55 protein-coding genes and 1 riboswitch (2 of these 56 cut by a window edge) are annotated in these 56,501 nt (G+C 63.9%); of the genes, 33 read left to right on the top strand and 22 right to left on the bottom strand.

What is annotated here, in order from left to right:
* The 4 genes from HMI60_RS13495 to HMI60_RS13480 all read right to left on the bottom strand — a co-directional run.
* Positions 1–582, bottom strand: the 5' portion of a protein-coding gene (locus HMI60_RS13495; protein ID WP_018776546.1) for an amino acid ABC transporter permease. Its footprint begins 282 nt before the window's first position; the window shows 582 of its 864 coding nt (coding positions 1–582); it begins with the start codon at positions 580–582; its stop codon lies beyond the left edge, outside the window.
* Positions 579–1,229 carry an amino acid ABC transporter permease gene (locus HMI60_RS13490; RefSeq protein WP_018776545.1) on the bottom strand — a complete coding sequence of 217 codons (651 nt, stop codon included), beginning with the start codon at positions 1,227–1,229 and terminating at the stop codon, positions 579–581. Before HMI60_RS13490 ends, HMI60_RS13495 begins: the two co-directional genes overlap by 4 nt.
* 93 nt (positions 1,230–1,322) lie before the next feature.
* The gene (locus tag HMI60_RS13485) at positions 1,323–2,198 is read right to left on the bottom strand and encodes a glutamate ABC transporter substrate-binding protein (protein WP_018776544.1); all 876 of its coding nucleotides are present in this window, start codon (positions 2,196–2,198) and stop codon (positions 1,323–1,325) included.
* Between the two features lie 55 nt (positions 2,199–2,253).
* Complete coding sequence (locus HMI60_RS13480; protein ID WP_018776543.1) at positions 2,254–3,009, bottom strand: amino acid ABC transporter ATP-binding protein; 756 nt, start codon at positions 3,007–3,009, stop codon at positions 2,254–2,256.
* Between the two features lie 163 nt (positions 3,010–3,172).
* On the opposite strand from HMI60_RS13480, the gene HMI60_RS13475 reads away from it, so the two are divergent.
* The 4 genes from HMI60_RS13475 (at position 3,173) to HMI60_RS13460 (ending at position 6,018) form a co-directional block, all read left to right on the top strand.
* Positions 3,173–4,009, top strand: a complete 837-nt coding sequence (locus tag HMI60_RS13475) for a TIGR00730 family Rossman fold protein (protein ID WP_018776542.1) — start codon at positions 3,173–3,175, stop codon at positions 4,007–4,009.
* Between the two features lie 18 nt (positions 4,010–4,027).
* On the top strand, positions 4,028–4,369 hold the full coding sequence (locus tag HMI60_RS13470) for a DivIVA domain-containing protein (RefSeq protein ID WP_193589801.1): 342 nt from the start codon (positions 4,028–4,030) through the stop codon (positions 4,367–4,369).
* A 77-nt stretch (positions 4,370–4,446) separates the two neighbouring features.
* Positions 4,447–5,622: a hypothetical protein gene (locus HMI60_RS13465; RefSeq protein WP_193589800.1), complete on the top strand. Its 1,176-nt coding sequence runs from the start codon at positions 4,447–4,449 to the stop codon at positions 5,620–5,622.
* Positions 5,623–5,850: 228 nt separating this feature from the next.
* Positions 5,851–6,018 (top strand): DUF3117 domain-containing protein, encoded by a 168-nt coding sequence (locus HMI60_RS13460; protein WP_064721643.1) that lies wholly within the window; start codon positions 5,851–5,853, stop codon positions 6,016–6,018.
* A gap of 97 nt (positions 6,019–6,115) precedes the next feature.
* Here the strand turns inward: HMI60_RS13460 and HMI60_RS13455 are convergent, their stop codons facing one another.
* Entirely contained in the window at positions 6,116–6,748 is a 633-nt protein-coding gene (locus HMI60_RS13455) for an O-methyltransferase (protein ID WP_026266969.1), read from the bottom strand.
* A gap of 235 nt (positions 6,749–6,983) precedes the next feature.
* Here HMI60_RS13455 and sigE point away from each other — a divergent pair, with 235 nt between their 5' ends.
* The 3 genes from sigE (at position 6,984) to HMI60_RS13440 (ending at position 8,962) form a co-directional block, all read left to right on the top strand.
* Entirely contained in the window at positions 6,984–7,607 is a 624-nt protein-coding gene (gene sigE / locus HMI60_RS13450; RefSeq protein WP_018776537.1) for an RNA polymerase sigma factor SigE, read from the top strand.
* A 115-nt stretch (positions 7,608–7,722) separates the two neighbouring features.
* Complete coding sequence (locus tag HMI60_RS13445) at positions 7,723–8,529, top strand: hypothetical protein (protein ID WP_079580633.1); 807 nt, start codon at positions 7,723–7,725, stop codon at positions 8,527–8,529.
* A gap of 31 nt (positions 8,530–8,560) precedes the next feature.
* Complete coding sequence (locus HMI60_RS13440) at positions 8,561–8,962, top strand: twin-arginine translocation protein subunit TatB (protein ID WP_018776535.1); 402 nt, start codon at positions 8,561–8,563, stop codon at positions 8,960–8,962.
* Between the two features lie 59 nt (positions 8,963–9,021).
* Here HMI60_RS13440 and HMI60_RS13435 read toward each other — a convergent pair whose 3' ends face one another.
* Genes HMI60_RS13435 through HMI60_RS13425 form a run of 3 tightly spaced genes read right to left on the bottom strand, consistent with a single transcriptional unit; the run spans position 9,022 to position 12,150 of the window.
* Positions 9,022–10,149, bottom strand: a complete 1,128-nt coding sequence (locus tag HMI60_RS13435; protein ID WP_018776534.1) for an Mrp/NBP35 family ATP-binding protein — start codon at positions 10,147–10,149, stop codon at positions 9,022–9,024.
* Between the two features lie 5 nt (positions 10,150–10,154).
* Positions 10,155–10,886: a DUF1003 domain-containing protein gene (locus HMI60_RS13430; protein ID WP_018776533.1), complete on the bottom strand. Its 732-nt coding sequence runs from the start codon at positions 10,884–10,886 to the stop codon at positions 10,155–10,157.
* On the bottom strand, positions 10,867–12,150 hold the full coding sequence (locus HMI60_RS13425) for a magnesium transporter MgtE N-terminal domain-containing protein (protein ID WP_026266967.1): 1,284 nt from the start codon (positions 12,148–12,150) through the stop codon (positions 10,867–10,869). Before HMI60_RS13425 ends, HMI60_RS13430 begins: the two co-directional genes overlap by 20 nt.
* A 76-nt stretch (positions 12,151–12,226) precedes the next feature.
* On the opposite strand from HMI60_RS13425, the gene HMI60_RS13420 reads away from it, so the two are divergent.
* Positions 12,227–13,057 carry a general stress protein gene (locus HMI60_RS13420; RefSeq protein WP_193589799.1) on the top strand — a complete coding sequence of 277 codons (831 nt, stop codon included), beginning with the start codon at positions 12,227–12,229 and terminating at the stop codon, positions 13,055–13,057.
* 95 nt (positions 13,058–13,152) lie between these two features.
* Here the strand turns inward: HMI60_RS13420 and HMI60_RS13415 are convergent, their stop codons facing one another.
* Positions 13,153–14,736, bottom strand: coding sequence for an aminopeptidase P family protein (locus tag HMI60_RS13415; protein ID WP_055971838.1), 1,584 nt, complete (start codon positions 14,734–14,736; stop codon positions 13,153–13,155).
* A gap of 80 nt (positions 14,737–14,816) precedes the next feature.
* Here HMI60_RS13415 and HMI60_RS13410 point away from each other — a divergent pair, with 80 nt between their 5' ends.
* Positions 14,817–15,662 (top strand): PHP domain-containing protein, encoded by an 846-nt coding sequence (locus HMI60_RS13410; RefSeq protein ID WP_055971841.1) that lies wholly within the window; start codon positions 14,817–14,819, stop codon positions 15,660–15,662.
* A gap of 13 nt (positions 15,663–15,675) precedes the next feature.
* Entirely contained in the window at positions 15,676–16,284 is a 609-nt protein-coding gene (locus HMI60_RS13405; RefSeq protein ID WP_018776528.1) for a MarC family protein, read from the top strand.
* 34 nt (positions 16,285–16,318) lie between these two features.
* On the opposite strand, the gene HMI60_RS13400 is transcribed toward HMI60_RS13405, so the two are convergent.
* The 3 genes from HMI60_RS13400 to HMI60_RS13390 form a co-directional block, all read right to left on the bottom strand.
* Complete coding sequence (locus tag HMI60_RS13400; RefSeq protein ID WP_055971844.1) at positions 16,319–17,197, bottom strand: site-specific DNA-methyltransferase; 879 nt, start codon at positions 17,195–17,197, stop codon at positions 16,319–16,321.
* Between the two features lie 8 nt (positions 17,198–17,205).
* On the bottom strand, positions 17,206–18,918 hold the full coding sequence (locus HMI60_RS13395; protein WP_018776526.1) for a DEAD/DEAH box helicase: 1,713 nt from the start codon (positions 18,916–18,918) through the stop codon (positions 17,206–17,208).
* Positions 18,919–19,194: 276 nt separating this feature from the next.
* A complete protein-coding gene (locus HMI60_RS13390) occupies positions 19,195–20,694 on the bottom strand; it encodes an RNB domain-containing ribonuclease (protein WP_110504032.1) in 1,500 nt (499 codons plus the stop codon).
* A 222-nt stretch (positions 20,695–20,916) separates the two neighbouring features.
* Here HMI60_RS13390 and HMI60_RS13385 point away from each other — a divergent pair, with 222 nt between their 5' ends.
* Entirely contained in the window at positions 20,917–21,729 is an 813-nt protein-coding gene (locus HMI60_RS13385; RefSeq protein ID WP_193589798.1) for an alpha/beta fold hydrolase, read from the top strand.
* On the top strand, positions 21,726–22,253 hold the full coding sequence (locus tag HMI60_RS13380) for a CGNR zinc finger domain-containing protein (protein WP_193589797.1): 528 nt from the start codon (positions 21,726–21,728) through the stop codon (positions 22,251–22,253). The genes HMI60_RS13385 and HMI60_RS13380 overlap by 4 nt, the downstream gene beginning before the upstream one ends.
* A gap of 117 nt (positions 22,254–22,370) precedes the next feature.
* Here the strand turns inward: HMI60_RS13380 and thiE are convergent, their stop codons facing one another.
* Complete coding sequence (gene thiE / locus HMI60_RS13375) at positions 22,371–23,057, bottom strand: thiamine phosphate synthase (protein ID WP_193589796.1); 687 nt, start codon at positions 23,055–23,057, stop codon at positions 22,371–22,373.
* 27 nt (positions 23,058–23,084) lie between these two features.
* Positions 23,085–23,204, top strand: a riboswitch (TPP riboswitch).
* Between thiE and thiO the strand changes: the two genes are divergently transcribed.
* The 4 genes from thiO to HMI60_RS13355 all read left to right on the top strand — a co-directional run bounded on the left by thiO (position 23,197) and on the right by HMI60_RS13355 (position 25,857).
* Positions 23,197–24,432: a glycine oxidase ThiO gene (thiO, locus tag HMI60_RS13370; RefSeq protein ID WP_193589795.1), complete on the top strand. Its 1,236-nt coding sequence runs from the start codon at positions 23,197–23,199 to the stop codon at positions 24,430–24,432. Its footprint overlaps the riboswitch before it by 8 nt.
* Entirely contained in the window at positions 24,429–24,665 is a 237-nt protein-coding gene (thiS, locus tag HMI60_RS13365; RefSeq protein ID WP_018776520.1) for a sulfur carrier protein ThiS, read from the top strand. Before thiO ends, thiS begins: the two co-directional genes overlap by 4 nt.
* 3 nt (positions 24,666–24,668) lie before the next feature.
* On the top strand, positions 24,669–25,466 hold the full coding sequence (locus HMI60_RS13360) for a thiazole synthase (protein ID WP_189075202.1): 798 nt from the start codon (positions 24,669–24,671) through the stop codon (positions 25,464–25,466).
* A gap of 46 nt (positions 25,467–25,512) precedes the next feature.
* Entirely contained in the window at positions 25,513–25,857 is a 345-nt protein-coding gene (locus HMI60_RS13355) for a 4a-hydroxytetrahydrobiopterin dehydratase (RefSeq protein WP_193589794.1), read from the top strand.
* Between the two features lie 49 nt (positions 25,858–25,906).
* Here the strand turns inward: HMI60_RS13355 and HMI60_RS13350 are convergent, their stop codons facing one another.
* The 3 genes from HMI60_RS13350 to HMI60_RS13340 are packed head-to-tail and all read right to left on the bottom strand — an operon-like array spanning position 25,907 to position 27,255.
* Entirely contained in the window at positions 25,907–26,209 is a 303-nt protein-coding gene (locus HMI60_RS13350; RefSeq protein ID WP_018776517.1) for a membrane protein, read from the bottom strand.
* A 36-nt stretch (positions 26,210–26,245) separates the two neighbouring features.
* Positions 26,246–26,470 carry a DUF3107 domain-containing protein gene (locus tag HMI60_RS13345; RefSeq protein WP_018776516.1) on the bottom strand — a complete coding sequence of 75 codons (225 nt, stop codon included), beginning with the start codon at positions 26,468–26,470 and terminating at the stop codon, positions 26,246–26,248.
* Between the two features lie 50 nt (positions 26,471–26,520).
* Entirely contained in the window at positions 26,521–27,255 is a 735-nt protein-coding gene (locus HMI60_RS13340; protein WP_218670569.1) for a TetR/AcrR family transcriptional regulator, read from the bottom strand.
* Between the two features lie 6 nt (positions 27,256–27,261).
* Here HMI60_RS13340 and moeB point away from each other — a divergent pair, with 6 nt between their 5' ends.
* Both moeB and HMI60_RS13330 read left to right on the top strand, forming a co-directional pair.
* Entirely contained in the window at positions 27,262–28,464 is a 1,203-nt protein-coding gene (moeB, locus tag HMI60_RS13335; protein WP_079580619.1) for a molybdopterin-synthase adenylyltransferase MoeB, read from the top strand.
* Between the two features lie 38 nt (positions 28,465–28,502).
* On the top strand, positions 28,503–29,492 hold the full coding sequence (locus HMI60_RS13330; RefSeq protein WP_039242214.1) for an SDR family NAD(P)-dependent oxidoreductase: 990 nt from the start codon (positions 28,503–28,505) through the stop codon (positions 29,490–29,492).
* Between the two features lie 12 nt (positions 29,493–29,504).
* Here the strand turns inward: HMI60_RS13330 and HMI60_RS13325 are convergent, their stop codons facing one another.
* Entirely contained in the window at positions 29,505–30,827 is a 1,323-nt protein-coding gene (locus HMI60_RS13325) for a glutamyl-tRNA reductase (protein ID WP_018776512.1), read from the bottom strand.
* 157 nt (positions 30,828–30,984) lie between these two features.
* On the opposite strand from HMI60_RS13325, the gene hemE reads away from it, so the two are divergent.
* From hemE to HMI60_RS13275, 10 genes are all read left to right on the top strand, one after another.
* Positions 30,985–32,100 carry a uroporphyrinogen decarboxylase gene (hemE, locus tag HMI60_RS13320; protein WP_193589793.1) on the top strand — a complete coding sequence of 372 codons (1,116 nt, stop codon included), beginning with the start codon at positions 30,985–30,987 and terminating at the stop codon, positions 32,098–32,100.
* 5 nt (positions 32,101–32,105) lie between these two features.
* Complete coding sequence (hemG, locus tag HMI60_RS13315) at positions 32,106–33,593, top strand: protoporphyrinogen oxidase (RefSeq protein ID WP_255520203.1); 1,488 nt, start codon at positions 32,106–32,108, stop codon at positions 33,591–33,593.
* Positions 33,594–33,665: 72 nt separating this feature from the next.
* On the top strand, positions 33,666–34,367 hold the full coding sequence (gene hemQ / locus HMI60_RS13310) for a hydrogen peroxide-dependent heme synthase (protein ID WP_193589792.1): 702 nt from the start codon (positions 33,666–33,668) through the stop codon (positions 34,365–34,367).
* Positions 34,364–35,587: a ferrochelatase gene (locus HMI60_RS13305; protein WP_018776508.1), complete on the top strand. Its 1,224-nt coding sequence runs from the start codon at positions 34,364–34,366 to the stop codon at positions 35,585–35,587. Before hemQ ends, HMI60_RS13305 begins: the two co-directional genes overlap by 4 nt.
* The gene (hemC, locus tag HMI60_RS13300; RefSeq protein ID WP_018776507.1) at positions 35,584–36,582 is read left to right on the top strand and encodes a hydroxymethylbilane synthase; all 999 of its coding nucleotides are present in this window, start codon (positions 35,584–35,586) and stop codon (positions 36,580–36,582) included. Before HMI60_RS13305 ends, hemC begins: the two co-directional genes overlap by 4 nt.
* A gap of 61 nt (positions 36,583–36,643) precedes the next feature.
* Positions 36,644–37,507 (top strand): uroporphyrinogen-III synthase, encoded by an 864-nt coding sequence (locus HMI60_RS13295; RefSeq protein ID WP_193591180.1) that lies wholly within the window; start codon positions 36,644–36,646, stop codon positions 37,505–37,507.
* Positions 37,504–38,484: a porphobilinogen synthase gene (gene hemB, locus HMI60_RS13290; RefSeq protein WP_018776505.1), complete on the top strand. Its 981-nt coding sequence runs from the start codon at positions 37,504–37,506 to the stop codon at positions 38,482–38,484. The genes HMI60_RS13295 and hemB overlap by 4 nt, the downstream gene beginning before the upstream one ends.
* On the top strand, positions 38,484–39,560 hold the full coding sequence (locus HMI60_RS13285; protein WP_018776504.1) for an LLM class flavin-dependent oxidoreductase: 1,077 nt from the start codon (positions 38,484–38,486) through the stop codon (positions 39,558–39,560). The genes hemB and HMI60_RS13285 overlap by 1 nt, the downstream gene beginning before the upstream one ends.
* Positions 39,561–39,617: 57 nt before the next feature.
* A complete protein-coding gene (hemL, locus tag HMI60_RS13280) occupies positions 39,618–40,931 on the top strand; it encodes a glutamate-1-semialdehyde 2,1-aminomutase (RefSeq protein ID WP_018776503.1) in 1,314 nt (437 codons plus the stop codon).
* A 156-nt stretch (positions 40,932–41,087) separates the two neighbouring features.
* Positions 41,088–42,308, top strand: a complete 1,221-nt coding sequence (locus tag HMI60_RS13275; protein ID WP_227453532.1) for a glycoside hydrolase family 3 N-terminal domain-containing protein — start codon at positions 41,088–41,090, stop codon at positions 42,306–42,308.
* A 108-nt stretch (positions 42,309–42,416) separates the two neighbouring features.
* On the opposite strand, the gene HMI60_RS13270 is transcribed toward HMI60_RS13275, so the two are convergent.
* From HMI60_RS13270 to HMI60_RS13255, 4 genes are all read right to left on the bottom strand, one after another.
* Positions 42,417–43,154, bottom strand: coding sequence for an amino acid ABC transporter ATP-binding protein (locus HMI60_RS13270; RefSeq protein WP_018776500.1), 738 nt, complete (start codon positions 43,152–43,154; stop codon positions 42,417–42,419).
* Complete coding sequence (locus tag HMI60_RS13265; RefSeq protein WP_018776499.1) at positions 43,151–43,915, bottom strand: amino acid ABC transporter permease; 765 nt, start codon at positions 43,913–43,915, stop codon at positions 43,151–43,153. The genes HMI60_RS13270 and HMI60_RS13265 overlap by 4 nt, the downstream gene beginning before the upstream one ends.
* 12 nt (positions 43,916–43,927) lie before the next feature.
* On the bottom strand, positions 43,928–44,878 hold the full coding sequence (locus HMI60_RS13260) for an ABC transporter substrate-binding protein (RefSeq protein WP_026266960.1): 951 nt from the start codon (positions 44,876–44,878) through the stop codon (positions 43,928–43,930).
* 318 nt (positions 44,879–45,196) lie between these two features.
* Positions 45,197–45,907 carry a 3'-5' exonuclease gene (locus tag HMI60_RS13255; protein WP_026266959.1) on the bottom strand — a complete coding sequence of 237 codons (711 nt, stop codon included), beginning with the start codon at positions 45,905–45,907 and terminating at the stop codon, positions 45,197–45,199.
* A 66-nt stretch (positions 45,908–45,973) separates the two neighbouring features.
* Here HMI60_RS13255 and HMI60_RS13250 point away from each other — a divergent pair, with 66 nt between their 5' ends.
* From HMI60_RS13250 to HMI60_RS13240, 3 genes are read left to right on the top strand one after another with little or no spacing between them, the layout of a single operon-like run.
* Positions 45,974–46,390: an MGMT family protein gene (locus tag HMI60_RS13250; protein WP_018776496.1), complete on the top strand. Its 417-nt coding sequence runs from the start codon at positions 45,974–45,976 to the stop codon at positions 46,388–46,390.
* Positions 46,387–49,734 carry an ATP-dependent DNA helicase gene (locus HMI60_RS13245; protein ID WP_193589790.1) on the top strand — a complete coding sequence of 1,116 codons (3,348 nt, stop codon included), beginning with the start codon at positions 46,387–46,389 and terminating at the stop codon, positions 49,732–49,734. The genes HMI60_RS13250 and HMI60_RS13245 overlap by 4 nt, the downstream gene beginning before the upstream one ends.
* A complete protein-coding gene (locus tag HMI60_RS13240) occupies positions 49,731–53,231 on the top strand; it encodes an ATP-dependent DNA helicase (protein ID WP_193589789.1) in 3,501 nt (1,166 codons plus the stop codon). Before HMI60_RS13245 ends, HMI60_RS13240 begins: the two co-directional genes overlap by 4 nt.
* Before the next feature lie 24 nt (positions 53,232–53,255).
* Here HMI60_RS13240 and HMI60_RS13235 read toward each other — a convergent pair whose 3' ends face one another.
* Entirely contained in the window at positions 53,256–54,467 is a 1,212-nt protein-coding gene (locus tag HMI60_RS13235; RefSeq protein ID WP_193589788.1) for a macrolide 2'-phosphotransferase, read from the bottom strand.
* Positions 54,468–54,649: 182 nt separating this feature from the next.
* On the opposite strand from HMI60_RS13235, the gene nudC reads away from it, so the two are divergent.
* The gene (gene nudC / locus HMI60_RS13230) at positions 54,650–55,636 is read left to right on the top strand and encodes an NAD(+) diphosphatase (protein ID WP_193589787.1); all 987 of its coding nucleotides are present in this window, start codon (positions 54,650–54,652) and stop codon (positions 55,634–55,636) included.
* A protein-coding gene (locus HMI60_RS13225) for an ATP-dependent DNA helicase UvrD2 (RefSeq protein WP_193589786.1) crosses the window boundary here: on the top strand, positions 55,633–56,501 show its beginning. Its footprint extends 1,264 nt past the window's final position; only the first 869 of its 2,133 coding nucleotides appear in the window; it begins with the start codon at positions 55,633–55,635; the stop codon falls past the right edge of the window. Before nudC ends, HMI60_RS13225 begins: the two co-directional genes overlap by 4 nt.

The following is a 56,501-nucleotide window of genomic DNA, read 5'->3' as shown; positions in this document are numbered from 1 at the left end:
CAACGAGGGCAGCATGCGCCGGATAGCCTGCGGAAACTCGATGCTCATTCGCGATTGAAAGCTGCGAAGACCAATCGCCAGGCCCGCTTCACGTTGCCCCTTCGGGAGGGACTGAATGCCGGCTCGCAGGATCTCAGCGAATATGGCTGCGTTATACAACACGAGGCCGCTGACAACGGCCACGAACGGGCTCGTGGCAAACACTAGCAGTACGAACAAGATCATGAGAACCACCGGCATGCCGCGGAGGAACTCGAGAACCACTTGTGTGGGAATACGTATCCACGGAATCAGTGATATTCGGAGCAGGCACAAGGCGACGCCCAACGGAAAAGCGATCACCGCGGCGACACCTGCGGCCTGCAGGGTGGCCAGCAGACCCAAGCCCAGCTGCGTCCAGACGTCCTTGGCGGATTCGTTGACGAAGACCTCCCATCGCGAGGCATTGAAGATGCCCTGCGAGGACAGGATGACGATGGCGCCGATCACTCCACCGAGGATAATGAGCGCGCCAATTACCGAGGCGACGAGGGACATGCGCCTGGCCTTGGGGCCGGGTACGTCATAGAGAACGGAAGTCATCGGGCAATCGCCACCTTTTTCTCGACGAAGTGGGCAAGAAGTCCGAGCGGCACAGTGATCAGGAGGTAGAAGAAGGCCACACCGATCAGGATCCACATGACTGCGTCGCCCCGGCTATTGGACAGCTGAAGGCCATAGCCGAAAAGTTCGAGTACGAAGAACGCGCCGGCAACGGATGAGTTCTTGACCAACGCGATCATGATGTTGATCAAGGGGGGTACAACGGTGCGGAGCGCCTGGGGCAGGACAACCAGCCCCAGGACCTGGGTGAACGTCATTCCGACGCTGCGTGCGGCTTCCGCCTGGCCCACGGGAACACTGTTGACGCCCGAGCGCACGGCTTCTGCGACAAATGCGGCGGTGTAGCTGCTGAGAGCAATGATTGCCGCGACTTCGAACTGTTCAAATTTGACGCCGAGACGGGGCAGCACAATGGCGGAAAAGAAGAAAATAATAGTGAGGGGAGTGTTCCTGGCGACTTCAACGTAGAACGTGCTGAAACCGCGCAGGGCGGCAACGGGCGACACGCGCATTGCTGCCAGGAGGGTGCCAATGATTAGGGCAATGACGCCCGAAACAACAGCTAGGAACAGGGTTCGGAGAAATCCGTCCCAATATTGGGGAAGGCTCTCGAAGATGGCGTCCATGGCTTCCTTCGTCTGTGGCGGAAAAAGGACTGAATCCTAAAGATGAAAGGCTGTCGCCGCCCCGGCAGGGGACGGCGACAGCCACCGGTTCTTTTAGTAGCGGTCGATCTTCGGCAGGTCGGGGACTGTCTTGATGACCTTGCCCGCGGTTGCTTCCCAGGCCTTCTTGTACGTGTCGTCCTTGGCGAATTCCTCCAGCTGGTCGTTGATCCAGTTGCGGAAGACAGTGTCGTCCTTCTTCAGGCCGATGCCGTAGGGCTCTTTGGTGAAGGTTTCTTCGGATGCCAGTTTGAAGGCATCCGGTTCCTTGTCGACGTAGCCCGCAAGGATCACATTGTCCGTTGTAACAGCGACAACCTGCTTATTGCGGAGCGGTTCCAGGCAAGCAGTGTAGTTGGCTGCCGGAACGAGTTCGGCGCCGTACTTGTCGACGATGGTTTTGGCAGGGGTGGAGCCCGTGACGGAGCAGACCTTCTTGCCCTTGACGTCCTCTGGCTTGGTAATGGAGTTGTCGTCCTTGTTTACCAGGAGGGCCTGGCCGGCTTCGTAGTACGGGCCCGCGAAGGAAACCTTTTCCTTGCGGGAGTCATTGATGGTGTAAGTCGCTATGACAAGGTCTACGCGGCCTTGTTCGATGAACGGTTCGCGGTTGGCCGACACGGTCTCCACCCATTCGATCTTGTCAGCGGCGATGCCCAGCTTGGCGGCGATTGCCTTGCCCATTTCAACGTCGAAACCGACAGGCTTGCCGTCCAGGCCCTTCTGGCCGAAGAGCGGCTGGTCGAACTTGGTGCCGATGGTGATCTTCTGTGCCTTGTTCAGCTTTTCCATGGTGGTACCGGCTTCGAAGCTCGCCGAGGCGACAGGGGGAGTGGTGGTGCTGCTGCCGCCACACGCGCTCAGCGTGAGGGCAAGAGCAGCAGAAGCGGCCACCAGGAGCGACTTCCTCCGGGTAATAAGAGACTTCATGGTGTTCCTTTCATTGGATGGCCGCCTTACGGCCGGGGGTGCGGGCTGTAAGGAGCTAGTGGGTCAGTAGCTTGGACAGGAAGTCCTTGGCGCGGTCGCTCTTCGGGTTGGTGAAGAACTCCTCAGGGGTTGCGTCTTCCACGATCTGGCCGTCGGCCATGAACACCACACGGTCGGCAGCCTTGCGGGCAAAGCCCATCTCGTGGGTCACCACGATCATGGTCATGCCTTCCTTGGCCAGTTGGATCATGACGTCCAGGACTTCATTGATCATTTCGGGGTCCAACGCGGACGTCGGCTCGTCGAACAGCATCACCTTGGGCTTCATGGCAAGGGCGCGGGCTATGGCCACACGCTGCTGCTGTCCGCCCGAAAGCTGTGCCGGCAGCTTCGGAGCCTGATGCCCGACACCTACACGCTCAAGGAGGGCCATGGCTTCCTTGTCCGCGGTGCCCTTGGCGACCTTCTTGACCTTGATCGGCCCAAGAGTGACGTTCTCAAGAATCGTCTTGTGGGCGAACAGGTTGAAGGACTGGAAAACCATTCCGACGTCGGCCCGCAGGTGGGCGAGGTCCTTGCCTTCTTCGGGAAGCTTCTTCCCGTCGATGGCGATATCGCCGTCGTCGATCGTTTCCAAACGGTTGATCGCACGGCACAGCGTGGACTTACCCGACCCGGAAGGTCCGATAACAACCACGACCTCGCCCTTCCGGACCTGGAGGTTGATGTCTTTCAGGACGTGCAATTGACCGTAGTGCTTGTTGACGCCGTTCAGGGAGACGAGGGCATCGCCGGACGCTTGAGTAGTCATACGAAGAATCTAGCGAACAAAGAAGCAAATATGACCACGGTCACGGCAAGTTCCTGAAGATCGTGACTGAACAGAAACCTCCTCCCCAGCCATATACCAGACTGCAATGCAAGCCGCGGGTCGCTGCGATGGAGCTGGCGTCCATAAGCGCTAGCCTTGGGCAATGAGCATCAGCCAGCACTCAATTCCCAACCCGGATGCCAACGGCCACGACAGGACCACCCACGTGCCCCTGCCTTCGGAGATTGCGCCCGCCAAGCACAAAGGCTCTTTGGAGCTTCGGCGCAAACAGGCGGATACGGGAATGTCGGACCAGCATTTGCTGGATACGAGCGGTGCCGGACAGTTCATCCATACCGATCCCTGGCGCGTTCTCCGGATCCAAAGCGAGTTCGTGGAAGGTTTCGGTGCCCTGGCCGACCTGGGCCCCGCAGTAAGTGTTTTTGGTTCCGCACGCACCAAGCCCGGGACCGAGTACTACGAGATGGCAGTGGATGTCGGGCGCAAACTTGCAGAGTCCGGGGTCGCAGTCATCACCGGCGGCGGTCCCGGTTCCATGGAGGCTGCGAACAAGGGCGCTGTCGAGGGCAACGGAGTCTCCGTAGGCCTGGGTATCGAGCTGCCGTTCGAACAGGGACTCAACCAGTGGGTGGACCTGGGGATCAACTTCAGGTACTTCTTCGCCCGGAAGACGATGTTCGTCAAATATGCGCAGGGCTTTGTGGTGCTGCCCGGCGGACTCGGAACCCTCGATGAACTCTTTGAAGCCATGGTCCTCGTCCAGACCCGCAAAGTGACCTCGTTCCCGATTGTCCTCCTGGGTGTTCGGTTCTGGGGACCCATGATCGAATGGATCCGGGAGACCTTGGTGGCAGAGGGCATGGTGTCCGAAAAGGACCTCGACCTGATCCAGTTGGTCGACGACCCGGCCGATGCCGTTCACCGGGTGCTTCACGGTGCCCCGCTTCCCACACCTACGGGCGAGCAGCGCCCCGAGTAGCAGCGTGTTTCTGGCACGATGGACACTGTGAGCTTTTTCCTGGTGTTTCTCGCGATTGTCCTGGTTGGTGCGGCGCTGTACCTCGGCACCGGAATCGTCCGTGGGCGCACGATCGGTACGGGCCTCGATGATCCCGTTCCCAACCTGCCCCCGGTGCTGTTACCGGCCGAGGCGCGGCCGTCCGACGTCGACTCCCTGCGGTTCGCGTTGGGATTGCGCGGCTACCGGATGGACCAGGTGGACCAGGTCCTCGATGACCTTCGCGACCAGCTGCGGGCCAAGGACCTCGAAATCGAGAGGCTCAGCGCGCTCGTACGGGAGCGGCCCGGGGACGGCGATTCCGGCCGTACCGGGCAGTGACCGTCCAGACGCCGGCCCGGCACGGCGAAGGACCCGCTGCGAGGCTCTCCAGGGCCGCGGCGGATGCTGGGGCAAGGATGTCCGGTTGGCCCTGGTGGTTGCAGGTATCGCTGATCTTTGTGGCTGCCCGCCTGGTCAGTGCCTGCATCTTTATGGCGGCCGCGCTCCAGCAGGGAACCAACCCGTGGTTCCCACCGGCCCCCGACTACTGGAACTTCATCACGATCTGGGACGGACGCTGGTACCAACGGGCTGCCGATGACGGCTATCCCTCGGTCCTGCCGGTAGATGCCAACGGGGTAGTCAAGGAGAACGCCTGGGCGTTCTACGCTCTTTTCCCGCTCCTGGGACGAGGCCTCTCCGCCATGACCGGCCTTGGCACGCTTCAGGCCCTGACGGTTATCGCGATGGCTTCGGGGCTGGGCGCTGCCCTGGTGATCTTCAAGCTCTTCCGTGAATTCGCAGGGAAGCGCACGGCTTTGTGGGGCGTTGTTTTCGTCTCGACCTTCCCGGTGTCGCCTATTCTGCAAGTGCCCTATGCGGAATCGTTGAATCTGCTGCTGCTAGCGGCTTCATTGTTGCTGGTGGTCAGGCGCCGCTATCTGACAGCGATTCCCGTGGTCCTTCTGATGTGCCTGTCCAGGCCTACGGGCGTGCCCTTTGCCGCCATGGTGGGGTTGCTCCTGCTGTGGCGTTTGTGGGAGCGGTTCAGGCGGCCATCGACGGACACTGCTTCCTCCACGCGCAGTCTGGTTTCCCTGGCAGCGTTGGTGGTGGCAACGGGGATAGGCGCCCTCGCGTGGCCGGCCATAGCCTGGGCGGCGACCGGCGACCCGGCAGCCTATACGCGGACGGAAACGGCATGGCGGGGACACGATCTTGTGCCTTTCAAGCCGTGGTTCGACACCGGCCGGATGCTGTTCGGTCCCGTGCTTGGGGTCCTGGCGCCCTTTGTTTTCGCCGGTCTGTTTGTGCTGGTCATGGTGTCCGCTCCGGTGCGGGCGTTGGGGACGGAACTACGGCTATGGTGTGCCTGCTACATGGGCTACCTCCTGGTCTTTCTGCACCCACAGACCAGCACCTTCCGGATGCTCCTGCCATTGTTCCCCCTGGCCCTGGCGGCAGCTGCGCTGTCAAAGTCGAAGGCATACCGGGGGACGGCAGTGGTGATGTTCGTCCTCCTCCAAATTGTCTGGGTGGTGTGGCTGTGGGCTTGGGCCCCGCTGCCCGGAGGAGGCGACTATCCGCCCTGACGTGGACCTTTGCCCGCGAACGCTAATATGTACAAAGCCCGGACAAATAGGCCGTTGATTTCGCTACGGGCGGGTAAGTACGGGATAATGGACCAAGAGCAAGGACAAAGCACCTAACAGTGCCCGGCCATGGCGGCCTCCCAAGCGGTGCCGCCGGCTGCAATTGCGACGCGGATCCAGCCCGGCCGGGTTGGGCGTGACTTGGGACAAATGGAGGGGATTTTCCTAATGGCGGCTATGAAACCACGGACTGGCGACGGCCCTATGGAAGTTACCAAAGAGGGACGCAGCCTCATCATGCGTGTGCCGCTCGAAGGTGGCGGACGGCTTGTGGTTGAGCTCAATGCCGCCGAAGCGGAAAACCTCAAGGAATGCCTCGTAGGTGTGACCGAATAGAGTTGCGAAGCAGGGCCCGGCGTGAGCTGGAGCCCTGCTTTTGTTTAACCTGTGGGCGGGCTGGCCACCTTGCGGGGTGCCGGCGCCTCACAAGCGTCTACTTCTTGACGGCCACCAGAAGGCCATCGCCGGTGGGCAGCATCGCCGAAGCCAGCCGTTCGTCGTCGCGGATTGCCTTGCCGATCTGGCGCAGGACCACGGTAGTGGCGTCCCGCGCAGCCGGATTGGAGACGCGGTCTTTATCCAGGGCGTCGTTGATGACAAGCGTGCCACCGGATTTGAGCAAGCGGATCGCCTGCTCCACATATTTGGGAAAGTTCGGCTTGTCGGCGTCGATGAACACGAGGTCGTACGCTGAGTCGGTCAACCGCGGCAGGACATCCGCGGCACGTCCGGAGATGGTACGGGTGCGGTTGGCCGGGCTGCCGGACTCAAGGAACGCTTCCCTGGCGGCCTTGAGGTGTTCGACGTCAACGTCGATGGTGGTCAGGACGGCCTGGGGGCTCAGGCCACGCAGCAGGCAGACGCCGGACACTCCGGCTCCCGAGCCAACCTCCACCACTGTCTGCGCCTTGGAGGCCGCAGCGAGCACCGTCAGTACGGCGCCGACACCGGGACTGACGGGAGTTACCCCCAACTCGAAGGAACGCTCACGGGCGCGCAACATGACGTCATCCTCAGCCGGCAGATCTTCTGCGTAGGACCAGCTGCTTGACTTGTCGGCACTCATGAAGGGATTCGCTTTCCGCGGGTAGGGGTGTTTGTACCAGACTACTGTGTCTGCCCCCGCTGGACCGCCGTTGCCAAGCGCCCCGGCGCTGTGTCCGCCCATGTTTTCAGCCTTGCGGGAAAAACTATGTCCAGTCAGGAAATTCCCAGACAAACTTGGGATGATATTGCTCCGGTCATCCAAGAGGTGGGCGGCACCGAATAATCGGTGAACCACAGTTTGAGGGGAGTGGACGATGCCGGCATCCAATGCTGCGCCAGTCCTGACATCGGAGGGCCTCGAGGCAGCCACTGACTGGGTCATGCCCAGCTGGGAGGAAGTGGTTTCCAACCACTCCGCCAAGGTGTACCGCCTTGCCTACCGCCTGACCGGCAACAAGTTCGACGCCGAAGACCTCACCCAGGAGGTCTTCGTGAGGGTCTTCCGCTCGCTCGAAAACTTCAAGCCCGGAACACTGGATGGTTGGCTGCACCGCATCACCACCAACCTGTTCCTTGACCAGGCCCGCCGCAAGAGCCGGATCCGCTTTGACGCGCTTGCCGAGGACGCGGAATCACGGCTGCCCGGACGTGAGCCGGGCCCCGAACAGAGCTTCGAACACAACAACCTCGACCTCGACGTCCAGCGGGCACTGGAGGAACTCCCGCCCGACTTCCGCGCCGCCGTCGTGCTGTGCGATCTTGAAGGTCTTTCCTATGACGAGGTCGCAGAAGCCTTGGGCGTGAAGCTTGGCACCGTGAGGTCACGTATCCACCGTGGCCGCACCATGCTTCGGGAGAAACTGGCCCACCGGGACCCCCGTCCGGCCGAGGCCCGGAAGCCGCGCCTGAAGATGCCCCGCATCGCAAGTATCCTCTAGGTTGTCGATGCCCCGACGTCCTCATCGCCCGGGAGCCTCGTACCGGCGAAAGTTGGCTTCGCTGCGCCATTCCCGGAGCCCGGAGCATGTGCAGGAATGTGCGAAATGCCGTGCCATGCAGCGCCAGGAACGGCAGTACATTGAACGCCTCCGTGATGCTGCTGTGCCTGAGGCCAGCCATGACCTCGCAGCGAGGTTGATCCAGCACACCGAACGGCTCGCAAACCATCCCGGGCAGACCTTGGACTCAACCCCGCCGGTGAATGGAATCCGTCGGGGTCTCAGGATCACGGCCATTGCTGCCGGCACCTTGACGGTCTCCGCTGCAGCCCTGGCCGCCTCGGCCTTTGTCGTGGCCGGGGACGAGCAGCCGCAGGCGTTCGTGGAAACCAACGACGCCGGCGTACTCGCCGGGGCGTGGACGGGTGGGCAAATGGAGTCCGCCGTAGCGCCGGCATTCCGGGCCGGGAGCACAGTTACCCTCAGTTCCGCCCAACTGGATGCCCTCAGGGAGGAAGGTTGGGCATGCCCTGAGCTGGCCGGAATGGGCTTCAGCGTCGTGTCCGCGCAGGCCACCATGGTCAACGGCCATCCGGCCGTGGAGATCAGGCTGGAGCACAACGGTCATTTCGCCACGATTGTGGAGGAGCACCGGCCCGCGGGGCAGGATCCGCAGGAACAGTCGACGACGGCGCAGCTCTCGGTCACGCAAGGAACCCCATGGAAAGCCGTCTACTCCACGCAGGCAGCTGTGATCAGCTATGCTTCCGACCTTCCGGCAGAGAGTGCTGATGACGCTGTCCCGGAGATAGTCCGGGCCGGTGATTCCGTATCGGAGGCTCCCCGCGTACGGGGCTCGGAGACTTGGTACCCCAGGCTGCTTCGCGGTCTTCAGACCCTTCTTCGCCCCGCTGGTTTATGAGCGGCACCACAGACAAGGTAATCTTCGTAGCGTGCTTGGAATCAACGGCCCGGAGTTCATACTCCTTCTGATTATCGGCGTACTCGTCATCGGTCCCAGCCGTTTGCCCGAATACACTCAAAAGCTGGCCAATCTGGTCAAAGAAGTGCGGCGGATGGCTTCCGGCGCCCGCGAGCAGATCAAAGAAGAAGTCGGCATCGACATCGATGAAGTCGACTGGAAGAAATACGATCCCCGTCAGTACGATCCCCGGCGCATCATCAAGGATGCCCTGCTGGACGATGACACCAAACCGGTCAGCGCAGGAGGACCGGCAGCCGCGGCCACCGCTGCTTCCGCTATTGCCGAAGAGGCCAAGCCCAAGGCTCCTGTAAGGGTCATCGAGAGGCTCGCCGAAGGCGAAGCCGCTCCTTTCGACACTGAGGCAACCTAAGGCAATAGCCTGCACGGCTTCCCGTGGACCACCGTGGTGGTGCCTGCTGCCCACAGATGCTAGCGGGGCTCGATTCCCAACGACATGCCCGACAACCCGCGTGGCCGGGAGGCCAGGGCCGCGGCAACTCCTTCCATGGCCTTGGCAGCGGCAGTATCGGGCGCTGCCAGGACGACGGGCTTCCCTGCGTCCCCACCCTCGCGCAAACGGATATCCAACGGTATCTGCCCCAGCAAGGGAACGTCGTGGCCTACGGCTGCGCTCAATCTCTCAGCTAGGATGGCGCCTCCGCCGCTTCCAAACAGTTCCATACGACCGCCGTCGGGCATTTCCAGGAACGACATGTTCTCGATCACGCCGGCCACTTTCTGCCCGGTCTGCGTGGCGATGGTTCCGGCGCGTTCGGCGACATCGGCTGCCGCTGCCTGGGGCGTGGTGACCACCAGGATCTCCGCGTTCGGCAGCAGCTGTGCCACAGAGATTGCGATATCGCCCGTGCCCGGAGGCAAATCGAGGAAGAGTGCATCGAGATCACCGAAGTACACGTCGGTGAGGAACTGTTCCAGGGCGCGGTGCAGCATGGGACCACGCCAGGCCACAGGCTGGTTGCCTTCGACGAACATGCCGATCGAGATGACCTTCACGCCGTAGGCCACGGGAGGCAGGATCATGTCATCCACCTGTGTGGGCTTCTGGGTGATACCCATCAGGGCCGGCACGGAGAAGCCATGGACGTCCGCGTCCACAACTCCCACCCGGAGGCCCTGGGCCGCCAGGGCACAGGCAAGATTGACGGTGACGGAGGACTTGCCCACCCCGCCTTTTCCACTTGCCACGGCGTACACCTTGGTCAACGAACCCGGTTTGGCGAACGGAATGCCGCGCTGGCCACCCGGGCCGCGGAGCTTTTCCTTGAGGGCTTCACGCTGGGCCGGAGTCATGACTTTCAGTTCCACGTCTACGCCGGTAACACCATCCACCCCCATCAGGGCGTCGGTCGCGTCCTGGGTGATGGTTTCGCGCAGCGGGCATCCGGCAATCGTCAGCAGGACGGCAACATGGACCATCCCGTCGTCGTCGGAAGAGACTGATTCCAGCATTCCCAGTTCCGTGATGGGGCGCCGGAGCTCGGGATCAATAACCGTTGCCAGGGCAGCGTGCAGCGCCTCGGCAGTTGCGGTGCTCATAACGTTCAGGCCCGGCTTTCAGGGGTGTCTGGGGATGGCTTGGCGGTGGAATGCTGGGGTCCGGCGGCCCGCGGAGGCCGTACCTTGGGGATCTGCTGGGTGCGGGGTCCACGGGACTTGTCCCGCTTCTCCTTCAGCTTCTCCTTGACCTTCTCCCCGGGTGACTCCGTGCCGTCGGCGGAGGCTTCGCTTTCGCGGAGTTCTTCCTGGGCGTCGATGATGTCCTCAAGCAAGCTGCGGAGCTCGGCCCGGACGTAGTCGCGGGTGGCTACCTCGCGCAAGGCGATGCGGAGTGAGGCAAGTTCCCTCGTGAGGTACTCGGTGTCGGAGAGGTTCCGTTCAGCGCGCTGGCGGTCCTGCTGGAGCGAGACACGGTCGCGGTCATCCTGCCGGTTCTGGGCAAGCAGGAGCAGTGGTGCGGCATAGGAAGCCTGCAGCGACAACATCAGGGTCAGCAGGGTGAAGCCCAACTCCATGCGGTCGAATTGCCACTCCGTGGGCGCAAACGAGTTCCAAGCGAGCCAGAACACACAAAACACGGTCATGTACACCAGGAACGTTGGCGTACCCATGAATCGGGCAAAACCCTCTGTTGCATTGCCGAAAGCGTCAGGATTGGGGGAGAACTTGGGGAGGATCCGTTGACGGCCACTCAGTGGCGTATCCAGGCTGCTGCCCGGGCGTGCCGTGCCACGGGGGGATCGGGTGCCGTTGTTGTCAGCCAATGCGGCCTCCAAGTTTCCTTATCGGGGCATCGTCCTCGTGGGCGCGCCAATCATCCGGTAACAAGTGATCCAGCACGTCATCAACAGTCACCGCCCCCACGAGGCGGCCGTCGTCGTCTACGACTGGAAGCGAATTCAGGTTGTACGTTGCCAGTGTCCGGGCGACCTCGCTGATGTGGGCCTGGTCCGAAAGAGGTTCCAGGTTCTTGTCCACGAGGTTGCCCAGGGGCTCCGGCGGGGGGAACCGCAGCAGTTGCTGTATATGCACCACACCGAGGAACCGTCCGGTGGGCGTCTCCAGGGGCGGGCGTGCAATGAAAATGGAGGAGGCCAGCGCCGGCGACAGTTCCTCGCGGCGGACGTGCGCAAGGGCTTCGGCCACGGTGGCTTCCGGGGGGAGGATGACCGGAACAGGAGTCATCAAACCACCGGCGGTGTCTTCGTCGTATTCCAGGAGGCGGCGCACGTCTTCGGCTTCCTGGGGTTCCATCAGCTGCAGCAGCTCTTCTGCTTGGGCGGAAGGGAGCTCGGCAAGGAGGTCGGCGGCGTCGTCCGGGTCCATCTCTTCAAGGACGTCGGCCGCCCGCTCCACGTCCAGCGCAGAGAGGATGGTGACCTGGTCGTCTTCCGGGAGCTCCTGGAGGACGTCGGCGAGCCGCTCGTCCTGGAGTTCACTGGCGACTTCAAAACGCCGCTTATCACTCATCTCCTGCAGGGCTTCGGCGAAGTCAGCAGGTTTGAGGTCTTCGTGCGTGGCAACGAACTGGGTGGCGGCCTGGGGTTCGTTGTGGCCCCCGGTTTGGGCGTCGGCCCAATCGATGATCAGGGTCTCGTTCCGGCGGAGCCTGCTCAGGGGGGAGAGCGAGTGACCACGGCGTACGAACAGCTTGCTCACGAACCAGTCCTTAGAGCGGTGCTGGTCCATGGCGATGTCTTCAATGGTGGCGTCGCCACTGCCATCGGCCAGCGTGACCCTGCGGTCGAACATCTCGGCCACCACGAGTGTTTCGGCACCACGCTGCTCGAAGCGCCGCAGGTTCACCAGCCCGGTGCAGATGATCTGGGTCTGGTCGATGGAGGTAATGCGCGTCATGGGGACGAAGACCCGCTTCTTGCCGGGAACCTCGACGACGATGCCGACGACGTGGGGCGCGCCGCGGGTCCCGCGGGAGAGCACCACGACGTCCCGCAACCGGCCCAGACGATCGCCCAGGGGGTCGAAGACGTCCAAGCCCAGAAGGCGCGCCACGAAGACGCGAGAAGGATGTGTGCTCATGTTTACAGGCTACCGAGTCTGCTCTCTTTTAGCTGAATTCCAGCCGCTTCACATGTCCATGGGACACAATGGGGCTATGTCTAACATTTTTGGTGCCCCCAAAGCCATTGAGGAATCCCGCAGCGTCCCCCAAGGCGACACCGTGGGTTCATATACCTCTTATTTGGATGCCCAGAAGGCGGTGGACTACCTTGCGGACCAGCAGTTCCCGGTTCAGCTGGTGTCGATCGTGGGCAACGACCTCAAAATGGTGGAGCGGGTGACCGGTCGCCTGAGCTACCCGAGGGTGGCGTTGTCCGGTGCGCTGAGCGGAATGTGGTTCGGCCTGTTCGTTGGCGTCATGCTCTCCTTCTTCACTCCTGCCGGTGGTCCGTTCTCCATCATTACCTCAGTGCTGATGGGTGCGGCCTTCTTCATGTTGTTCGGCATCGTCACCTATGCCATGCAGCGCGGCAAGCGGGACTTCACCTCCACCAGCCAGGTGGTGGCCACGAACTATGACGTCATTGTGGCCCAGGAGGCAGCCCACGAGGCACGCCGCTTGCTTCAGCAGCTCCCCATGAATCCGTCACAGGCCGCCACCGCCCAGACCAGCAACTACACCCCGCAGAATCCTCCGTTCCAGCAGCCGGGCCAAGCCCCGGAGCGCCCCTCCACCTGGAACGACCCCTACGGCCAGCGCGGTCCCGACGCAGCTCAGCCTGCAGCCCAGGGTCAGCCCGGGAACCCGGAAGGGACCCCCGCAGGTCCTGCCCCTGCTGCGCAGAACCCGAAGCCGGCAGCTGTCCGTTATCCGGATCTGCCCGATGGCCGTCCGCAGTACGGAGTCAGGGTCACCGAGGGACAGAACAATGCACCCCGGGACGACTCGCAGCAGTCGGGCCACGAAGGCTCCACCAAGGAGTAGTCACTGACAGGGCACTGAACAACAGGGCACCTACAAACAGGGAAGGCCACCGGATCACCGGTGGCCTTCCCTGTTTGTTTCGTCTTGGAAGGGCTTTAGCCCTGCGCGTCCTGATAGATGCCCGCCATCCAGGATTCGACGTCGTCAGCCTTGCGCGGCAGTGCGGCGCTGAGGTTGACGGGGCCGTCGGCGGTCATCAGGATGTCGTCTTCGATCCGGACACCGATCCCGCGGTATTCCTCCGGGATGGCCAGGTCCTCTTCCTTGAAGTAAAGGCCCGGTTCGATGGTGAAGACCATTCCCTCAGTGAGGACGCCATCGAGGTAGAGCTCCCTCTTTGCCTGGGCGCAGTCGTGGACATCCAGGCCCAGGTGGTGGCTGGTGCCGTGCGGCATCCAGCGTCGGTGCTGCTGGCCTTCGGGGCTGATGGCTTCCTCGACGGATACGGGCAGCAGGCCCCATTCGGCCAGGCGCTCGGCCAGGACGGTGGTGGCCGCGGTGTGGATGTCGCGGAACTTCACACCGGGCTGCGCGGCTGCGAAGCCGGCGTCGGCGGCATCGAGCACTGCTTCGTAGACTTTGCGCTGGACATCGGTGAAGGTGCCGGTGGCCGGCATCGTCCGGGTGACATCCGCGGTGTACAGCGAATCAGCTTCCACGCCTGCGTCGAGGAGAAGGAGCTCGCCGGCGTTGACGGTCCCCGAATTGCGGGTCCAGTGCAGCACCGTGGCGTTGTTGCCGGACGCTGCAATGGTGTCGTAACCGAGTTCGTTGCCTTCTTCGCGGGCACGGGCGAAGAAAGCACCTTCAACAACGCGCTCGCCGCGCTTGTGCGTGAGGGCGCGGGGAAGTGCGCGGACGACGTCGGCGAAGCCTTCGACGGTGGCTGCCACCGCGATCTTCATCTGCTCGATTTCCCACTCGTCCTTGATGAGGCGCAGCTCGGAGAGGGCTTCGCTGAGCTTCTCGTCCAAGGCATCCAGTTCGCCGAGGTCCAGGTTTTCGGGATCCTTCGCCGTGTTGTAACGGGCAGTATCCACCAGGGCGTCGATGTTCTCGTCCACCTTGCGGACGAGGCGGATGGAGATACCGCCGATTTCCGGGGCGCCCACGTTTTTGGTGATGGCCATTTCGAGTTCGGCGATGTGTGCCGTGGGAAGGCCCAGACGTGCTTCGAACTCGGCAAGCGTCGGGCGGGCACCGATCCAGAACTCACCGGCTCGGGAGTCGGCGTAGAACTGTTCGGTGTCGCGGCCCGCCAACGGACGGAAGTAGAGCGTGGCAGTGTGGTGACCGCCGTCGTCGCCCTTTCCTTCGGCTACCGGCTCAAGGATGAGGACGGCGTCGGGCTCGTGGTCCACGCCCAGGCCGGTCAGGTGCGCGAAACCGGAGTGGGGGCGGAAGCGGTAGTCGCAGTCATTCGAGCGGACCTTCAGCGGTCCGGCCGGGATGACAAGCCGTTCGCCTTTGAACAGTTCGGAGATAGTACGACGGCGGCGTGCAGCGTGGTCTGCAACGGCGTCCCGTGCAGGGGTCACCTGCGGGGCGGGCGCCCAGTTGCTGGCCATGAATGCCTTGAAGGCATCGGACGTGGGCCGCTGTGAGCGGTTGTTGACGCGCTCCTGCAGCGGCTGGGAATTTGTGGAGTCCATGTTTTGGGTGTTTTCGGCATCGTTCACCGTTACATCGTCCCACCAGTTCCTTGAGGAGGCCAACGGCGCAACACTCCAAGCGGCCCCGCATCCCATAGGCTGGGAAAGTGAGGATAGACCTGCATGCGCACTCCAATGTTTCCGACGGAACCGAGACACCGGCCGGCGTGATCGTTTCCGCCGTGGCCGCCGGTCTCGACGCCGTAGCCCTGACGGACCACGACTCAACGGACGGGTGGGAATCTGCGTCGGCCGCTGCCAGAGAACATGGCGTTGCGTTCGTTCCCGGCATGGAGATTTCCTGCCGGACCGAGGAAGGGATCAGCGTCCACCTCCTCAGCTACCTTCACGACCCCGCGCACGAGGGACTGCTCGAGGAAATTACGAAGTCCAAGGATGCCCGGCTGACCCGGGCCGAACATATGGTGACGTTGTTGTCCGAGGATTACCCGCTGACGTGGGACGACGTCATCCACCACGTGGCGCCGGGCGCGACTGTAGGTCGCCCGCACATCGCTGATGCCCTGGTGGCGGCGGGAGTTGTTGCGGATCGGACGGAGGCCTTCACCTCCATCCTCACGTCTCATTCGCGCTACTTCGTGCAGCACTATGCACCCAACCCGGCCCTCGCCGTCGAGCTTGTCCGGGCGGCAGGCGGTGTTCCTGTCTTCGCGCATCCCGTGGCCTCGTCGAGGGGGCGCATCGTGGGGGAGCGGACCTACCGGGACATGATCGACGCCGGATTGCTGGGACTTGAAGTGGAGCATCGGGACAACCCTGAGGAGGGTCGGGCGTTCCTGCGCGGCCTCGCCGCAGAGCACGGGCTGTTGGTGACCGGATCCTCGGACTACCACGGAGCGGGCAAACCGAACTTGCTGGGGGAGAATACGACGTCGCCGGAGGTCTTGGCACGGATAGAGGAGTTGGCATCAGGCACCACGGTGGTTCGGTGAAGGGGGCCCGCTGATGGACCTGCAGTTGCTCGCCTCCGTGATCGTCACCCTGTTCGTGATCATGGATCCGCCGGGAACCGTGCCGATTTTCATGTCGTTGACGGCCCGGCTTTCCGCGAAGGACCGCAATCGTTCGGCATTCCAAGCACTTCTGGTAGCCACCGGCGTGATCGTGGTGTTCGCGATCTTCGGCCAGTCCATCCTGAACTACATGCACATCTCACTGGCAGCACTGCAGGGTGCCGGTGGCCTGCTCCTGGTGCTCATAGCCCTGCAGTTGCTGACAGGCTCCACCAGCGGGGAAGAGAATGCTGCCAAATACAAGAACGTGGCTTTCGTGCCGCTGGGAACGCCGCTCATGGCCGGCCCGGGCGCGATTGTCGCCGTGATGGTGTTCGTTCAGCAGTCCAGCCAGCTGTCGGAGTATCTGGCTGTTGGGCTGGGCATCGCAGTGGTTTTGGCCTCGTTGTATCTGGCCATGCGGTTCGCGGGCGTGGTGCAGCGGGTGCTGGGCGAGAACGGGGTTGAGCTGGTGACCAGGATCGCCGGTCTGTTGCTTTCAGCCATCGCTGTGCAGATGATCGCCGACTCCGTGACGGCATTCGTGAAAGGTGTGGCCTGAGAATCCCTCAGGACAACCAGCCTATAGGCCGGGCCTAGAGGCCGGTTGGCAGCAGCTCGTGGAATCCGGCTTTGCTGCCCAGGCGTTTCCGCATGACCTCGATGGCCTGTTCGTTCTGGTCCACGCACACAAAGTTGCGGCCCAGCTTCGCAGCTACTGCACCCAGGGTCCCGGAACCTGCGAAGAAATCAAGGCACCAGTCGCCTTGGCGGCTCGATGCGGAGACGATCCTGCGCACCAGCCCTTCGGGCTTCTGGGTGGGGTAGCCGGTCTTTTCGCGGCCGGTGGGGGAGACAATGGTGTGCCACCACACGTCCGTCGGCAATTTGCCGCGTTCGCGTTTGGCGGGAGTGACCAGACCCGGTGCCATGTACGGTTCCCGGTCCACTTCTGCGTTGTCGAAGTGGTACTTGGCAGGGTTCTTTACGTACACCAGGATGTTGTCGTGCTTGGTGGGCCAGCGGTTCTTGGCGCGGGCACCGTAATCGTAGGCCCAGATGATCTCGTTGAGGAAGCATTCCCGGCCGAAGATGGCGTCGAGCATCACCTTGGCGTAGTGCACTTCCCGGTAGTCCAAATGCAGGTACAAAGTGCCGTCATCGGCCAGGAGACGCCAGGCTTCCACGAGTTTGGGTTCCAGGAAGGACCAATAATCGCTGAACGCGTCGTCGTAGCTGTGGAGGGCGCCCTTGATGGTGTCATACGAACGGCCCTTGAAGCCGACGCGGTCGCCGTCGCCGTCGGCGTTGCGGACCATGCGGGTTTCCTGCCGCCGCTGGACCCGGCCCGTGTTGAAGGGCGGATCCACGTAAATGAGTGTGAAGGCGCCGTCCGGCAGCGTTGGAAGGAATTCCGCGTTGTCCGCGTGCACCACCATGTTGCCGCCGTCCGGCGCCCAAACAGTTTCAGTCATCGACGGTTTTAGGCCTCGGTGTTGCCTGGCTGGGCAGCAGCCGTCTCGCCCGACACCACTTCGCCATTGCGGCGGCGCGTGCGGGTGCGGCGAGTGCGGGCAGGCTTATCGGCGTTGTCTGCGGGGGCGTTGCGCGAGTCTGCCGCGCCGGAGGCCGGAGCTGCGTCGCCTTCAGAGGTACGACGACGACGGGTGCGGTTGCTTCCGCCCTCGCCACGGGATTCGCTGGAGCCACGGGATTCGCTGGAGCCGCCGGACTTACCGGAGCGGCCGCGGCCGCCGTCGCGCTTTCCGTCACGTCCGCCGTCGCGGCCGGAACCGCCCGAACGTGCGTTCTTCTTGCCGGTCTCGCCCAGGTCTTCAAGGACCTCGGCGTCAACGCCTGCCAGGACGCGCTTATTGCGGGGCAAACGGCCCTTGGTGCCCTCGGGGATGTCGAGGTCACTGTAGAGGTGCGGTGAGGACGAGTAGGTCTCAACGGGCTCCGGAACACTGAGTCCCAGGGCCTTGTTGATCAGGCCCCAGCGCGGCATGTCGTCCCAGTCGACGAACGTGACGGCGGTGCCCTTGTTGCCGGCGCGGCCTGTACGGCCCACGCGGTGCAGGTAGATTTTTTCGTCTTCGACGCACTGGTAGTTGATCACGTGCGTAACGTCGTCGACGTCGATGCCGCGGGCTGCGACGTCGGTGGCGACGAGGACGTCCACCTTGTTGTTGCGGAACGCACGCAGAGCCTGCTCGCGTGCACCTTGGCCGAGGTCGCCGTGGATGGCGGCGGCAGCGAAACCGCGGTCAACCAGTTCCTCGGCAACCTTCGCTGCCGTGCGCTTGGTCTTGGTGAAGATGATGGTCCTGCCGCGGCCGCGTGCCTGCAGGATGCGTGCCACTACCTCGGTCTTGTCCATGGCGTGAGCACGGTAGATGAGCTGGCGGATATCGCGCTTGGTCAAGCCCTCATCGTTCGGGTCGGCTGCCCGGATGTGCGTGGGCTGCGTCATGTACCGGCGGGCCATGGCGATAACCGGGCCGGGCATGGTGGCGGAGAAGAGCAGCGTCTGACGGACTGCGGGGGTGCCGGCGATCAGGGTCTCGACGTCCGGGAGGAAGCCCAGGTCCAGCATTTCGTCGGCTTCGTCGAGAATGACCATCTTGACGTTCTTGAGGCTCAGGTGCTTTTGCTTGTAGAGGTCGATCAGGCGCCCGGGCGTGCCCACGACGATTTCGACGCCCTTCTGCAGCGCATCGACCTGCGGCTCGTAGGCGCGTCCACCGTAAATGGTGGCGATACGGGCGTTCCGCTTGCGCGAGGCTGCCTGGAGGTCGTTGGCAACCTGTACGGCGAGTTCACGCGTGGGAACGATCACCAGGGCCTGGGGAGCGCCGGGAACAGCGAGCTTCTCAAAGCCTGCGTCGTCCCGGCCGACAACGCGCTGCAGGGCGGGGATACCGAAGCCCAGCGTCTTGCCGGTGCCGGTCTTTGCCTGGCCGATGATGTCGTGGCCGCTCAATGCGACCGGGAGGGTCATGGCCTGGATGGGGAAGGGGTGCGTGATACCGGCGTCGGCCAAGGACTCGACGATGTCGGCGCGGACGTTGAAGTCCGCAAACGACTTTTCCTCGATCTCGTGGGGCGTCTCATCCGAGATGATCGTTTCCTCGGGTTCGATGGATTCAGTTCCGGTGGAGTCCGTCAGGACTTCATGGGTGTGCAATTCACTCACAGGGAGTTTCCTTATTCATTTGGGCATTGGCGCTGCATGCTCAACGGGGGCGGCGGAGCCGTACCGGAGCAGAACGGGCGCGCAAGCAAGTCCAGTGGAAGCCGATCGCGGGCTATCTAAGTACTGGCACTGGTGACCAGTTGGTACATCTCAAGATCGCGTAGGGGCGGGCTTGTTGAGTTCAAAAATTAACTGAATCAACGACCGGGCATCCATTACTACAGGGCCAGTCTATCCTCTGGGAGCCATAAAGCCCGGATCGTCGCGTGATGCGCGTCAGTTCAGAAGCTCGAACCTGATTTCACGGCTGGCGATTTCCGCCCTGACGAGACGCACCCTGACCTTGGTGCCGGACTCAAGTTCGCCGTCACACCTTGCGGTGACGGCAGGTTCTGCGATCTGGACGATACCGGACGGTCCACTGCCGTTTCCGTTGCCCTTGCCTGTGCCATTGCCGTTGTTGCTGTTTCCGTTGCCGTTCTGCGGCTTGGAACCGGAAATCACTACGGCGTCGAACTCCTGGCCTACGTGGTTGGCCACCAGTGCTGCTTCCACCGTGTCCAAGGCAGCGCGTTCAAGCCTGCCTGCCAATTGGTCAGAGGCTCCCATGATCTCGGGCAAGGAGGGCAACGCCTCGCGGACCCAGCGCGGAATTTCCCTGTTGTTGCACAGGGCATCGCAGATCACCAGGACGAAGCGGTCGATGAGCCGCCGCAGCGGAGCCGTGGTGTGGGCATAGGGCGCGCCGATGGCTGCCTGGATCACCGTCTCCGGCACTTCGCCGTCGAACGGGGTGTATCCGGCACCCCTGAACAACATCCCGGCGGAGTGCAGGATGGCGAGCTGCTTGGGATCGGAGGCGTCCAGGGTCCGCAGGTACTCTCCGTAGGTGACCTGGCCGTCCCACGGTTTGCCCAAGGCCACGGTTTGCCGCTTGAAGTGCTGCAAGGACCTCTCATCGGGGGCGGGCATGGTCCGCAGTATGCCGACTTTTCCGTCCAGCATCAGCCGGGCCGCGGCCATGCCCGTCATGAGGGAGATCTGCGCGTTCCAGTCCTCCACCGGCAGTGACGGTGCTGCAACGATCCTGTACCCGCCGCCGTCGGTCGCCTGGACGATTTCCTGCTCGGGCATGTTGAGGCTTGCCCCACCACGGAGTCTCTCAAGTTCGACCCGTTTCAGCCCGACTTCCTTGAGGAGCTGCAGTACGGGCGGTGCAGAGCCGTCGTCGATCTGTTGCTGGGCTCCTTTATAGCTGAGTTTGGCGCGGCTGCGGACCGTGGCACGGGCGACGGAAACATTGACCACTTCCGCGTTGGCATCGAGGTCGAAATCCCAGACGAACGCACCGCAGTCCTGATCGGCGAGCAGGCTGCCTGCGTTTTCGCTGATGATCTCCGGGTGTAAGGGGATGCGGCCGTCCGGAGCGTAGAACGTCTGGCCGCGGTGCCGGGTTTCGGCATCCAGCGCCCCGCCGGGAGCCACGAAAGACGGCACGTCGGCGATCGCGTAGAGAACCTTGTACCCCTCGCCGGCGCGATCAATGAACAGGGCTTGGTCAAGGTCCGTTGACGTTGCGGGGTCGATGGTCAGGAAAGGGACGTGCTTGAGGTCGCGATCGGGCAGGCGGAGGGATTCGACGGCGTCCCGTGCCTCCTGGACGGCATCAACCGGATAGTCGCCGGGCAGCTCCAGCTCCGTCCGGAGGGCCGCGAAAGCCGCTGCGAGCTGGTCCGATGAGTCGTCGACGTTGGGCGCTATCCGATGATGTGACACGAAAATCAGGGTAGCCCGAAACCGGCGGATAGTCTTGGACGCTTCCAGCTCCAAGCGATGCTGTCAGTGCGGCGGATGGCCAGCTGTTGCTGGCCATTAGCTTCTTGGCGGCCCGGGGAGGCAGGCGGTGGGGCGGTCGACGGCAGCCATCAACACCCCCGTAGCCCATTTGGGCCTGTTACCGTCTAAGGTATAAAGCCGGTAACAAGGAAGGGGCAAGCTATGAGCGATTGGTCGCTACCCGAGCGGTTCGACGTCGGCGACGGTACGGTGCGATGGAACTCGGTCGGCGAGGGCCCGGCTCTCGTTCTGATGCACGGCACACCCTTCTCGTCGTACATCTGGCGAGACATCGCCCCGGTGCTTGCTCGTGATCACCGGGTCTACCTCTGGGACATGCTCGGATTCGGACAGTCGACCCGCACCGCGCCGGATGTGAGCCTCCGGCAGCAGGCGACGATCTTCGTCGAACTCCTCGAGCACTGGGGGGTCTCGGCGCCTCGGGTCGTGGCGCACGACGTCGGCGGCGCGGTCGCGCTGCGGGCGACGCTCCTGCACGACGTGAACTTCGAGTCGCTCACGCTCATCGATGCCGCGACGGTGAGTGGTTGGGGCGCCGGCGGGTTCTTCCAAACCGTCCACCAGCACCCCGAGGCCTTCGAGGCGCTCCCCGACTGGGCTAGCGCTGCCCTGATCGACGCCAAGATCCGGTCCGGCAGTCACGTGGGTCTGCGTGCAGACGCCCTGGCTTCGTACACGGGCCAGTGGGCGGGTACGGAAGGGGCGCGGGCGTTCTACCGGCAGTACACCCAAGGCGGCGAGGAGAACACCGACGAGCTACAGGATCGACTCCGGCTGTTGGATATCCCGATCCACGTGATCTGGGGCTCGGAAGATGCGTGGCTGGGTGTCGACTACGCCCATCGGCTCGTCACTGCACTTCCGGATCACGCGCGGTTTTCGATCATCGAGGGAGCCGGGCACATGGTGCCGGAGGATCGGCCCGGCGAACTCCTCAGGCTGCTGAGCGCGTGAACGCCGTGCAGTCCGCCGTGCCCGAGGAGCTGCGTGTCGTCGTGGAGTTTTGCAACAGCGCCACACTGCTGCACGGCACCGACGCGCTGGCGACCATCCGTGACGGGCGGGCGTGGCTGGTCCGGTATGGATGGGACGGGGAGCCCACGCTCGAGCATCTCATCTCGTTGCGCGACGCCCGCGAGGTCATGCGCGCGTTCCTGGCCGACCGTACCGACACGGCAGCGCGATCCGCCCTGAACCAGCTCGCTCAGGAGCACTGGGCAGGCCCCCACGTCGACGACGACGGGCGGCTCGCGCTGACCCCGTCGGCCGGCCTGCCGGTCTCGCCGGCGGGAGCAGCGGTCGGGGCGCTCCTGCTCCACGGCTTGACCGGCTCGGGGCAGCGGCTCAGGACCTGCGCGTCGGAAGCGTGCAGGTGGGTGTTCTACGACAGTTCACGGTCCAGGACCCGGACCTGGTGCGACATGAACACGTGCGGGGCGCGGAGCAAGATGCGCCAGTACCGCGATCGGCTCACCTGAATCTGATCCGATCCGGTGGGTGGGCTGCGGCATCTGCAAGCCCCGACTCACCCCTGTCGCCACAACCTGCCGATACCCCGACGGTCTGCGTGCCTGGGACTGTTGTTTGGAGAACCGTTACGCGGCGGCGTCCAGGGCTTCGAGCAGCGACTTGGCTGCCGCCGTCGGATCTTCCGCCTCGGTAATGGCGCGAACGACGACGATACGGCTGGCGCCCGCAGCGAGCACCTGCTCGACGTTGCCGAGATCGATTCCGCCGATCGCAAACCACGGCACCTGCACGGCGCCGCCGGTGGTCTCCTCCGCGCGCCTGATCGCTTCCGCGGCATATGTGACCAGGCCGGTTCCCACCGCTTCGCGGCCGGGTTTGGTGGGGGTCGCCCAGACGGGACCAACGCAGAAATAGTCCAGCCCAGGCTCGCCCGGCGAAGCCGTGATCGCGGCATTTACCTGCTCAGGCGTATGGGTGGAGAGACCAATCGAAGCGGGGCGGGGAAGGAACGTGCGGGCAATCTCCAGCGGGAGGTCCTTCTGGCCCACATGGAACACCGGAGCCCCGGAAACACTGGCAATATCGGCCCGGTCGTTGACCGCCCAGAGCCGCCCGTGCCGTTCTGCGACGCCACGCAGGATCGCCAGCAATTCCAATTCCTCGGCGGCTTCGATCGTCTTGTCACGGAGTTGGATGATGTCCACCCCGCCCTGGAACGCGGCGTCGGCAAAGTCTTCAAAATCGCCTTGGCGCTTGCGCGCATCAGTGCACAGGTAGAGGCGGGCGCTGGCGAGGGCAGAGTGCTGGGTCATGGAATCCACAGTAGTTCCTCTAAACTGGGCACGTACTGCGGGAGCCGTGACCTACGTCTTTATGACCGTCCGGCTGAGAGGGCTTCAGAGCCGACCGCTTGACCTGATCCGGCTAGTACCGGCGTAGGGAAGGAAACAGATGGCAGAAGCCATTCACGCGGATGTTGCCGTTATCGGCGGAGGCGTCATCGGACTGGGCATCGCCCACCAGGCCCGGAAGCTGGGCCGCTCCGTAGCACTCATCGATCCGGCGCCCGCCACCGGTGCGACATTTGCTGCTGCCGGAATGTTGGCGCCCGTGAGCGAGCTGCACTACCAGGAAGAAGACCTCCTGGAGCTCATGCTCGAGTCATCCCGGTTGTGGCCTTCGTTTGCCGGCGGCCTTCACCGGCCTGTGGAAGATACCGGATACCGCACGACGCCGACCCTCGCCGTGGGTGCCGATGCCGCCGACCGCCGCGCGCTCGCGGACCTTCGCACCGTCCAGCTCGCGGCGGGCCTGGGGGTCGAACCGTTGCCGTTGCGGACCGCCAGGGAACGCGAACCGCTCCTTAGCCCGCAAATTTCCTGTGCCTTTGATATCCCCGCCGATCACCAGGTGGATCCCCGGAAGCTGGCGGAGTGCCTCATGGCAGGGCTGGCCGCGCATTCATCCGGCGATGGCACGTGGGTAGGCGGCGCCAGGGAAGGATTTGCCGTTGCAGAGTCCGCGCACGGCCTGTTGTGGGACGGGGACCAGGTAGCCGGAGTGGAGCTCGAATCCGGCAAATCCGTCATGGCCGGCGAAACCGTGGTGGCCAACGGGCTGGGCGCCCCCGCGCTCGCCGGCCTTCCTGAGGGTCTTGAACTTCCGGTCAGGCCGGTCTACGGGGACATCCTCAGGCTTCGGGTCCCCGCGCACCTCCAACCGCTGCTCACTGCCACTGTTCGTGGCATGGTCCGCGGGGTGCCCGTTTACATCGTTCCCAGGGACGACGGAACCGTAGTCATCGGAGCTACCCAACGGGAGGACGGCTTGTCGGCGGCCTCCAACGCAGTCTCTGCCGGCGGGGTTTACCAGCTCCTTCGGGACGCCCAGGTACTGGTTCCCGCGGTGGCCGAACTTGAACTCCTGGAAGCAACTGCGCGCGCCAGGCCAGGGACTCCGGATAACGCTCCGTTGCTGGGCCGCGTAGCCGGTTCAAGCGGGGACATCGCGGGCCTGATTGTGGCCACCGGGTTCTTCCGGCATGGCGTCCTCCTGACCCCCGTGGCCGCCATGATCGTGGGGGAGCTGCTCAATGGTTCCTCCGAGACCCGATGGTCCCTTTTCCGGCCCGACCGTTTCAGTGCAACCGCGCGTCGCTCTCAACTCCACAGCAAGGAAACAGTATGAACATCAAGCTCAACGGCGCCGTCCGCCAGGTGCCCGCCGACGCCTCCGTCAGCACGCTCGTCACGGCCGTCACCGGCCGCGTACTCGACCACCGTGGACAGGCGGCCGACGGCGGGAAGCTGGGTGTCGCCGTCGCCCGCAATTCCGAGGTGGTGCCGCGCAGCCAGTGGGCGGCTACTCCGCTGGCCGACGGCGATGAACTCGAACTCGTTACCGCAGTACAGGGAGGCTGAATCATGACCACAGCAAGCACCGAAATCCTTACTGACGCCTTGGTGATCGACGGCGTCGAATTCGGGTCCCGCCTGATCATGGGAACGGGAGGTGCGCCGAGCCTTGACGGGCTCGGAGCCGCGCTCCTGGCATCCGGAACCGAGCTCACCACCGTGGCTATGCGACGCTATTCGCCGGCCGAAACCGGTTCGCTGTTCCAGCTGCTGGTGGACAACAACATCCGGGTCCTCCCGAACACTGCAGGGTGTTTCACGGCGAAGGACGCCGTGATGACGGCGGAACTGGCACGCGAGGCGCTGGAGACCGACTGGGTCAAGCTGGAAGTCATCGCGGACGAGCACACGCTGCTCCCTGACGCTGTTGAACTGGTGGACGCCACCGAGCAATTGGTGAACCGCGGCTTCAAAGTGTTCGCCTACACCAACGACGATCCCGTGCTTGCCCTCCGCCTCGAGAACCTCGGCGCCACGGCAGTCATGCCGCTGGGCTCGCCCATCGGGACCGGCCTGGGCATCCTGAACCCGCACAACATAGAACTCATCGTGTCCCGGGCCTCCGTGCCGGTGGTGCTGGACGCCGGGATCGGAACAGCTTCCGACGCGGCACTTGCCATGGAACTGGGCTGTGACGCGGTCCTGCTGGCGACCGCAGTGACCCGCGCGCAGAACCCTGTGCAGATGGGTCAAGCCTTCAAACACGCCGTCATCGCCGGTAGGCTGGCCAAACAGGCAGGCCGGATTCCGCGTCGTGAGCACGCCTTGGCGTCCTCGGCCATGGAAGGCCGGGCGGAGTTCCTCTAAAGCCGGGTTTCTCCCGGGCCGGGTTCCCCGCAACGAAGGAGCAACCATGGTTAACAGGAAAGAACCGGTGCCCCAGGCAGCGGTCGAAGCCGCGCTCAAGGACCTCCCGGGTTGGAAGCTCCAAAACGGCCTCGTAACCGTTTACAAGACGTCGACGGCGGCCGAGGCTTTGGCCCTCATCGCGGCCATTGGACAGATCGCCGAAGAGCAGAACCACCATCCGGATCTTGACTGGCGGTACAACAGGGTCTTCCTGCGTTACGTGTCCCATGACGCCGGCGGACAGGTAACCCAACGCGACCTTGCTGCTGCCGCCTCCGTAAGTGAGGCAGCATCGGCCACGGGTGCCCTCGCTGAGCCGGGTCGCTATCCGGGCGCCGAGGGCCTTTAAACGGCAGTGACCATCACCCGTGGGTGATGGTCACTGCCGGTTTTCGAGCCTAGAGCCGCAAGGCCTTGGTCAGCGCCTCAGTATCATGCTTGGTGCGGGTCCGTCCCAGATAGACCACAATGCCCGCTGCCGCTGCACTTCCGAGCACGATCGGCAGGACCCAGGGGATCCATGTCGCGCCCGGCTGGTAGCCCAGTCCGGCACTGATGAAAGCAATCCAGCTCAGGGTGCCAACAGCGGCCGCAATGCCTGCGGGCAATGCAATCCCGTACCTGCTGTGCCGCTTATCGGTGGCCCACACGATGAAACCGGCAGCAACGGTGGCCAGAACCACGATGACAAGTGAAAGCATGAGACTCCTTAGCGGACGAAGGCGGGACGGTGAACGCTAGAGGGCGCCGAAGCCGACCCGGCGGACTTCCTCGGCGCCGATTTCCACGTATCCCAGTACGTTGCCCGGAACGATGACCTGGCGGCCCTTCTCATCGGTCAGCCGCAGTTCCGAGCCCTTGGACACGGCCTCGGCCACGATCTTGGCTACGGCGTCAGCGTCCAGGGCGGATTCGAGCACAATTTCACGGCCAACGTTCTGAATGCCGATCTTTACTTCCACAGCAAGGCCTCCAAGCCAATCAAGTGTTAAGTCAGTCCTCTATTTGTAGCCTAGGACTCTTTGGGGAATCGACTGATTCCGCGCCAAGCTAAACGATAGATCAGATCGCTGGCGACATCGAGGTCCAGGTTTCCGTCCGTTTCAAGCCAATAACGGGCGCTGACCTGGGCCATTCCTGCCAGGCCGCGACCCAGGAGCTGGGCTTCGAGGGGCGGGAGTTTGGTGTCCTCGGCAATGACATGGGCGACGGCGTCGGCGAACGTCTTGTTGAACGTCTCCAGACGGGAGCTGACATCGGGATCGTTGATGAGGTCGGACTCAAACACAAGGCGGTGCGCCTGGTCGTCGTCCGCAATGAACCTGTAATAGGCGCGCATGACGGCCTTGACGCGCTCCTTGTTGTCCGTGGTGGAGTTCAGTGCACCGAGCATCAAATCCGTCAGGGTTGCCAGATGGCTGTCCAGGAGCGCCATGTACAGCTCGCGTTTGGACGGGAAGTGCTGGTAGAGCACCGGCTTGCTGACGTGCGCAGTTTCTGCGATCTCGTCCATTGCCGCGCCGTGGAAGCCGTTGGAGACGAAGACTTCCAAGGCGGCGTTCAGCAGCTGTGCCCGGCGTTCGTCACGCGGCAACCTTGGTGAACGAGGTGAACCGGTCCGTTCCTGCTTTGCGGGTGCCCCATCGTTTGCCCGTGTGCCGTCAGCCACAGTCTGCCGCCTTTCCTTTGCAGTTATGACCACTCTACCGGTGGGTAATATGACCGGGCGGCATCGGCAGGCATACATTGGGGTATGGCCTCAATTGTTGCTGCCCACTCCGCTGCGCCCACCGTCCTGCCGCCCCTTGTCGAACCGGCCGCCGAGCTCTCGCCGGCCGAGGTTGAGCGGTACTCACGGCATCTCATCATTCCCGAAATCGGAGCCGTGGGCCAACGCAGGCTCAAGAATGCGAAGGTTCTTGTCATTGGCGCAGGAGGCCTTGGCTCGCCCGCACTGCTTTACCTGGCCGCCGCCGGCGTGGGAACGCTGGGGATCGTCGACGACGACGACGTCGACCTCAGCAACCTCCAGCGCCAGGTCATCCACGGAGTCAAGGATGTAGGCACCCCCAAGATCGAATCAGCCCGCCGTGCAATCGCGGAGCTGAACCCCCTGGTCAACGTGGTCCTTCACAACATCCGCCTGGACTCCTCCAACGCATTGGACCTTTTCGCGGAGTATGACCTCATCCTTGACGGCGCGGACAACTTCGCAACCCGGTACCTGGTCAATGACGCTGCTGCGATCCTTGGCAAGCCCTACGTGTGGGGTTCCATCTTCCGCTTCGATGGCCAGGTCAGCGTTTTCTGGGCCCAGCACGGACCCAGCTACAGGGATCTTTACCCCGAGGCGCCTCCGGCAGGCTCCGTGCCGTCCTGCGGCGAGGGCGGCGTGTTCGGCATGCTGTGCGCGGCGGTCGGCTCGCTCATGGTGACAGAAGCCGTGAAGCTGATTACCGGCGTCGGACGTTCCTTGCTTGGCAGGGTGGCGCTGTTCGACGCCCTTGGCGGCAGCTGGCGTGAGATCAAGGTGTCCAAGGACCCGGAAGCCGAGCCCATCACGGAACTGACCGACTATGAGGCATTCTGTGGTGTGACACCCGCTGCCGCCACGGACCAGGACCACACCGTGACCGCGACCGAACTTGCCCGGATGCTGGCCGAGCGCGAGGCGGGGGAGCGGGACTTTGAACTCGTGGACGTCCGCGAATCCGGAGAGCACAGCATTGTGAGCATCGACGGTTCGGTGCTCATTCCGCAGGGCCGGATCCTGTCCGGCGAGGCGTGGGTGGAACTTCCGCAGGACAAGGACATCGTTTTCCACTGCAAGGCGGGCACGCGCTCGGCAACGGTGCTGGAAGCCGCACAGAAGGCCGGCTACAGCCGCGTCAAGCACCTCGACGGCGGTATTCTCGCCTGGGTGCGGCAGGTGGAGCCCGCCAAGCCCGTGTACTGACCATTGCCCGTATCCCTGCTTCTCTGGGAAGCTCAAGCATGAGCGAAGAACGGACACAAACAGAACAGCGGCCCCTCGGCTCCGGGTTTGGACACGGAACCACGGCCATGGAGGTCATCGACGGGATCAACCTGCGCGGCAAGTCCGCCATCGTCACGGGTGGCTATTCCGGGCTTGGGCTGGAGACTGTGCGTGCCTTGGTCGCGGCAGGGGCAGAAGTGACAGTACCCGCCAGACGCCTGGAGCACGCCCGTTCTGTACTGGCGGACGCTGGCCTGTCCGCGGACGTCCAGGTGGAGCACATGGACCTTGCCGACCAGGACAGCGTCAAGGAGTTCGCCGCGCGATACCTGGCTGGCCACGAAAAGCTGGACATCCTGATCAACAACGCTGCCATCATGGCCAGCCCGGAACAACGGGTCGGGCCGGGATGGGAAGCCCAGTTCGCGACGAACCACCTGGGGCACTACACGCTGGTGAATCTGTTGTGGCCGGCGTTGGTGGCCTCAGGCGATGCGCGCGTTGTGTCGTTGTCGTCTACAGGCCACAAGCTCTCACCCGTCCGGTTCGACGACTTCAACTTCAGCACTTCCTATGACAAGTGGCAGGCCTATGGCCAGGCCAAGACAGCCAATTCCTTGTTGGCGGTGGAACTCGACCACCTCGGCCGAGGCTCTGGCGTGCGGGCCTTCGCGGTCCACCCCGGTGGCATCATGACCGAGCTGCAGCGGCACCTGCCCAAGGAAGAAATGGTGGCAGCGGGCTGGATGGATGCAGAAGGCAACGTGCGCGAAGGATTCAAGACCCCTGAACAAGGTGCGGCGACGTCCGTGTGGGCTGCTACCTCGGAGGCCCTCAATGGCAAGGGTGGCGTCTACTGCGAAGACTGCGATATTGCCAAACCCACTGACAAGGAGTCTCCCTTGGCCCGCTACCAGGGAGTGGACGCCCACGCCGTGGACAAGGCGGACGCAAAGAAGCTTTGGGCGTTGTCGGCAGAGCTGACGGGGATAAACGCTTTCGCGTAGGCCGGGTGTGGCTCAGGCGCTTTCAGAACGGAGCTGGTCGTGGTCCACGGGGCATTCCGTGGCCGCGGCCGCTGCCTGCGGTTGTTCCACCTGGATGCCGTACAGGGCCTCAAGGGCTGCGACGTAATCGTCTTGCTGGCCGTTGGCCGCGAGCTCGCGGGCTCGGACCGTGGGGATGTGGAGGAGCTGCTTGACCATGCGCCGAAGGGCGAACTCCACCTCCTCGGCGGCAGCGGTGCAGCCGTGCCGGGCGCGTACCTTCTCCATCTCGGCGTCCAGGACGTTCATGGTGTGGCGGCGCAACGCGACAATGGCTGTGTCGACGGAACGGGCTTCGCGTTCGGACTCGAAGGAGGCGGCAGCGCCTGTGACGATTGCGCTGGCCTGGGACAGCGACTCCGCCTGCTCCTGCGGAGCGGCGAGCCGAACCGACTCAAGGGTCAGCAATTCGACGCCTTCCAGTTCACCAACTGCGGGATCAAAATCGTGGGTGAGGGCAAGGTCGATGGCAATCAACGGCTTGCCCGAGTTGGCGCGGACACGTTCAAGGTCCGCGGCTTCGACCCGGTTGTCAGAGCCACTGCAGCCGATCATGACGTCGGCGGCGGCCACAGCAGCGGGGAGCGTGTCGGCGTCGAGCGCGTTGCCGCCGCGGGTGGCGACGAAAGCTTCGGCGCGGCCGGAAGAAGAATAGACGGAGATGTCCGTACAGCCGCGTTCCCGCAGGAGGGACATGGTGGCACCGGCATAGGCGCCCGTTCCGAAGACCACGACTTTCTTGGTGGACCAGTCGTCATTCTCGGCCAGGTCCGTCGCGAGGTCCAAGGCCACGGAGACGATGGACAGGCCGCGAGAGCCGAGGGCGGTCTGTGCGCCAACGTCCTTGGCTGTCTTGGATGCAGCCTGGAAGAGCCGAACAAGCCCGGAGCTCGCTGTCCCTTCCTGCTGGGCTGTGATGAGTGCCCGGCGTACTTGGCCGGCGATTTCACGCTCACCCACTACGGCAGAGTCCAACCCGGCGCTTACCGCGAAGAGGTGGCGGGTGACCTCGGGACCTGTGTGGGTAGCGAAGGAGCGCGAGACGAGTTGTTCGTTGAGTCCGCTGAGCTCGCTGATCTGGGAAACGAGGGCGGAACGGGCTGCTTCGAGGTCAGCCCCGTTGGCCGTTTCGCCGTAAACCTCGTAGCGGTTGCAGGTGGCGAGTACCACCGCTCCGGACACCACGGGGGAATCAGTCAGGGCTGCCGAGGCAAGCCCAGAGGAACCGTTGCTCAACTGAGCGACGGTTTCGAGGTCGATGTCGGCGTGTGTAGCCACCAATGAGAAAAGAACCACAGCACCCCAATCATAGCTTTTTCGTAGCCCGGTAGAACAATATGGCGCCGTGGTGATCCCCACGGAGGCCGGTGATCCGCGACACAACTGCCTTCGCCGGGCTGACGTGACAGTTTGTCGTTATCTTTTGTCCCGGATTTTCGGCACAATCAAAGGCATGACTTCTAGCACGGCAGCATCCAAGAGTACGGCCTCCAACTCCCCGGCGGGTAGCCTCGACGCCAACCACCCGCTGAAGGACGGCCGGACCTCGGACTCACCGTTGATCACGGCCTACCGTGGCGGCAAGCCCTCACGCAGGCCGGTGTGGTTCATGCGCCAGGCGGGCCGTTCCCTGCCCGAATACCTCAAGGTCCGCGAGGGCGTTGCAATGCTGGATTCGTGCTTGAGGCCGGAGCTGGCATCCGAAATCACGCTTCAGCCCGTTCGTCGCCACGACGTCGATGCCGCCATTTTCTTCTCGGACATCGTCATCCCCTTGAAGCTGGCAGGGGTCGGAGTGGACATCGTTCCGGGCGTTGGTCCGGTCCTGGACAAGCCGGTGCGAATCGCGGAGGATGTCGCTGCTCTTCCCAAGCTGACGTGGGAAGCCCTGGAGCCCATCCGCGAAGCCGTCCGCCTTACTGTTGCCGAGCTCGGCACGACGCCGCTCATCGGATTTGCCGGCGCCCCGTTCACGCTTGCCGCCTACATGGTTGAGGGCAAGCCTTCCCGCGACCACCTGGGCCCGCGGACCATGATGCACGCCGACCCTGAGACCTGGACCGCGCTGGCCAACTGGGCTGCCGACGCGTCCGGACTGTTCCTCCAGGCACAGCTCGAAGCGGGTGCTTCCGCAGGCCAGCTCTTCGACTCCTGGGCCGGTTCCTTGGGTCTGGCCGACTACACCAAGTACGTTGCGCCGGCTTCGACCCGTGCGCTGGACCACGTCCGCGGGCTTGGTGCGCCGTTGATCCATTTCGGAACCGGAACCTCCGAGCTCCTGGTCGCCATGCGCGATGTCGGCGTGGATGTTGTCGGCGTCGATTACCGGCTGCCCCTGGATGAAGCCAACCGGCGCCTGGGCGGGACGGTTCCATTGCAGGGCAACATCGATCCCGCGCTGCTTTCGGCACCCTGGGAAGTGCTGGAGGCGCACGTCCGGGAAGTCATCGCTGCCGGCGCCGGCGCCCCTGGGCACGTGCTCAACCTTGGCCATGGAGTACCGCCGGAAACCGATCCCACCGTGCTTACCCGCGTTGTGGAGCTCATCCACTCGATCCCCGCCAAGTAGGGCACGTGCGCGGCGGACACTCAACGCCCAAACAACTCCCGCCGGAAGCCAGGGCAGTGGTGGTGGGCGGCGGAATCTCGGGGCTCCTCGCAGCGCGGGAACTGGCCATGGCCGGCACTTCCGTCACCGTGCTGGAAGCGACCGGAGCGTGGGGAGGCTGCGTCGGGGGCCACGTAGTCGCCGGTCTGCACCTGGACAGCGGAGCGGAGTCCTTCGCCACGCGGTCTCCGGCGGTGGCCGACCTCGCGCGTGAACTCGGCCTGGCGGAACAGATCGTGGCTCCCCACCCGGGAGGGGCCTGGGTACAGCTGCCTGACGGTCCGCAGGAACTGCCCAAAACAGGTGTGCTGGGAATTCCCGCTAATCCGTGGGACCCGGAAGTCCGGCGTTCACTGGGATTCGTGGGAGCAGTGCGAGCTTCCCTTGACCGTTGGCTGCCGGCATCGGTGGGGACATCCTCCGAGGTCACCAGCGTCGCTTCGCTGGTCGCCGCCCGGATGGGCAAAAAAGTACTTGACCGGCTTGTCTCGCCCGTGGTGGGCGGTGTCCATTCGGCCGATCCTGCTCTCCTGGACGTTGATATGGTCGCGCCGGGACTTCGGGCGGGTCTGCGCAAACACGGTTCGCTTGCCGCAGCGGTAGCCGCGCAGCGGAAATCCGGCATCGCGAAAACCGGCAGCGGCCGGTCCGGTAGCGGTCCGGCGAAGGCGGGCTCCGCCGTCGCCGGCCTTATAGGTGGCATGAACACCCTGGTGACCGCGCTGGTAGCCGACCTCCGGGAACGGGATGTGGACCTGGTGCTCGACAAGCGCGCCGAGGACGTGATGAAAACCCGCGCTGGCTGGCGGGTCACCGCCGGAGGTTCGACGTACGACGCCGATCGCCTGGTCGTTGCGCTGGACGGTCCGGCCGCCGTTGGGCTTTTGGAGAAGTCCTTGCCTGAGTTGGCCGCCTTGCGTCCCGCTCCCGGACCGCTGGTGAGCCTGGTGACCCTGGTTGTGGATCTGCCTGAGCTTGATAGTCGTCCGCGCGGGACCGGCATCCTCGTGGCGCCGCAAACCCCCGGGATCAAGGCCAAAGCGCTGACCCACGCCACGGCAAAGTGGGATTGGCTGGCCGAAGAAGCAGGGCCGGGCACGCATGTCCTGCGTCTTTCCTATGGCCGGCGCGAGGAAGCCGGCGGGGGAGCGGACCTTGTTCTGGATGACGAATCCCTCCTGGCTGCAGCCTTGGCGGACGCCTCGGCCCTGCTGACGGTGCCGGTGACCAGTGCAGACGTCGTTGATTGGGATGTCGTGCGGTGGGCTGGGGCGTTGCCTTTTGCCGCCGTCGGTCATAAACAGCGCGTAGCCCAGGTCCGGGAGGCTTGTGCCGCAGCCGACGGCCTGGTGGTCGTCGGCGGTTGGTTGGCCGGGAATGGCCTGGCTGCGGTGGTGGCGGACACGCGGCGCCAGCTCGCCCAAGGAAGCGCGGAAGAACCTTCGTTTCCGTGATTTGCGTCACTTCTACGGCTTGTAGAACTGATCCGTTTCGACTTAGCGGCTGGCACGGGGCAAACTTGAACCATGAGCCACACTTCTGTCGAATCTGTCACTAAAACTGCTGAAACCGAAGAGCAGTTCTTTACGCTCTGGACTGTATTCAAACGCTCGGCCGACGTCCTGCGCAGCGGCGATGCTGCCCAGGAATTTGAAGCCCTGGTCGAAAAGCTTGCCGCCGACGGCGTAGTCCTGCGCGGCAGCTACGACGTCTCGGCCATGCGCTCGGACGCCGACATCATGATGTGGCTCCATGGAGCCAAGCCGGAGGACCTGCAGGCCGCCGTCCGCTCCATCCGCCGCAGCAAACTCTTCGCCGGAACCGAGATCGTCTGGTCCGCCATGGGCGTGCACCGCGAAGCCGAATTCTCCAAGAGCCACGTCCCCGCTTACGCACGCGGGGTTGAGCCCAGCACCTGGCTCTGTGTCTACCCGTTCGTCCGTTCCTACGAGTGGTACATCCTGCCCGCCGAGGAACGTGGCGCCATGCTGCGGGAGCACGGCATGCTGGGCCGGGAATTCCCCCAGGTCATCTCCAACACGGTATCCTCCTTCGCGCTGGGTGACTGGGAGTGGATACTCGGCCTCGAAGCACCTGAACTCGTAGACCTCGTGGACCTCATGCGCCACCTCCGCGCAACTGACGCCCGCAACCACGTCCGCGAAGAAATTCCCTTCTACACCGGCCGCCGCGTCACCGCAGCGGAGATTGCAGAGGTCCTGGCATGAGCACGCCCGTTATCTCCACCGACCTGAACGAAGTGACCGAACGTGGTCGCCAGGAACCCCGAAACTACGATGCCGTACTGCTCGCATCCTTTGGTGGTCCCGAAGGCCAGGAAGATGTCATTCCCTTCCTGCGCAACGTGACCCGGGGACGCGGAATCCCCGACGAGCGGCTCGAAGAGGTTTCCCACCACTACCGCGCTTTCGGTGGCATCAGCCCCATTAACCAGCAGAACCGTGAGCTGAAAGCCGCCATCGAGGCTGAACTGGCCAACCGCGGTATCGAACTGCCGGTCCTGTGGGGGAACCGCAACTGGGACCCGTACATCGCGCCGGTCCTGCAGGACGCCTACGACGCCGGTCATCGCCGTATCCTGATGCTCACCACCAGCATCTACTCCTGCTACTCCAGCTGCCGCCAGTACCGTGAAGACATCGGCGTTGCGCTGACGGAGACAGGTTTGGACGGCAAGCTCCAGGTGGACAAGATCCGCCAGTACTTCGACCACCCTGGCGTGGTCCAGCCCTTCCTTGAGGGTACTGCCGCCGGCTTGGAAGAGATCCGGGGAAAGCTCGCCGCTGCCGGGGAAGCCGACCCGGACTCGAAGATCCGCGTCCTTTTCGCCACGCACTCCATCCCCACGCGTGACGCCGAGGCCGCCGGCCGCTCCGAGGACGAGCCCCGCGAATTCGCCGAGGGCTCCGCATACGCCGCCCAGCACCTGGCCAACGCCAAAGCCATCATGGATGTTGTGGCACCCAACGTCGCCTGGGATCTTGTGTACCAGTCACGCTCCGGTGCACCGCACATTCCGTGGTTGGAGCCGGACATCAACGACCACCTTGAGGAGATTGCGCCCCAGGGCGTCCGCGGTGTAGTCATTGTTCCCCTCGGTTTCGTGAGCGACCACATGGAAGTTGCCTGGGACCTGGACACCGAAGCACTGGAAACCTGCAAGAACCTGGACATTGCGGCAACCCGTGTTCCCACACCGGGCACGCACGCCGCCTTCGTTTCGGGACTCGTGGACCTCATCTGCGAACGGACCGTGGACAACAACATCGCAGACCGTCCGCATGTCACGGACCTGGGCCCTTGGTACGACGTGTGCCGGCCTAACTGCTGCGAGAATTTCCGCGGGGCCAAGCCCGTCATTTCCGAAGCCGGAACCACGATCGGAACCCGCCACGACCCCTATCCAGCGTCGGAGGCAGCCAAGTGACCGTGCGCATCGGCACCAGGGCGAGCAAGCTGGCCCTGACGCAGACGCAGCAAACCGCCGACAAACTGGCTGCGGTTGGCGGCTTCCCAGTGGAGCTCGTGCACATCAGGACCGAGGGCGACGTCAAGACCGGGTCCCTGTCCCAAATGGGTGGCACCGGCGTCTTTGTTGCCGCCCTGCGTGATGCATTGCTGGCCAACAGCTGCGATGTTGCCGTCCATTCCTTGAAGGACCTGCCCACTGGCGCTGCAGTAGGCCTGACCATCGCCGCCACGCCGCAACGCGTGGACGTCCGGGATGTCCTGTGTGCCCGCGATGGCATGACGCTCGCGCAATTGCCTGGAGGCGCCAAAGTAGGCACCGGGTCTCCCCGCCGCGCAGCGCAACTCCGGGCCGCCCGCCCGGATATTGAGGTGCTGGATATCCGCGGCAACGTTGATACCCGCCTGGGCCGCGTGCCGGGACTTCCCGGAAATCCAACGGATGAGGTTGTCCCCGGCAAAACGTGCGACCTCGATGCCGTCGTGCTGGCGGCCGCCGGCCTGGAACGCATCGACCGGCTGGACTCGGTGAGCGAGTTCTTCGAGACGGACGTGATGCTGCCTGCACCCGGACAGGGCGCACTGGCCATCGAATGCCGCACGGACGACGCCCCCCGGCAGGCTGGCAACACCGAGGGTTCCAACGGCGTGCTCGCACAGGCCCTGGCGGCATTGAACGACGACGACACCCGTCTTGCCGTGACAGCGGAACGTGCCGTGTTGGCCCGGCTCGAGGCCGGCTGCGCAGCTCCTGTTGGCGCCTATGCCTTCCGAAAAGGCAGCATGCTGCACCTGGAGGCCGTGGTATGCGCCGTTGACGGCACCAAGACGGTCCGCGAGAAGAAGGCTACCGACGGCTTGACCGAAGTGGGAGCTACGTTGCTGGGCATTGAAGTTGCTGAGCTTCTCCTGGCTGCGGGTGCCGCGGAGATCGCGGATCTTGCAGCGTCCTGAGTCAGCAAACCCCTGGCCCGAAATCCCGGACCCGGTAAACCCGGGCCCGGGAAAACCAGCAGTGCTGGCCGGTCGGCGCATCCTGATCACCAGGAGCGTGGACCGGGCCCAGCCGCTGGCGGACGCCTTGGGCGACCGTGGCGCGGAGCCGCTGGTGCTGCCGTTGATCGATTTCGAACAGGCACGTGACCAGTCCGAACTCGACGCCGGTCTGGACAGGCTTTCTGCCGGTGGCTTCGACTGGCTGGTCATCAGCAGCATCACCACGGTGCGGGTCTTGCTGGAAAAGGCAGCCGGGCGCGGCATGGCCGTCGCAGAGCTGCTGCCCGCCGGGACCAAAGTGGCCACCATTGGCCACTCATCCCGCCAGGTTTTGGAGTCCGTAGGGCTCGTCGTTGACTTGGCGCCGACTGACGTCCAGTCCGCCGAAGGGCTGTTGCAGGTGTGGGAACCAGCGTCGTCGCGGGTTTTCCTCCCACAGGCCGACATCGCAGCGCCAAGGCTGAGGGAGGGTCTGGCCGCGAAAGGAGCGGACGTCACCGCAGTTGTTGCCTACCACACGGTGGACTATCCGGCCCGCGAAGAAGTGCGCGTGACCACGGAGGTTCCTGCCGCCGTCGTGAATTCAGACGCCGTGCACTCCACCCGAGTCATTGCGGCCGTCCTGGAACCCGCCGATGCCCGAAAAGCGATCGACGCCGGGACCGTGGACGCGGTTGTTGCTGCCTCGCCCAGTGCCGCACGGCGGATCGCCGCCTTGTTTCCGTCCTTGGGTACGTGCCGTTTCATCGCGATCGGACGCCCGACGGCGGCAGAAGCCTCGCGGCTCCACCTCACCGTGGCTGCTACAGCCAAAGAACCAACCCCGGACGGCATCGTGGCCGCCCTCGAATCTGTTTTCGCCAACGAAGGGAACCCGCAATGAGCTTTCCGAACCATCGTCCCCGCCGCTTGCGCACGACTGCCGCGATGCGCCGGCTCACAGCAGAAAACAGGTTGGCTCCGGCCGACCTGATCCTTCCGGCGTTCATTCGTGAAGGCCTCACGGAACCGAGCCCCATCAGCTCCATGCCCGGCGTCGTCCAGCACACCACCGATTCGTTGAAGCGCGCAGCCGCCGAAGCTGTGGAACTGGGCGTGGGCGGCATCATGCTGTTCGGCGTACCTGCGGTCCGCGATGCCCGGGGCACAGCCTCCCTCGATCCCGACGGCGTCCTGAACAAAGCCATCCGCGACGTCAAAGCCGAAGTCGGCGATGACCTGGTGATCATGGGCGATGTCTGCCTGGACGAATTCACCGATCACGGCCACTGCGGCGTGCTGGATGCCGAAGGCTACGTGGACAACGACGCCACCTTGGAGATCTACGGCCGGATGGCCGTAGCCCAGGCAGAAGCAGGTGCGCACGTGCTGGGCCCGTCGGGCATGATGGACGGCCAAATCGCCGTCATCCGCCAGGCTCTGGAGGAATCAGGCAACAAGAACACAGCGGTGCTGGCTTACGCCGCCAAATACGCGTCCGCGTTCTACGGCCCGTTCCGTGAGGCTGTCGATTCCCAGCTCAAGGGCGACCGCCGGACCTACCAGATGGATGCCGCCAACCGCCGGGAGGCCATCCTGGAAGTGGAGCTGGACCTCGAAGAAGGCGCGGACATGGTCATGGTCAAGCCGGCCATGAGCTACCTGGACATCCTGGCTGACGTGGCTGCCATGAGTCCCGTGCCGGTCTCGGCCTACCAAATCTCGGGCGAGTACGCCATGATCGAAGCGGCTGCGGCCAACGGCTGGATCGACAGGCGCGGCGCCATTACCGAATCCGTGCTCGGGATCAAGCGCGCCGGAGCCGATACCGTCCTTACTTATTGGGCCTCCGAACTGGCAGGCTGGCTGAAGGAGTCCTGATGACATCCGTTTCCTCCGATCCCACGGCCCCGGTTGCGGCGGACCAGATACTGCTCGGCGTCAACACCTTCGGCGATGCGGGACTCGACGCCGAGGGGAACCCCAAGGAGCACGCCCAAGTCCTGCGCGAACTGCTGGAGGAAGCAAAGCTGGCTGACGCCGTCGGAATCCATGCCTTTGGCGTGGGAGAACACCACCGCCGCGATTTCGCGGTGTCCGCGCCCGAGGTCTTCCTGGCCGCGGCAGCGGCGGTGACCTCACGCATCCGGCTGGGCTCCGCCGTGACCGTGCTCAGTTCGGATGACCCCATCCGCGTCTTCCAACGATTCGCCACTGTTGACGCGCTGTCCAACGGACGAGCCGAAGTGATGCTGGGGCGGGGCTCGTTCATAGAGTCCTTCCCGTTGTTCGGACTGGACCTGGCTGACTACGAGGTCCTTTTCGAAGAGAAGCTGGAACTCTTCGACAAAGTGCGGGCACAGAAGCCCGTGCACTGGGAAGGGCGCACCAGGCCGAACGTCAACGGGCTGCAGGTGTACCCGAAGCTGCAGCACCACCTGCTGCCTGCCTGGATCGGCGTAGGTGGAACCCCCGAATCAGTGTTGCGCTGCGCCGAATACGGTTACCCCATCATCTTCGCGATCATCGGGGGAGAACCGCGCCGCTTTGCGCCCTTGGTCAACCTCTACCGCGAAGCCATGGCCAAGTACGGGCACCCCATGCGCCAGATCGCGACGCACTCACCGGGATTCATCGCCGATACCGACGAGGCCGCCCGCGAGGAGCTCTTTCCGCACTGGCTCGAACAGCGCAACCGGATCGGAGCCGAGCGTGGTTGGGGTCCGGGAAACCGTGGCGAATTTGATGCCATGTGCGGCCCTGAAGGTGCGCTCTACGTTGGCTCGCCGGAAACCGTGGCGCAGAAAATCGCCCTGCTCAAGCGGAACCTGGGCGTGGATCGCTTTGACCTGAAGTACAGCAACGGGACGTTGCCCCACCAATCCATGATGCGCTGCATCGAGCTCTACGGCACCGAGGTGGCTCCGCGGGTTGCCGAGCTGCTGGCTTCGGCCTGAGCCATCTCCACCTCCGGGCGGCACGACCCGCCTCGAATCACTGAAAGAATAGGAACCATGACGTCAAACACCCCTGTGTCCGATCAGCTCTTCGACCGAGCACGGTCCCTGATGCCCGGCGGCGTGAACTCGCCCGTGCGCGCCTTCGGCTCCGTGGGGGGAAACCCGAAGTTTATGGTGTCCGCCAAGGGCGCCTACCTGACCGATGCCGACGGGCAGGAGTACGTTGACCTGGTATGTTCGTGGGGCCCTGCACTGCTGGGCCACGCGCACCCGGCCGTGCTCGACGCCGTCCACGCCGCCGTGGATAGGGGACTGTCCTTCGGTGCGTCCACCCCGGACGAAGCCAATCTGGCCGAAATCGTCAAGGAGCGCGTCTCCGCCGTCGAGCGCCTGCGCATGGTGTCCACGGGCACCGAGGCGACCATGACCGCAGTGCGCCTTGCCCGCGGCTTTACCGGCCGCAACCTGATCATCAAGTTTGCCGGTTGCTACCACGGCCACCTGGACGGTCTGCTGGCAGCGGCAGGCTCCGGCGTCGCAACTTTGGCATTGCCGGGATCCGCCGGGGTCACCGAGGCTACCGCGGCGGAGACTTTGGTGCTGCCGTACAACGACCTCGACGCCGTCGAGGCCGCGTTCGCTGCGCACGGCAGGAACATCGCTGCCGTCATCACCGAAGCGGCGCCCGCCAATATGGGTGTTGTCACCCCCGGCGAGGGCTTCAACGCCGGGCTGTCCCGCATCACCAAGGAACACGGTGCCCTGCTCATCCTCGACGAGGTCCTCACGGGATTCCGCACCGGCTACGCCGGCTACTGGGGACTGACAGGCCGCCAGGAAGGTTGGGCCCCGGACCTGCTCACCTTCGGCAAGGTCATCGGCGGTGGAATGCCGACGGCGGCACTCGGCGGCCGTGCCGACGTCATGGACTACCTCGCTCCCGTGGGCCCGGTGTACCAGGCCGGCACCTTGTCCGGAAACCCTGTGGCCATGGCAGCGGGCGTCGCGACCCTGAGCCATGCAACTCCCGAGGTCTACGCCTACGTGGATGCCCGATCACTGGAACTCTCAGCCGCACTGTCCTCCGCGCTGGACGCTGAAGGGGTGGACCACTCCATTCAAAGGGCAGGCAACCTGTTCTCCGTTGCTTTCGGTACCTCGGCCCACGGTGTGCACAACTACGACGACGCCCAGGGACAGGAGAGCTTCCGCTACGCGCCGTTCTTCCACTCCATGCTGGACTCGGGCGTGTACCTGCCGCCGTCGGTTTTTGAGGCCTGGTTCCTGTCCGCGGCCCATGACGATGCCGCGATGAACCGCATCATCGAAGCCCTCCCTGCCGCTGCGAAGGCGGCTGCCTCGGCCTAGTCCGTCCCATGCCCCGGGCAGTTGCGACCGGCATTTACGGTCTGCAATTGCCCGGGGCATTGCCGTGCCCGCTCAGGGTAGGCTCGTAAGTGGAAACCCAACCCCAACGAATTACGGTTTACCATGCGCAAGTCCCACACAATTGCATCCCTCAGTATGAGCATCGTCGCCGCTGGAGCCTTCGTCGCCATCGCGTCAGGCTGTTCAACCGGGACAGGACCGGGCGGGGCATCGTCCGCAGCGGGAACGTCGCAGGCGCCCGCCTCATCGCAGCCAAGCCCGGCGACGGCTACACCTTCCCCGACGACTTCCGCTGCACAGGCACCCACGGCCGGGACCCCGTCACCGGCCGAGCAACAACTTGCGGCGTTAAGCCTTGAGCAGCGTGTCGGGCAGCTGTTCATGGTGGCGGCCAAGGCTACGGGCGCCGAGCCGGGCACCATGGAAGCGCTGAAAAAATACCATGCAGGGAACGTGTACCTCAGCGGGCGAAGCAAAGCCGGCACTTCCGCCACGGCTGCCGTCGTTTCCTCGCTGACCGGTACCGTTTCGCCGGCGACCACCGGCGGTGTTCCCCTCTTTGTCGCAACTGACCAAGAGGGCGGATTTGTCCAGGTTCTCTCCGGGCCAGGGTTCTCCACCATTCCCACAGCCTTGGTGCAGGCATCATCGGGTCCGGCGAAGATTCGGGCCGATGCCGCGGTGTGGGGGAGGGAGCTTCTCGGCGTGGGAGTCAACGTCAACCTTGCTCCTGTTCTGGACACGGTGACCAGTGCTCAGTTTGCACCCTCCAACGGTCCCATTGGCCATTTCCAACGTGAGTACGGCTTTGCGCCGGAGACTGTCTCGGAGCTGGGAAACGCCTTCGCCGATGGCATGAAGGACGCAGGGGTAGCGCCGGTGGTGAAGCACTTTCCGGGTCTGGGACGCGTTGTGCCAAATACCGATGTCACCAGCCATGTGCGGGACAGCGCTACAACCCGCACAGATCCTGCCTTGGGGCCTTTCAAGGCAGCGGTCGCGTCGGGCACCAAATGGGTCATGATCTCCAATGCCTATTACGACAAAATCGATCCCGCCAATATCGCACCGTTTTCGCCCATGGTGATGGACACGATGCTGCGCGGAGATATCGGATTCAAGGGCATTGTCCTGTCGGATGACCTGTGCAGCGCGGCTCAGTTGGAGGCTTGGTCAGATGCCGACCGTGCGCTGAACTTCTTTGGTGCCGGAGGAACCATGCTGGTCTGTGCTGATCCCACCAGCATTCCGGCGATGCACCAGGCTGTCGTGAAGAAGGCCCAGGCGGACCCCGCCTTCCGCGCCAAGGTGGACGCTGCCGCCCTGACGGTGCTGCGGATCAAGAACGGTCAGTAGGACCGGCGCACGAGCAGTAAAAAAGCCCCGCCCTTCCAGTGACGGGCATTGGCATGATCGTCGGGAAGGGCAGGGCTTCTCTGCAGTTCGGCTTGAGGACTGCCGGGGTCAGAGAACGTCCGAAAGGAAGCCTTGGAGGCGTTCCGTCTGCGGGTTGGTGAACAGTTGCTCCGGGGGACCGGACTCCACCACCACGCCGGCGTCCATGAAGGTCACGATGTCGGAGACGTTGCGGGAGAAGCCCATTTCGTGGGTTACCACCACCATGGTCATGCCTCCCTTGGCCAGGTCGGTCATGAGGGCGAGGACGCCCTTCACCAGTTCCGGGTCAAGAGCGGACGTGGCCTCGTCAAAGAACATGACCTCTGGCTTCATGGCCAGTGCACGGGCAATGGCAACACGTTGCTGCTGACCTCCGGAGAGGTTGGCAGGACGTGAATCGGCCTTGTGCTTCAAACCCACAAGGTCGAGCTGGGCCAGTGCTTCATCGCGGGCCTGCTCCTTGGACATGCCGCGGAGTTTCCGCAGGGCCAGGGAAATGTTCTCGGCCACTGTTTTGTGCGGGAACAGGTTGAACTGCTGGAAGACCATGCCGATGCGGCGGCGAAGCTCGTCGGGGTTGTCCTTCAGCACCGAACGGCCATCCAGAAGGATGTCGCCTTGGTCCGGCTCGATCAGCCGGTTCATGACACGGAGCAGTGTCGACTTACCCGAACCGGAAGGTCCGATGACCGAGGCCGTGGTGCCCTTCTCAACATGGAGGTCGATACCGCGCAGCACATGGTTGCTGCCGAACGACAAATGGATGTTCTTCGCGGTCAGTGTCCCTGAAGCGAATTCACTCATGCCTGTGCTCCTTTTCCAACCACTGCGGCTGCCTCATCCGGTTCCTTCTTCTCCGGGCGGCCGGCGCGCATGCGGGCATCGATCCAGTTCACGAAGTGTGTGAGCGGGATCGTTAGTGCCAGATAGAAGATCGCTGCTGCAACGTACGGTGACAGGTTGCCGCTGTTGGCTGCGGCATCCTTGCCGATCTGGAAGATTTCCCGCTCGGTCGCCAGCAGGCCAAGCATGAAGACCAAGGACGATTCCTTGATCAACGCAATGAACTGGTTGACCAGGGCCGGAAGGACGCGGCGGATACCTTGCGGCACCACTACCAGGCGCATGGAGGAGCCGTAGCTGAAGCCGAGCGCCCGCGTGGCCTCGAGCTGGCCCTTGTCAACGCTCTGGATACCGGAACGGAAGATCTCGCCGATGTACGCGCCGGACATCAGCGACAACGCCGCGATGGCCATGGGGTACGGGCTGGTGGATCCGGTGAGTTCGCGAATGATCGGACCGAAACCGAAGCCAATCACCAGGATGGTCAGCACTGGCGGGAGCCCGCGGAGAATGTCCGTGTAAATGCGGGCTACCCACCGTGCTGCCGCGTTCCGGGAAATCCCCATCAGGGCAAGCAGCATCCCGAGGGCGGTGCCAATGATGCCCGAGACGACAGCCAGGACGATCGTGTTGGGCAGGCCAACGGCGAACATCTTGGGAATGACTTGGCCCATCGCCTCCCAGTCAAAGAAGGTATCGGCTAATTGATTGAGGATATCCATGGAACGCCTTGGTTACTTGGCCGGGAGCTGGACGGCCTTGCTGCCCGGCTTCCAGCCCTGGGGGGTCTGCTCTGCGGCAGTCGGACGGTCCTTGTACCACTCGGCCGTGAGCTTTGCCCAGGTGCCGTCAGCAATGACAGCATCCAGGCCGGAGTTCAAGGCGTCGATGAGCGGCTTGTTGTCCTTGTTCACGGCGTAGGCAGTGAAGTTCTGGGTGTTGACAACCTTCTCGGCGATCTTGGTGTTGTCGCCTTCCTTGACCTGGCCTTCGGCCTGCTGCGACGGGGCAACCCATGCGTCGATCTGGCCGTTCTTCACGTTGCCGTAGACGGTGTTGTAGTCAGGGAAACGTACCGGCTCGATCTTGAGGGTGTTCGTCATGTAGTCGTCCTGGACCGTGCCCTGGACAACGCCGATGCGGAGGCCTTCCTTGATGTCGCCGAAGCCGGTGATCTTGGAGTCGCTCTTGGTCACGACGGCCATGTAGCCGAAGTCGTAACCGTTGGTGAAGCCAACAGTCTTGCGGCGGGCGTCAGTGGTCGAGATGGAGGAGGATCCGACGTCGAACTGCTTGTTGCCCACCTGGGACAGCAAAGCGGAGAAATCGGTGGAAGCGAACTCGACCTTGAGTCCCAGCTTGTCGCCGATGGCGCGCAGGAGCTCGTTGTCGTAACCGGTGAACTTGCCGGAAGGATCGATGAAGATGTTCGGCGGGGCGTCGGACAGGGTGCCTACGCGGATGGTGCCGTCGGTGATGAGGCCGAGCTTGGACTTGTCGATCTTGTCCAGGGGAGTAACGTCGGCGGTAGTGAAGCTGTCCAGCGACTTCTGGTCGCTGCCGGCGAGGGCGTCAGTGGCAGTTCCGCTGGGCTCGGAGCTTCCTCCGCCGCATGCTGCCAGGGAAATCACCAGGGCTGCGGCCACGGGGGCAACAGACAGCCACTTAGGGGCTTTGAATTTCATGAAGAAAATCACTTTCATCGGGTCACGGAGACGTTTCGCGGTGGGCGGGGAAACGGCAGCAATACAAAGGTTGGCTGTCCTAGCAGACTTCAACCCGCCAAACTTAATTATGTCACCAGCCCACAAGGGCGCCGTGAATCGAAGAAATGGTTGCTCACCCTCGATTTTCCCGAAGATAGTTCCCGTTGGAGCTGAATAGTAAGCTGACTGTTCTGATTATGGCTCCGCGGGTGGAATTCACGCCTGAACTACGGGGCACCCGGGGTTCCCGAAAAACGTGTGACATGCGTCGCAGAAAGCCCTTAGCGGGGCCGGGAGCTAGAAACCGCCGCGGCTGGCGTCCACCGGAGGAAGCACCGGCCACTCACCCTCAATGACGGCAGTGGGCTTGCTGCGGCGTAGGTACTGCTGGAAATCCGCGGCCTGGGATGCGGCCCAGTCTACTTGCAGCTGGTGCAGCTTGGAGGCCGGCATCTGGAGTTTGGGAAACTTGCCGGCCATGGCATCCAGCACCCGGAGCGTGGCGAGGGCGTCGGCGGCAGAAGTATGTGCGTTGGTCAGATCAACACCGTACTCCTCGCACAGGGCGGTCAGTGTGCGCTTGCCCTTGCGGTACCGGTCAACCTGCTTGTTCATCACATAGGGATCGAGCACAGGGAAGCGGCTCAGCTGGGGAACGCCGTAGCGGGCGGATTCGGCCGCCAAGACGGTGAAGTCGTAACTGGCGTTGAAAGCGATAACCGGAGTTCCGGCGTCGAACAGTTCCTGGAGTACCCCGGCGACCTCGCGCGTGACCTCCGCCGCCGGCCGCCCTTCCGCCCTTGCCTTCTCCGTGGTGATGCCGTGCACTTCGCTGGCTTCAGCGGGGATCTCCACGCCCGGATCCGCCAGCCATTCGTGTTCCGCGATGAGTTCCCCGTGGTCGTCCACCACGGTAATGGAAGCGGTGACGATCCGTGCGGAACGGGAGTTCTTCCCAGTGGTCTCGAGGTCGAATGCGGCGCGGGAGAGGGTGTTCCAGGAGCTCATGGTTTTCACGGTACCGGCTGGCACCGACACTACTGGGTAGGACACTCCTGCCGTTAGGCTGAACACATGCGGATGGAGTACGTAACGGCGGTCCTGGCCGTCGTGGACCTCGTTCCGCCTGCTTCGGCGGTGTCCTACGGCGACGTTGCCGAACTCCTCGGTTCGGGTGGGCCGCGGCAGGTTGGTGCTGTTATGAGCCACTACGGCAGCGCCGTGGCCTGGTGGCGGGTGCTGCGGGCAAGCGGAGAAGCGCCTCCCGGCCACGAGGCCGACGCCCTCCGGCACTATCTGGAAGAATCCACTCCGCTGCACGGTGCGTACCGGGCGTTCCTGCTGACCGGCGAAGGCAGGTGGCGCGTCGATCTCGCGGCGGCGCGATGGGCGCCCACGGACGGGGATTTTGACCAACTTGATGTGATCTCCGACCAGTTGGAGCGTCGACTCCATATATTGTCGGTACCCGATGATGAAATGACTGTGTGACCGCGACTCCTGCCAAACCCCGCCCAGCATCCGCAGCCCTCCGGCTGCTGCCGCCGCGGCAAACCCATTACGTGGCCCCTGCCTTGTCTCCCGACCAGCTCGCTGTGGTCTCCCTTCCGCAGGGGAGCGGGCCGATCCTCGTGCCCGGCGGTCCTGGAACCGGCAAATCCACCGTGCTCGTGGAGTCAGCTGTCCGCCGTGTCCGCGAGGACGGACTGGACCCCGAAGAGATCCTCATCCTTGCCCCGGGCCGCCATGCGGCCGCTGCCCTGCGCGACACCTTTACGGGTCGGCTGGACCGCAGCCTCAGTACGACGCCGGCCCGCACCTGGGCGTCCTATGCTTTCGATATCATCCGGCGCGCCAAAGCTGAAGGTGTCCTGCCGCTTGCGCGGCCGCCCAAACTCCTCTCCGGCCCGGAGCAGGATCTCATCATCAAGGAGCTTCTGGAGGGCCACTCGCGTCCGGGCTTCCAGTTGCCCTGGCCGGATGACCTGGCCGCGGCGCTGCCCACCCGGGGCTTCCGCCATGAAATCCGCCAGTTGTTCGATCGCATCATCGAGTCCGGACGTACAGCTGACGATCTGGTTGGCCTGGCCTACGAGTGCGGAAGGCCCGACTGGATGGCCGCCGCAGAACTCTACAGCGAATACAGGGACATCCTCGATCTCCGTATGCCGGAGGCCTTCGACCCCGCCGGGATCATTACCACTGCCCGGCAGATATTCCAGGACTCCCCGGACTTCCTGGCTGAAGAGCGGCGGCGCCTTCAGTTGTTCCTGGTGGACGACGCCCAGGAATCCAACCCCGCGGTGTTCGAACTCCTGGCTGATGTTGCGGAGGGTAAGGACGCGGTGGTGACCTACTCCCCGGATACCGTGGTGCAGGGTTTCCGTGGCGCACGGCCGGATCTCGTAGCGGAGCTGCCGGCGCTCCTGGGCGGTCCGGAGCGGGCCGTCCTGGAACGGCCCCTGTCCATGACGCACCGCCACGCTCCTGCGGTGGCTGAGGCCTGGTCCCGGGTAGCGGCCCGTATTTCGCAGCGTTCCGGCGGTCAGTTGGCGAGGCAGATGGAACAGCCCCCGCACGCCGGGGCTGAAAATACGGCACTTTTCCCCGAGGGCAGGGTGGAAGGCCACGTGCTGCCCTCCGCCGTTCACGAGATGCGTTACGTCACCCAAAGAATTCTTGAAGCGCAGCTGCGGGATGGCCGCGAATTCAGCGACATCGCGGTGATTGTCCGCAATGGCGGGCAAATCTCACAGTTGCAGCGCTACTTGGGTGGACAAGGCATTCCGGTGCGGGTTCCGGTGGCAGACTCTGCTGTTCGCGACGAAGTCGCAGTGCGTCCCCTTCTTGAAGCATTTGCCGTTGTGTTGGACCCGGTCAAGCTGACCCCCGAGACCGCTGTATCACTCCTGACCTCCCGCATCGGCGGGGCTACGGCCATTGAACTGCGAAGACTCCGTCAGTCACTTCGGCGTGAGGAACTTCTTGGAGGTGGCGGCCGGTCCAGCGACGCGCTGTTGGTGGAGGCCCTGCTTGAACCGGGTGCGTTGGCATCGCTGGGTATCGAGGGCAGTGCTGCCCGACGACTCGCTCGAACAATCTCGGCCGGTGCTGCAGCCGTCGCCGAGCCCGGAGCCAACGCCGAATCAGTTCTCTGGGCGTTGTGGCAAGCCACGGGCTTGTCCTCACGGTGGGCCGAAGCAGCCTTGGAAGGCGGTGCCGCCGGAGCCCGTGCCGATCGGGACCTTGACGCGATGATGGCGCTCTTCCACACTGCCGAACGTTTCGTGGACCAGCTTCCTGGCTCAGGGCCGGAGCAATTCCTTGACTATTTGCTGAACCAGGAGCTGCCAATGGACACGCTGGCAGCACGCGCACAACTTGAAGACTGCGTGGAAATCATGACCCCCGCCAGTGCTGCCGGGCGGGAGTGGCCGGTGGTGATTGTCGCCGGCCTCCAGGAAGGTGTCTGGCCAAATACCCGCTTGCGCGGCGAACTCCTGGGCAGCACGATGTATGCCGATGCCGTGGAGCACGGGGTGGATTACGCCCTGGGCCGGGGACCGCTCAGCCGGCTCCGGGATATCCGGTACGACGAACTGCGAAGCTTCTCCACCGCCATCTCACGTGCACGTGAGGTCCTGATCTGCACGGCTGTCTCCTCTGAGGATGAGCAACCGTCCGCATTCCTGGACTATGTGGCTCCCTTGGGCCAAGGGGAATACAAACGCAGTTACACCCCCGTGGACCGCCCCATGACTTTGCGGGCCCTCGTGGCGGAACTCCGGCAGCACGTCCAACTGGACGAGTCCTCCGGCCAGGAGCCGGCGGCTGCGCAGGAGGCCGCCCGGATACTGGCCAGGCTTGCCAGCTCGGAGCCTCCGGTTCCTGGCGCGGATCCGGACACTTGGTGGGGCCTGGCGCCCCTGAGTTCCATGGACCCGGTTGTACCCCCGGGCGGCACAGTCTCCGTTTCACCGTCCAAAGTGGAAGCGGTCCACAAATCCCCGCTGGACTGGTTTGTCCAGGCCGCCGGAGGAGAGGCGGCCACCGATTTCGCACGCAGCCTGGGCACCCTTGTCCACAGCATTGCCCAGGACCTGCCCGAGGCTTCGGGCGGAGAGTACGTGGCCGAACTCGTCCGCCGTTGGCCTACGTTGGGGATGAAGGACAACTGGGAGGGGCGGCTGGACTTCCAGCGGGCTGAGCTCATGGTCCGGAAACTGGCCCAGTATGTCCTCATTATGCGAAGCGAAGGCAGGAGCCTTCTTGCGGTCGAGCACGACTTTGAAGTCCAGCTTCCTGACGTCAGGCTTGATGCGGTACCCGCCGGGGACCTGGACCCCGAAGGCCTCCAACGTCATGCCGTGCTCCGCGGTCAGGTGGACCGGTTGGAGCTTGATGCCGAGGGGCGGCTGGTCGTCGTCGACCTCAAAACCGGAAAGCGCCAGCCGGGCAAGGCAGAAGTCGCCAACCATCCGCAGTTGGGCGCTTACCAAACGGCAGTTTTGAAGGGTGCGTTCCAGGACGCCGCGCCGTCCGGAGAAGAACCTGGTCCCGGGCTCCCCGCAGAAACGACGAAACCTTCCATGCCCGGGGGCGCTGTGCTGGCCCAACTCGGTACCAAGACCAAGAGTCCGGCTGTTCAGCAGCAGGACCCCCTGGAGTCCGGTGATAACTGGGCTGAGGCCTTGGTCAATGAGGCCGCAGCGTTGATGGCCGGCGCAACGTTTGAAGCACGGCATGATCCAGGCAAAAGCAGTCATGGCGGACATGGTTGCCGCCTTCCGGACATTTGCCCACTGTGCGCGCGAGGAAAGCAGGTTACCGAATGAGCACTGAACTCTTGGACGGTGTGGGGGCCTCCACATTCGATGGCGGCGCGGGTACCCCCGAGCCCCGTTTTACGCCGTCGCAGCTGGCGGACATCCTGGGCGAGAAGAACCACCCCACGTCCGAACAGTCGGACATCATTTCTTCCGCACTGACGCCGCGTCTGGTCATTGCCGGAGCGGGTTCCGGAAAGACCGCCACCATGGCCGACCGTGTGGTGTGGCTTGTCGCCAACGGCTGGGTCCGCCCGGAAGAGGTCCTGGGCGTGACGTTCACCCGCAAGGCTGCTGGAGAACTGGCCAGTCGAATCAGGAGCAAGCTGGCCACACTCCAGCGGGTGGCCGCCGAAGACGATGGCACCATCGGATTCCCGGCGGACCTGCTCGGCGCTGATGATCTGGAGCCCAGGGTTTCCACTTACCATTCGTACGCCAGCGGAATTGTGTCCGACTACGGCCTGCGGTTGGGGATAGAGCGTGATGTCGTCCTGCTGGGTGGCGCGCAGTCCTGGCAGTTGGCCAGCGAAGTCGTAGAGGCCTACGACGGCGACTATGAGCACTTCACAGCCGCAAAGTCGACGTTGGTCAACGGTGTCATCCAGTTGGCAGGTGAATGCGCCGAGCATCTCCAGGACCCGGCCATGGTGCGTGAATGGGTGCTCGAACGGGTGCAGGGATTCGAACAGCTTCCCTACGTGGCCGGAGCTAAGAAGAACCCGACACAGGCCGCCGGGGAACTGGCGGCGATGCTCCGGACCCGGGCCAGCGTGGCTGACATGGTGGTCCGATACCAGGAAGCCAAGCGCCAGCGCGGGGTCCTGGACTTCGGGGACCTGGTGGCTCTGGCTGCCCGGATTGCGCGGGACATCCCTTTGGCAGCTGCCACGGAACGCGCGCGGTACAAGGTGGTTCTCCTGGACGAGTTCCAGGACACCTCGCACGCCCAGTTGGTTCTGTTTTCGCGGCTCTTCGGCCAGGGCCACGCCGTCACCGCTGTCGGTGATCCCAACCAGTCCATCTACGGATTCCGGGGCGCTTCGGCCGGTCAGCTCTTCCATTTCGTGCAGGAGTTCCCGGTCGTGCACAAGGCGGCCGGGGAAGACTCGACGTCGTACTCCGTGGCACCTACGTCCTACCTGACCACTGCCTGGCGGAACGGAAGGAACATCCTGCAGGCAGCCAATGCCATCGCCGCGCCCTTGAACAAGGCTGCGGGCGCCGGCGCAGCGGCGGGGGAGAAAACGGACTCCGGGGCCGTTTCCGTCCCGCCGCTGGTACCCAGTCCTGCCGCTGTTGACGGCAGCGTGGTCATCGGGCGGTTCGGAACTGATGAGGACGAGGCTGCCGCGATCGTCCGCGACGTCCGGCGTTACCAGCGGACTGTGTTCGAAGAAGAGGCCGACGGTACACCGACGAAACCGACCATGGCGGTTTTGTGCCGCCGGCGCGCCCAGATGGAGTGCCTCCGCCGCGAGTTCGAACTGCAGGGAATCGCTTACGAGATCGTCGGCTTGGGCGGACTGCTGGACACCCCGGAGGTCGTGGATGTTGTGGCTACCCTGCGCGTCCTGGCTGATCCAGGACGTTCTGATGCCCTGATGAGGTTGCTTGCCGGGGCACGCTGGCGGATTGGTCCGGCGGACCTGATGGCTTTCAGCGACTGGTCCAGGTTCCTCGCCCGGCGTCGGTCCGCCCCGGACGCACAAGGTGAAGCGAGCGAAACTGACGAGGAAGCATCGGCCGTGGTGGTGGAAAGCGATATCACCGACGCCGCCAGCCTGGTGGAGGCTCTTGACTACCTGCCCAGGCCGGGGTGGACTTCCGGCCATGGAAGGAGCTTGAGCGGTGCGGCCTTGGATCGCCTGAACACCCTTGCCGCGGAACTGCGCTCCCTGAGGAGTTTCATCGGCGATGACCTCACCACGCTGCTGGGCGAGGTGGAGCGGGCCATGCTCCTCGACATCGAAGTTGCCGCCAAGCCGGGGGTCAGCATTCATCAGGCGCGACGAAACCTGGATGCCTTCCAGGACGCCGCGGCGAACTTCCTCCAGACCTCGCAGCGGATCGATCTTCTGGCCTTCCTGTCCTGGCTGGAGGCAGCCGCCTCCGAGGAAGGCGGTCTGGACGTCGCACCGCCGGAGACCAACCGCGAAGCCGTGCAGTTGCTGACCGTCCACGCCTCCAAGGGCCTGGAATGGGACGTGGTCTTCGTACCCGGCCTCAACGCAGGTTCGTTCCCCAGCAACAGGGACTCCCGGTGGAGTACCGGCGCCGCGGCATTGCCGTGGCCCCTGCGCGGAGATCGCGCCGACCTTCCTCAGTGGGACCTTGACCAGTCCGACCAGAAGGGCTGGCTGGATGCAGAGAAGGACTTCAAATCGGAAGTCCAACACCATGGTGAAGCTGAGGAACGCCGCCTTGCCTACGTTGCTTACACGCGGGCAAAGTTCGTCCTATGGGCCTCCAGCGCAGCGTGGAATGGTTCGCGCTCGGGGATAGCCGGGATGTCCGCCTTCCTTTCGGAGCTGGCGCCGCTTGCCGGGCTGGGGCAGGAAGGTGACGGACGTTGTGGCATTGCCGCGCAGGCCGACGTCCACCCTGATTCCGTGTCAGAAGAAGCCTTGCCCGACACCAGCCCTTTGACGACTTCGCTGGAGATAGCCCAATTTCCCTACGATCCTCTTGAAGGACCGTCCGACCCGAGGACCGGAGCCCGCCTCAGGCTGGCGCCTGGCCGTCGGGAGGCCATGGACCGGGCCGCAGCAATGGTGCGGGCATACATGGAAAATCCCGACATCGAACATTCCTCGCCCCCCTTGGGCGGTGCGGCCGGAAAGTGGTCGCAGGAAGCTGAGCTCTTGCTGGACCGGCAAAGGCGACGGAAGGCAATCCACGACATCCATCTGCCCAGCCATATCTCGGCGTCACTTTTCGTGGACCTCGGCGACAACCCTGCGGCCGTACTGTCCCAGCTCCGCAGGCCTGTTCCCCGGGAACCGGGAATCTCGGCGCGCAAGGGTACAGCGTTCCATGCCTGGGTGGAGGAGTACTTCGGGACGACAGGAATGCTGGACCTCGACGAGGCACCCGGCTCGGACTCGCACATTGATGAGGCCTATGGGCTGGATGACATGGTGGCTGCGTTCAAGCAGTCCGAGTGGGCGCAGCGTGCTCCGGCCTTCGTGGAGGTGCCCGTGGAAACCCGTATCGGTGACGTGGTCGTCCGCGGCAGGATCGATGCCGTGTTCCGTGACGCCGATGGCCGGTGGCAGTTGATTGACTGGAAAACCGGACGACGTCCGGCAGGAAGACAACTGGCAACGCGCGCGGTGCAGCTGGCCGTGTACCGGCTGGCGTGGGCGCGGCTCAAGGACGTGCCCCTGGAGGAAGTCAGTGCAGCCTTCTACTACGTGGCCGAAGACGCAGTGGTGCGCCCGCATGATCTGGGCAGCGCCGCGGAACTTGAACAGATCGTTGCCGAGGCCTTGAAAGCCAAGTGAGGTTCGGGCGAGGACAAATGAAGCCTAGGAACGGTCCGCCGTGTGCAGTGGCGTGACCACGCTGATGGCGGCCGTGGACGTGTCGTCATGGTCGCTTGAGGCATCGTCCCCGGCCTGGGCGGAATCCGCCGAGGCTGTCGTATCAGGCGAGTCAGTCGACCCTTCGGCTGCCGGCTCGGCAGCGGGGATTGCTGCCACCGAAACTGTTGGACCGGCGTCGGGAATTGCCACCACGCTGACCGCAGGTTGGTGGGCAGCAGCCATCGCGGCCTGATGCTCCGCAATTTCCCTTTCGGCGGCTTCCGCCTCTTCATCGCGGCGTGCCTGGTCCTCTATGTCGCTGGCGAGGGACTGCAGCATGGACTCAGCTTCCGCTGTCATGCTTTGATGTCCGGCTGCCATGGCCTTGACCAGATATTGGGCCAGTGCGAACTCTGCCAGCAGGGCAGCGCGGCGTAGCAGGTGGGCGTCCGGGGTCTCCCTGCGGGCCTGGGTGTAGTGGTCCAGCACTGCTTCCACAAACGACGTTTCGTTGGAGGCCACCAGCCACGCGAAATCGTCGGCAGGGTCACCGATCCGCAGATCAGTCCACCCAGTCACTGCGGTGACGTTGTCGCCCTGGACCATCAGGTTGTCTTCGTGGAGATCGCCGTGGACTACGGAGGTGTTGAACCGCCACAGGGCGACATCCTCCAGGGCATGCTCCCACCTGCGCAAGAGCGTGGCAGGAATCTTGCCCGTTGTTGCCGCCTGATCCAGTTCGTTGAGCTTGCGCTGCCTGAATTCATTGGCCGAATAGCTGGGAAGGTCTGCATTGATGACCAGGCTCAGCGGAAGATCGTGGACAGCAGCCAGTGCCGCACCGATTTCCTTGGCCAATGCCGGGCTGCTGGCCGAGAGTTCTTCGATGGACAGCACCGATCCCTGAAGGTGCGCATAAACGAAGGTAGTGAGAGAGCCCTGCCGGACGGTGCCGGCAATGGTGGGCACATGGAAGGGCAGTTCGGCCCGTACGGCAGGGGCGAAGGCCCGGAGCACCATGAATTCGGTTTCCAGGCGCGTGCTCGCCTCAGGATGGCGCGGCGAACGGACCCGCCAGCGTTTGCCTTCCGCGTCCAACAACGACGCGGAGTCGAAGTCTGCGTTGTCGTCGGGGGAATAAGCTGTAGCCGTCGGCGCCAAACCAGGCACCGCCGCGGTTGCTATAGCGGCCAGTTCGAGCGGTGTTCTTCTCACCTCTCCACGGTAGATTGAGTGCGGCCGATGGCCATGATGCAGCGCGGCGAGTCTTCAGATCCGCGTCAAATCGACAGCGGATCGGCCCAAAAGACCGGCCTGGCTGCGTGCCGGCACCCGCTCTCCACAAGCGGCGGGCCTTTCAAATGTTTTTTGTCGGTACGAGTCAGTACGGTAGATACATGAGTCATACGGAGTCGCCGGCGCTTGCCAACCACCTGATGGACACTGTTCTTCCCGTCCGCCCTGCCATGGTGGATCGCGGTTCGGGCGTCCGTATGAAACCCGGCATGGTTGAAGACGTCATCGCTTCAGGCACTGCCAAGGCCATGGTCATCTCGCAGCGCAAAGCGCTGGTGACTGCGGAGGGGCTCTGGTTCGGCGACGCCACCGCCCTGTGGACCGCACTGAAGGAGTCCGACGCCGGTGCTGCCGCCATCTATTTGGGTACCACCTTGATGTCGTCCTCGTTGCCGGAAGGAACCCCGGTCCTCCTGTTCACAACCGCCGAGCCCCCGGTTGCGGGAACGGCCACGATCCCCTCGGACGTCGAGTGGGCCGGGTTCCGGGATGTGGCTGCCACCTTGGATGCCATGGACACTGCACTGTTCATCGAAGCCAGTGCGATTTCCAACTGGCATGCCACCCACACGCACTGCCCGCAATGCGGCAACCCCACGGAGGTTGAAGCGGGCGGCTGGGTCCGGCGCTGTCCCAAGGACAACTCTGAACATTACCCGCGCACCGATCCTGCCATCATTGTCACCGTGGTGGGACCAGATGGTCGTCTCCTGCTGGGTGGCGGCGGACCCGTGGACGCCAAAAACTACTCAACCCTGGCTGGATTCGTGGAGCCGGGCGAATCCCTGGAACAAGCTGTGGTGCGGGAAATCGGAGAAGAGGTGGGTGTCCGCGTGACGGCCTGCCAATACCTTGGCTCGCAGTCCTGGCCTTTCCCCGCGTCCCTCATGCTGGCGTTCACGGCCACCACTGACGACGCCGTTGCCAGGCCGGACGGCGTGGAGGTAACACGGGCGCGGTGGTTCAGCAGGGATGAGCTGCAGGAAGCTGTGCTCAGCGGCGAGATCACGATTTCCACGCGGCTTTCGATTGCCCGTTCCCTGATCGAGCACTGGTACGGCGGCGTCATCGAAGATCTCCAGCCGTGACAGAGGTGTTTTTCGACGCCGGTGGCTCACTTGAGGAGCGCATCCTCGGCGGCTTGGACGACGAGCAACGTGAAGTGGCAAGTACCCTGACAGGTCCCATGTGCGTGCTGGCCGGAGCTGGTACCGGAAAGACCCGTGCCATCACCCACCGCATCGCTTACGGTGTCCACTCAGGGGTCTACAGCCCTCAGCGGCTGCTGGCCGTGACATTCACCGCGCGGGCCGCTGCCGAAATGCGCAGCAGGCTTCGCGATCTTGGCGTGGCCAATGTGCAGGCCCGCACCTTCCACGCCGCAGCTTTGAGGCAGTTGCAGTTTTTCTGGCCGCAAGCCATTGGCGGTACCTTGCCGAATCTCTTGGACCACAAGGCCAACATGATCGCGGAGGCTTCCCGCCGCTTGCGCCTCAGTACGGACCGCGCTTCCATCAGGGACCTGGCGGCGGAGATCGAATGGGCAAAGGTATCCATGCTGACGCCCGCCAATTACCTGGAGAACGCCCAGGGCCGTGGGACACCGGGCGGGTTCGACCTGACGGCAGTTTCGCGGGTTTTCCAGGCATACGAGGACATCAAGACTGACCGTAACGTCATCGATTTCGAAGATGTCCTGCTCATTACAGTGGGAATTCTCCAGGAGGATCCCAAGGTGGCTGCGACCGTTCGCGAGCAGTACCGGCATTTTGTGGTGGATGAGTACCAGGATGTTTCCCCGCTCCAGCAGCGGCTCCTGGATTTATGGCTTGGTGGCCGCGATGAGTTGTGCGTGGTCGGAGACGCCAGTCAGACCATCTATTCCTTCACAGGAGCCTCTCCCAAGCACCTGTTGGGATTCAAAACGCAATTCCCTGGTGCAAGCGTGGTCAA

The sequence above is a fragment of the Paenarthrobacter sp. YJN-D genome (genome assembly GCF_015040335.1).
Lineage (GTDB): Bacteria > Actinomycetota > Actinomycetes > Actinomycetales > Micrococcaceae > Arthrobacter > Arthrobacter nicotinovorans.
The sequence above is the reverse complement of the archived record's forward strand: the minus strand, read 5'-3'. Positions and strand labels throughout refer to the sequence as shown.

Bases quoted from the DNA above. Each gene is read 5' to 3' on its own strand.
- HMI60_RS13250 (WP_018776496.1), top strand. From the start codon at position 45,974: ATGCGGATGGAGTACGTAACGGCGGTCCTGGCCGTCGTGGACCTCGTT.
- HMI60_RS13445 (WP_079580633.1), top strand. From the start codon at position 7,723: ATGCAGCGCCAGGAACGGCAGTACATTGAACGCCTCCGTGATGCTGCT.
- hemL (WP_018776503.1), top strand. From the start codon at position 39,618: ATGACGTCAAACACCCCTGTGTCCGATCAGCTCTTCGACCGAGCACGG.
- HMI60_RS13305 (WP_018776508.1), top strand. From the start codon at position 34,364: ATGAGCACGCCCGTTATCTCCACCGACCTGAACGAAGTGACCGAACGT.
- HMI60_RS13490 (WP_018776545.1), bottom strand. From the start codon at position 1,229: ATGGACGCCATCTTCGAGAGCCTTCCCCAATATTGGGACGGATTTCTC.
- hemB (WP_018776505.1), top strand. From the start codon at position 37,504: ATGAGCTTTCCGAACCATCGTCCCCGCCGCTTGCGCACGACTGCCGCG.
- HMI60_RS13465 (WP_193589800.1), top strand. From the start codon at position 4,447: ATGTCCGGTTGGCCCTGGTGGTTGCAGGTATCGCTGATCTTTGTGGCT.
- thiO (WP_193589795.1), top strand. From the start codon at position 23,197: ATGGCAGAAGCCATTCACGCGGATGTTGCCGTTATCGGCGGAGGCGTC.
- HMI60_RS13460 (WP_064721643.1), top strand. From the start codon at position 5,851: ATGGCGGCTATGAAACCACGGACTGGCGACGGCCCTATGGAAGTTACC.
- hemQ (WP_193589792.1), top strand. From the start codon at position 33,666: ATGAGCCACACTTCTGTCGAATCTGTCACTAAAACTGCTGAAACCGAA.
- thiS (WP_018776520.1), top strand. From the start codon at position 24,429: ATGAACATCAAGCTCAACGGCGCCGTCCGCCAGGTGCCCGCCGACGCC.
- HMI60_RS13270 (WP_018776500.1), bottom strand. From the start codon at position 43,154: ATGAGTGAATTCGCTTCAGGGACACTGACCGCGAAGAACATCCATTTG.
- HMI60_RS13485 (WP_018776544.1), bottom strand. From the start codon at position 2,198: ATGAAGTCTCTTATTACCCGGAGGAAGTCGCTCCTGGTGGCCGCTTCT.
- HMI60_RS13405 (WP_018776528.1), top strand. From the start codon at position 15,676: ATGGACCTGCAGTTGCTCGCCTCCGTGATCGTCACCCTGTTCGTGATC.
- HMI60_RS13355 (WP_193589794.1), top strand. From the start codon at position 25,513: ATGGTTAACAGGAAAGAACCGGTGCCCCAGGCAGCGGTCGAAGCCGCG.
- HMI60_RS13265 (WP_018776499.1), bottom strand. From the start codon at position 43,915: ATGGATATCCTCAATCAATTAGCCGATACCTTCTTTGACTGGGAGGCG.
- HMI60_RS13260 (WP_026266960.1), bottom strand. From the start codon at position 44,878: ATGAAATTCAAAGCCCCTAAGTGGCTGTCTGTTGCCCCCGTGGCCGCA.
- moeB (WP_079580619.1), top strand. From the start codon at position 27,262: ATGGCCTCAATTGTTGCTGCCCACTCCGCTGCGCCCACCGTCCTGCCG.
- HMI60_RS13255 (WP_026266959.1), bottom strand. From the start codon at position 45,907: ATGAGCTCCTGGAACACCCTCTCCCGCGCCGCATTCGACCTCGAGACC.
- HMI60_RS13360 (WP_189075202.1), top strand. From the start codon at position 24,669: ATGACCACAGCAAGCACCGAAATCCTTACTGACGCCTTGGTGATCGAC.
- HMI60_RS13475 (WP_018776542.1), top strand. From the start codon at position 3,173: ATGAGCATCAGCCAGCACTCAATTCCCAACCCGGATGCCAACGGCCAC.
- HMI60_RS13435 (WP_018776534.1), bottom strand. From the start codon at position 10,149: ATGAGCACCGCAACTGCCGAGGCGCTGCACGCTGCCCTGGCAACGGTT.
- HMI60_RS13480 (WP_018776543.1), bottom strand. From the start codon at position 3,009: ATGACTACTCAAGCGTCCGGCGATGCCCTCGTCTCCCTGAACGGCGTC.
- HMI60_RS13470 (WP_193589801.1), top strand. From the start codon at position 4,028: ATGGACACTGTGAGCTTTTTCCTGGTGTTTCTCGCGATTGTCCTGGTT.
- HMI60_RS13385 (WP_193589798.1), top strand. From the start codon at position 20,917: ATGAGCGATTGGTCGCTACCCGAGCGGTTCGACGTCGGCGACGGTACG.
- HMI60_RS13285 (WP_018776504.1), top strand. From the start codon at position 38,484: ATGACATCCGTTTCCTCCGATCCCACGGCCCCGGTTGCGGCGGACCAG.
- thiE (WP_193589796.1), bottom strand. From the start codon at position 23,057: ATGACCCAGCACTCTGCCCTCGCCAGCGCCCGCCTCTACCTGTGCACT.
- nudC (WP_193589787.1), top strand. From the start codon at position 54,650: ATGAGTCATACGGAGTCGCCGGCGCTTGCCAACCACCTGATGGACACT.
- HMI60_RS13330 (WP_039242214.1), top strand. From the start codon at position 28,503: ATGAGCGAAGAACGGACACAAACAGAACAGCGGCCCCTCGGCTCCGGG.
- HMI60_RS13455 (WP_026266969.1), bottom strand. From the start codon at position 6,748: ATGAGTGCCGACAAGTCAAGCAGCTGGTCCTACGCAGAAGATCTGCCG.
- sigE (WP_018776537.1), top strand. From the start codon at position 6,984: ATGCCGGCATCCAATGCTGCGCCAGTCCTGACATCGGAGGGCCTCGAG.
- HMI60_RS13240 (WP_193589789.1), top strand. From the start codon at position 49,731: ATGAGCACTGAACTCTTGGACGGTGTGGGGGCCTCCACATTCGATGGC.
- HMI60_RS13420 (WP_193589799.1), top strand. From the start codon at position 12,227: ATGTCTAACATTTTTGGTGCCCCCAAAGCCATTGAGGAATCCCGCAGC.
- HMI60_RS13275 (WP_227453532.1), top strand. From the start codon at position 41,088: ATGAGCATCGTCGCCGCTGGAGCCTTCGTCGCCATCGCGTCAGGCTGT.
- hemE (WP_193589793.1), top strand. From the start codon at position 30,985: ATGACTTCTAGCACGGCAGCATCCAAGAGTACGGCCTCCAACTCCCCG.
- HMI60_RS13340 (WP_218670569.1), bottom strand. From the start codon at position 27,255: ATGTATGCCTGCCGATGCCGCCCGGTCATATTACCCACCGGTAGAGTG.
- HMI60_RS13350 (WP_018776517.1), bottom strand. From the start codon at position 26,209: ATGCTTTCACTTGTCATCGTGGTTCTGGCCACCGTTGCTGCCGGTTTC.
- HMI60_RS13400 (WP_055971844.1), bottom strand. From the start codon at position 17,197: ATGACTGAAACTGTTTGGGCGCCGGACGGCGGCAACATGGTGGTGCAC.
- HMI60_RS13425 (WP_026266967.1), bottom strand. From the start codon at position 12,150: ATGAGCACACATCCTTCTCGCGTCTTCGTGGCGCGCCTTCTGGGCTTG.